The organism is Cupriavidus sp. HY129, from assembly GCF_059492215.1.
The window spans coordinates 1,945,892-2,003,213 of sequence record NZ_CP083254.1 but is presented as its reverse complement, the minus strand read 5'-3'; the positions used below and the strand labels follow the sequence as shown (position 1 = coordinate 2,003,213).

Below are 57,322 nucleotides of genomic sequence, written 5' to 3'. Positions count from 1 at the left end.
CCACCCATCTTTGCCGCCAGAGTGGCGCCTGCTGGCCGTCACGGGTTTCCTCGGCGGCCTGACCACGTTTTCGACGTTCTCGAGTGAAGTCATCGCCAATCTGATGGCTGGTGACTATCGCTGGGCCATGCTCCACCTCGCGATGCATCTGGGTGGATCGCTCCTGCTGACCGCGTTCGGCATCTGGTCGTACCGGGCGCTGGCCTGATGCCGTGCGCCTTGGGCTCTGTACAGGCTCCTCGGGGTAGACCTTAGGTAACACTACGTACCGCCCGGCTATCCTCCTGCGGCGCAAGACCGTATAACATTGCCGGGCCGGATCGCCGGGTGCGCGCGGCTTCGCATGAAGCCGCTCTCCTGGCGCCTCACCGCGGTCCGCGCCACTCCGCATTTCCCCCTGTTTGGCAGTTTGCAGTTGTCTCACCGAGTCCTGGACGGGACGGCGTTCGCGCCATCCCGCCGATAACAACAAGGAGACATACCCATGCAGCAGCGCCACCTCTCGCAGTCCGCCCAATCGCACGGCCATGGCACCCGGCGTGCGCACCGCCGAAACACGATCGCTATCGCCGTCGCCACGCTTGGCGTTGCTGCGTGCGGCGGGTTCGGCACAAATGGGGGCGGCGGGAACGCCGGTCCCAACGTCAAGCCGGCATTCATATCCAGCCCCATCGGGGTCAAATCCTACGATGGCAACACGGATGACCTGCTGACAGCGGGGCTGGGCAAGGACGGACTGGCGGCCGCAGCGCCGGCGTTTGCCAATCCGAATGCGCCGACGGCCGCGGAGTTGCGCCGTAACGCGATCTGGGCCAACTACCGCGCGATCGTGGATGTCCAGGCCGCGGGCGGCTATGGCTCGCTCTACGGCCCCAATGTCGACGCCAAGGGGAACGTGACCACCGGCCAGGGCAAGGTCCCGGGTACCGAGTACATCGCATTTGCCGATGACGGCTCGGGCCGGCAAAACGTGACAGTCATGGCCCAGGTTCCGGATGGGTTCGATGTGAAGCATCCCTGCATCATTTCCGCCACTTCGTCCGGCTCGCGTGGTGTCTATGGCGGAGTCGCCGTGGGCGAGTGGGGGCTCAAGCACAACTGCGCGGTGGCCTATACGGACAAGGGGACCGGCGCGGCACCGCATGACCTGGGTAGCGACACCGTGCCGCTGATCGACGGCACCCGGCAGGCCCGGGCCGGTGCCGGCACGCAGGCCCAGTTCGCGGCACAGCCCAGTGCCTCTCAAACGCTGGCGGGCTTCAATGCCAGTACCCCGCACCGGCTTGCGTTCAAGCACGCGCACTCGCAACAGAACCCGGAGGCGAACTGGGGCGCCAACACGTTGCAGGCGATCCAGTTCACGCTGTGGGCGGTCAACGACAAGTTCGGCAGGACCAATACCGATGGCACGCGGCAGGCGACGTTCACGCCAGCCAATGTGCTGGTGATCGCGTCGGCCATCTCGAATGGTGGCGGGGCGGCCATTGCAGCGGCGGAACAGGACACCGGCGGGTTGATCGACGGCGTGGCCGTCGGGGAGCCGAATGTGAACTTGCCACCGACGGCAGGCGTGGTCGTCAAGCGCGGCGGCGTGCCGGTGGCGGCGTCGGGCAAGCATCTTTACGATTACACGACGATTGCCAACCTGTACCAGCTCTGCGCCAGCCAGGATGCCAGCCTGGGCAATGCGCCATTCGCCAAAACGGCCGGACAGGCCGCGCTCAACCGATGTGCGTCACTGGCTGCCAAGAAGAAGATTGCCGGAGGCAGCACGTCCGCCCAGGCAACCTCCGCGCTGGATGCGTTGCACCGCGCCGGCTGGGAGCCCGAGTCGGATGACCTGTTCGCGTCGCTTTCGGCGCTGGAGGTCGGCAGTTCCATTTCGGTGACCTATGCCAATGCCTATGCGCGCGCCAGCGTGACGGACCGGCTCTGCCACTACAGTTTTTCCTCGCCGGGCAGCCCGCCGCAGGCCAATCCCGTCACGGCCCCGGCGGCCGCGCTGGCAGGGCTGTTCTCGACTGGCAATGGCATTCCGCCCACTACGGCGGTGACGCTGATGAACGATGCCAACCCGTCCGGGGCGATGCGTGACTTCGCGTCGATATCGCCCTCGACCAAGCTGGCGGACGGCAATGTCGACGGCGCGCTCTGCCTGCGTGGCCTGCTGGACACCCGAAACCCGGCGCTGATGACCGGTATCGGCCAGACCTATCGCACGGGCAACCTTGGCGGCCGACCGTCGGTCATCGTGCAGGGCCGCAGCGATGGCCTCCTGCCGGTGAACCACACGTCGCGGCCATATCTCGGGCTGAACAAGCACGTCGAGGGCGCCAGCAGTCGGCTCTCGTACATCGAGGTGACCAACGGCCAGCATTTCGACGGGTTTATTGATGTGATTCCCGGGTATGCCAAGCGCTATATCCCGATGCACGTCTACGTGAACCGGGCGCTCGATGCGGTCTACGCCAACCTGCGCGACGGTACGCCGCTGCCGCCGTCGCAGGTGGTGCGCACCACGCCGCGCGGGGGTGCCGATACCGACACGGTCGGCCCCCGGATCCAGCCGTCGAACGTGCCGCCGATCGCTGCCACACCCGCGGCCGGCGACGCGATCACGGTCACCGGCTCGACCGTGGACGTGCCCAACTGAGACGTGGCCGCCAGGCCCGGCGATACGCGTTACCCGTCATGCACTTGGCCGAAATTTGGTCGATGTATGACGGGTGTATCGCCGATGTCTTGAAATGTCATTCCCAAGCCCTATCTTTCGGAAGTAACGTGTCCGGCTGGGCATATGTGGCGGCAGCCAAAGCCGCCGCGGGCCTCGCATCAGGACACACTTTCCTAGAGAGAGAGGGCTCCTAATGCGAATTGACAAACTGACTACCCGGTTCCAGGAAGCGCTGGCAGAAGCGCAAAGTCTGGCGCTGGGTAATGACAATCAATACATCGAACCCCAGCATCTGCTGCGTGCGTTGCTCGCGCAGGACGATGGGGCAGCCCGTACGCTGCTGTCGCGTGCTGGCGTGAACGTGGGCGGCCTGCAGAGCGCGCTCGATGCGGCGATCCATCGCCTGCCGCAGGTTCAGGGCACGAACGAGGTCCAGGTGGGCCGCGACCTGAACAACCTGCTGAATGCCACCGAAAAGGAAGCGATCAAGCGCAACGACCAGTTCATCGCCAGTGAACTGTTCCTGCTCGCCGTGTCCGACGACAAAGGCGAGACGGGGCGGATCGCCCGCGAGAACGGCTTGTCGCGCAAGTCGCTCGAGGCCGCGATCACGGCCGTGCGCGGCGGTGATACCGTCAATAGCGCCGACGCCGAGTCGCAGCGTGAGGCGCTCAAGAAATACACGGTCGATCTGACCGAGCGCGCGCGCGCCGGCAAGCTGGACCCCGTGATTGGCCGCGACGACGAAATCCGTCGCGCGATCCAGATCCTGCAGCGCCGTACCAAGAACAACCCCGTGCTGATCGGTGAGCCCGGCGTGGGCAAGACCGCCATCGTCGAAGGGCTGGCACAGCGCATCGTCAACGGCGAAGTGCCGGAGACGCTCAAGAACAAGCGCGTGCTCGTGCTCGACATGGCCGGGCTGCTGGCCGGCGCCAAGTATCGCGGCGAGTTCGAGGAACGCCTGAAGGCAGTGCTCAATGACGTGGCCAAGGACGAAGGCCAGACCATCGTCTTCATCGACGAGATTCACACGATGGTGGGCGCGGGCAAGGCCGAAGGCGCGATTGACGCGGGCAACATGCTCAAGCCGGCGCTGGCGCGCGGTGAACTGCATTGCATCGGCGCGACCACGCTGAACGAATACCGCAAGTACATCGAGAAGGATGCCGCGCTGGAGCGCCGCTTCCAGAAGGTGCTTGTGGATGAACCCAGCGTCGAGGCAACGATCGCCATTCTGCGTGGCCTGCAGGAGAAGTACGAACTGCACCACAAGGTGGAGATCACCGACCCGGCTATCGTGGCCGCGGCCGAGCTGTCGCACCGCTACATCACCGACCGGTTCCTGCCGGACAAGGCCATCGACCTGATCGACGAGGCTGCCGCGCGGATCAAGATGGAAATCGACTCGAAGCCCGAGGCGATGGACAAGCTCGAGCGTCGCACGATCCAGCTCAAGATCGAGCGCGAGGCGGTCAAGAAGGAAACCGACGAGGCATCGCGCAAGCGTCTGGAACTGATCGAGCAGGAAATCATCCGGCTCGAGAAGGAATACGCTGACCTGGATGAGATCTGGCGCGCCGAGAAGGGCGCCGCCCAGGGTGCGGCCGCGCTGAAGGAGGAGATCGAGAAGATCAAGCTCGATATCACCCGACTGCAGCGCGAAGGCAAGCTCGACAAGGTGGCTGAACTCCAGTACGGCAAGCTGCCGGAACTCGAGGGCAAGCTGCAGGCGGCAACCAAGGCCGAGGCCAGCGAGCAGAAACAGCAGAACAAGCTGCTGCGCACGCAGGTCGGCGCCGAGGAAATCGCCGAGGTCGTCAGCCGCGCCACGGGTATTCCGGTGGCCAAGATGATGCAGGGCGAGCGCGAGAAGCTGCTCAAGATGGAAGATCGCCTGCACCAGCGTGTGGTGGGTCAGGACGAGGCCGTGCGGCTGGTGTCCGATGCGATCCGCCGTTCGCGTGCCGGTCTGTCGGACGAGAACAAGCCGTATGGCTCGTTCCTGTTCCTCGGGCCGACGGGCGTGGGCAAGACCGAGTTGTGCAAGGCGCTGTCCGAGTTCCTGTTCGATTCGGAGGAGCACCTGATCCGCATCGACATGAGCGAATTCATGGAGAAGCACAGCGTGAGCCGGCTGATCGGCGCGCCTCCGGGCTACGTGGGCTATGACGAAGGCGGTTACCTGACCGAGGCGGTGCGTCGCAAGCCGTACGCGGTGATCCTGCTCGACGAAGTCGAGAAGGCGCACCCGGACGTGTTCAACGTGCTGCTGCAGGTGCTGGACGATGGTCGTCTGACCGACGGCCAGGGCCGTACCGTCGACTTCAAGAACACGGTGATCGTGATGACGTCGAACCTGGGTTCGCACATCATCCAGTCGATGGCGGGCGAACCGCAGGAGGCGGTGAAGGGCGCGGTATGGCAGGAGGTACGCACGCATTTCCGGCCCGAGTTCCTGAACCGGATCGACGAAGTCGTGGTGTTCCATGCGCTCGACCAGAAGAATATCGAGTCGATCGCCAAGATCCAGCTCAAGCGCCTGCAGGTCCGTCTGGCGCGCATGGACATGACGCTGGACGTGAGCGAACGGGCGCTGGAGAAGATCGCCAGCGCGGGCTACGACCCGGTGTTCGGAGCCCGGCCGCTCAAGCGCGCGATCCAGCAGCAGATCGAGAATCCGGTGGCCAAGGCCATCCTGGAAGGCCGGTTTGCCGCGAAGGATGTCGTGCCGGTGGACTACGTGGACGGCGAGTTCACGTTCGGGCGAATGGTGCATTGAGACGCGCCGACTGCTTCGACCGATCTCCAACCCGGACAGTCTGGCCGGGTTGATCAAGGGACCTCTGCGGAGGTCCCTTTTTTTCGCCACAATGGTGGCTCCTTGCAGCTTTTCTCCCACATCAGGAGCAATTCCATGGCTCACGGCGAGCACAAGTACCAGACTACGGTCGAATGGACCGGCAACCGCGGCACCGGAACGTCGGGATACCGCGCTTACGGACGCGAACACGTGATCCGGTCTGGCAACAAGCCCGAGATTCCGGGTTCCTCCGATCCCGCGTTCCTGGGCGACCCCAGCCGCTGGAACCCTGAGGAACTGCTGCTGGCATCGGTGTCGGCCTGCCACAAGCTCTGGTACCTGCACCTGTGCGCCGACGCCGGCATCGCCGTACTGGCATATGTCGATCAGGCCGAAGGCACGATGACCGACAGAACTTCGCCGGCCAAATTCACCGAGATCGTGCTGCGCCCGCAGGTCACCATCCGCGCCGGTGATGACGCGGCCAAGGCCGAACACCTGCATCACGTGGCGCACGAGAAGTGCTACATCGCCAATTCCGTCAATTTTCCGATCCTGTGCGAACCCGTCATCGTTTCGGGCTGATTTTCGCAGGCGGGCTGCTCGTCGGGGGCTGTTCTAGCGTTGCGCTGCCATCGGCGCCACCTACGCCACCTACGTCGATACGCGCCGAAGGCACCTGCCAGGTGCTTGCCGATGATGGCGGCACCGTGGTGGTCGGCTCGAACCTGCCGGGCGATCCCGCCGCGCCGGAGCCCGCCAGCGGCTACCGCAAGGGAATGCAGCCGATCCATGCCCGGTCGTATATGGTGTCGACCTCCAACGCGTACGCCAGTGCGGCGGGTTGCGCGGTGCTCAGTCGGGGTGGCACCGCCGCGGACGCCGCCGTGGCGGTGCAGGCGGTGCTGGGGCTCACGGTGCCGGAGGCCACCGGACTGGGTTCAGGCGGCTTCCTGCTCTATTACGACGCCACAACGCGGACCGTGCAGGCCTACGATGGCCGGGAGACGGCGCCGGCATCGGCTGGCGCGCACTATCTGCTTCACGTCGACGATGCCAGGGACCGGCGTTCGCCAAAGCCCGATCTTCGATCCAGCGGCCGCTCCATTGGCACACCCGGCGTGCCCCGACTGATCGAGCGCGTGCAGCGGGAGCATGGCAAGCTGCCCTGGCCGGGGCTGTTCGACGATGCCGTGACATTGGCGACGAACGGCTTCCCGATCGGCGGGCGACTGGCGCAGGCGATTGCCACGAATGCCAATGGCCTCAAGCGCGATGCCGAGGCGCGCGCGTACTTTCTCGATCCCGATGGCAAGCCAAAGGCAATCGGTACGGTTCTCAGGAATCCCGCTTACGCGCGGACGCTGCAGGCGCTGGCCAGCCAGGGCGCCGATGCGTTCTATACGGGGCCGATCGCGGAAGGCATCGTGGCGACGATTGCGGCCACGACGGGCGCCGACGGCCGGCCCATCACGCCGGGCAAGACGACATTGGCCGATCTGGCGGCTTACACGGTGAAGCGACACGAACCGGTCTGCATGGCCTACCGTGCGTTCTGGATCTGCGGCGCGCCGCCACCCGCCGGCGGTATCACGGTGGCATCCGTGATGGGGATTCTGGAGCGCTTCGATCTGGCCGAACTCGGACCGACCGCCATCGACGGGGAGGGCGGCAAGCCAACCGTACAGGGTGTGCACCTCGTCAGCGAAGCCGAGAGGCTGGCCTATGCGGATCGTGACAAGTACGTGGCCGACCCCGATTTCGTGCCGCTGCCGGGTGGTAGCGCAGACGCGCTGCTGGACAAACGATACCTGCGTGGACGAGCGGCGCTGATCGATCCGCATCGTTCCATGGGCACCGCCGTGGCCGGTAACCTGGGCGGCGCGCTGCTGGGCGTTGTGCCGCAGACGGAACATGGAACGAACCATTTTTCGATCGTCGACGCGCAGGGGAATGCGGTCAGCGCCACCACATCGGTCGAAGCCAGCATGGGGTCGTTCCATATGACCCACGGATTCCTGCTCAACAACCAGTTGACCGATTTCAGCGCGACGCCGGTGGACGCCAGAGGCCAGTCCGTCGCCAATCGCGTGGAGCCGGGCAAGCGTCCGCGCAGTTCGATGGCGCCGACGCTGGTATTCCGCAAGGGCGCGGATGGCTCGATCGGAGATTTCCTGATGGCGACCGGTTCGCCGGGCGGCGGGGCGATACCGCAGTACGTGGTAAAGACGCTGGTCGGGGTGCTCGACTGGGGGCTCGACGCACAGCAGTCGGCCGGTCTGGTCGACTTCGGCGCCAGTAACAGCCCAGTCACGACGCTCGGTGGCGAGCATCCGCATATCAACACGACGAACGACGGCGCCAGCGACCCGCTGGTCCAGGGACTCAAGGCACTTGGCCACCGCATCTCGCTACGGGCCCAGCCAAGTGGCGTGAACACGATACTGCGTACCCGGACGGGGGATGTCGACCGGCTGGAAGGCGGTACCGATCCACGGCGCGAGGGTGTGGTGCTGGGCGACACCGTCAGGCCCTGAAGCGGGCAGGTAGGAGGAGGATTGTACGAATCTGTGACACCAGCTTCGCCATTGTCTGGCGCTTGACTTGCGTCAAGCCGAGGGGGCGATTCGGTGGCTACTATTCAAACCGTCATGGAGATGCGGGGGCGCTCTTCATGACTTGTCTACCCGTTTCCGGAATGGAAACTTAACCCGCTGCACCTCCCGGTGCCGCGGGTTTTTCTTTTTGCGGGCCGACGCTTGTGACCCTATTCTTGACCCCGCTTTCCCGGGGCTGAATCAGGCGACGCGCAGGCTATCCACCACCTTGTGCAGAAAGCTCTCGCACGCGGTGAGCTGATCCAGCGAGACGAACTCGTCGGGCTTGTGCGCCTGCTGGATATCGCCGGGGCCGCACACCACGGCCGGAATGCCCGCGCGCTGGAACAGGCCAGCCTCGGTGCCGTAGGCCACCTTGTTGGTATCGCGGTCGGCGGTCAGCGCGCGCACGAGCTGGGTGATGGCATCGGTCTCGGCGGCATCGAGCGAAGGCGCGGCGGCGATCTTGCTGATAGCCATGCCAGCATCCGGATGCTCGTTGCGCATCTTCGGCAACAACACATCGTTCGCGTGGGCCTGGATGCGCGCCAGGATCGCTTCCGGATCCACGCCAGGAAGATTCCGAAATTCGAAGACGAATTCGCACTCGGCGGGAATGGTGTTCAGCGCGATGCCGCCCTGGATCGTGCCGGTCGAAGCGGTCGTAAACGGCACATCGAAGGCCTGATCGTAAGGGCCATTGGCCTTGAACTCGTCGGCGATATCGCGAATGAAACAGATCAGGCGCGCGGCGTACTCGATCGCATTGACGCCCTTCGGGGTCAGCGACGAGTGCGCTGCCTGGCCCTTAACGCAGCACCGGTAGGCATTGATGCCCTTGTGCGCCACGATCACGCGCATGCTGGTCGGCTCGCCGACGATGCAGCCCGAAGGGCGCACGCCACGGTCACGCAGCTCGGCCAGCAGGTACGGGGCGCCCATGCAGCCGATCTCTTCGTCGAACGACAGCGCGTAGTGGACCGGCTCGCGCAGCCTGGCATCAAGGATGGTCGGCAGCAGCGCCAGGCTCGTGCCGATGAACCCCTTCATGTCACAGGTGCCGCGACCGTAGAGCTTGCCGTCGCGTACCACCGGCTTGAACGGGTCGGTGCTCCAGTTCTGCCCGTCGACGGGCACCACGTCCGTGTGCCCGGACAGCACGATGCCGCCATTGGTGGCGCCATCGGCTGCGGGAATCGTCACGAACAGGTTGGCCTTGTCGCCCTGCGGGTTGTAGCTCAGATGCGGGCGCAGGCCCTTGGCCAGGAAGTGGTCGCGCACGGATTCGATCAGGCCCAGATTCGAATGGCGGGAAGTGGTATCCATCGATACCAGGCGCTCGGTCCATTCGAGCGCGCTGCCACGCGCGGGGGCATTGGTGGCGGCGGATCGGTTGTCGGGTTGGGCTGGCATGGGGCGTTGGAACGTCTGATTCATTGGGGGTTTGATCGTACACCTGGCCCGGCATCAGGCCAACTGGCGCAGCGTGTGCTTGATGGTTTGCGCGCGGGTAGCTACGTCGGGCATCTTTGCCTCGATGCGCAGCTTGTCCTGGCCGGCCAGCTTGATATGCCGATTCTTTTGTACGAGGTCGATGATGCGGATGGCGTCGATCGGTGGATTCGGCACGAACTGCATGCTGACCGTGGCTTCGCCTGCGTCGATCTTGCGCACGCCCAGCGGCGCCGCGGCGATACGCAGCCGGTGCGTCTCGATCAGTGCCTGCGCCTGCGAGGGCAGCCGGCCGAAGCGGTCAATCAGCTCCTCCTGGATGTCGTCGACGCGCTCGCCGGCCTCGCAGTTGGCCAGGCGCTTGTAGATCGACAGGCGTTCGTGGACATCCGCGCAGTAATCATTCGGCAGCAGGGCAGGCGTGCCGAGGTTGATCTCTGTCGTGGCGGCCAGCGGTGCCATCAGGTCCGGCTCCTTGCCGGCCTTCAGCGATTTCACGGCGGCATTGAGCATGTCCGTGTAAAGCTGGAATCCGATTTCGTGGATTTCGCCTGACTGCTTGTCGCCCAGCACTTCGCCGGCGCCACGGATTTCCAGATCGTGCATGGCCAGATAGAAGCCGGAACCCAGTTCCTCCATCTGCTGGATGGCTTCGAGCCGGCGTTGCGCCTGGCGCGTCAGCCCCTCGACATCATGCACGAGCAGATATGCATAGGCCTGGTGGTGCGAACGACCCACGCGGCCGCGCAACTGATGAAGCTGGGCCAGACCGAACTTGTCGGCGCGATGAATCAGGATGGTGTTGGCTGTCGGCACGTCGATGCCGGTTTCGATAATCGTCGTGCAGAGCAGGATGTTGTCGCGGCGCGAGACGAAGTCCCGCATCACGCGTTCGAGTTCGCGCTCGTGCATCTGGCCATGGGCCACGGCGATACGGGCTTCCGGCACCAGTTCGGCCAGCTTGGCGCGCTTGTTCTCGATCGTTTCCACTTCGTTGTGCAGGAAGTAGACCTGACCACCGCGCTTCAACTCGCGCAGGATGGCTTCGCGGATCACGCCGTCTTCTTCGCGTCGGACGAAGGTCTTGATGGCCAGTCGCTTCTGCGGCGCCGTGGCGATCACGGAAAAATCGCGCAGGCCTTCCAGAGCCATGCCCAGCGTGCGCGGGATCGGCGTGGCGGTCAGCGTCAGCACGTCGACTTCGGCGCGCAGTGTCTTCAGCGCTTCCTTCTGGCGCACGCCAAAGCGGTGTTCCTCGTCGATGATCACGAGCCCCAGGCGCTGGAACTTCACTTCGTCGGACAGCAGCTTGTGCGTGCCAATCACGATATCGACGGTGCCTTCGTTGATCTGCTTGATCGCGGCGTCGATTTCCTTTTTCGTCTTGAAACGCGACAACTCGACGATACGCACCGGCCATTCGGCAAAACGGTCGGAGAGCGTCTGGAAATGCTGCTCGGCCAGCAGCGTGGTTGGCGCGAGCATGGCGACCTGCTTGCCGCCCAGCACCGCCACGAACGCCGCGCGCAGCGCGACCTCGGTCTTGCCGAAGCCGACGTCGCCGCAGACCAGCCGGTCCATCGGCTTGCCCGACGTCATGTCGGCGATCACGGCGGCGATGGCCGCGGCCTGGTCAGGCGTTTCCTCGAAGCCGAAGCTCTCGGCAAATGCCTCGTAGTCCTTGGGCTGCAACGGGAAGGCAAAGCCCTCGCGCAGGGCGCGGCGCGCATACAGGTTCAGCAGTTCGGCGGCCGTATCGCGGATCTGCTGCGCGGCGCGGCGCTTGGCCTTGTCCCACTGGCCCGTGCCCAGCGAATGCAGCGGGGCCGTCTCCGGATCGGCGCCCGAATAGCGCGAAATCACGTGCAACTGATGCACGGGCACATAAAGCTTGCTGCCTTTGTCGTAGTCCAGGTGCAGGAATTCCTCGTCGCCCTGACCCATGTCCAGCGTGACCAGACCCTGGTAGCGGCCAATGCCATGCTCGCTATGCACGACGGGGTCGCCGATCTTGAGTTCGGCCAGATCGCGCACCATCGCATCGACGGTACTCGCCTGTTCCTGCTTGCGCCGGCCCGAGCGGCGTGCCGTGCCGGCGTAGAGTTCGGCCTCGGTTACGAATGCCATCTGGGCCGACGGCAGCGCGAAGCCGGTCTGCAGCGGTGCCACCGCGATCGAGAAATGCGAATCCCCCGCCAGGAAGGCGGCGAAGTCGTCAACGATCATCGGGCGCAAGCCGCTTTCCGCGAACAACTGCAACAGCGTCTCGCGTCGGCCGGCGGAGTCGGCGCACATCAGCACACGCGTGGCCTTGTTGAGCAGCAGCGATTCCAGGTTGACCAGCGGATCTTCAGCGCGGCGATTGACCGATACATCGGGCAGGTGTCCGGCGAAGGCGGGCGCGTCGGCAGGCGCGGCGTCGCGCTGCAGTACCAGTCGCGCCAGCGGCTTTGCGCCGACGAAGAACTGTTCTTCCGACAGGAACAGGTCCGCTGGCGGCAGCAGCGGCCGCTCGCGGTCATGACGCATGAAGTTGTAGCGCTGGGTAGTGTCGGCCCAGAAGCGGCGAATGGCCTCGTCCACATTGCCCGAGAAGGCAAGCTGGGTGCCCTCGGGCAGATAGTCGAACAGCGTCGCGCTTTGCTCGAAGAACAACGGCAGGTAGTACTCGATACCGGCCGACGGCACGCCATTGCCGATGTCCTTGTAAATCGGTGATTTGGTCGGGTCGCCCTCGAATAGTTCGCGCCAGCGGCCCCGGAAGGCGGTGCGCGCGGTTTCATCGAGCGGGAACTCGCGGCCGGGCAGCAGGCGGACTTCCTTGACCGGATACAGGCTGCGTTGCGAGTCGGGATCGAATGCCCGGATGGTCTCGATCTCGTCGCCGAACAGGTCGATCCGGTACGGCAGGGCCGACCCCATCGGATACAGGTCAATCAGGCCGCCGCGCACGCTGTATTCGCCGGGGCGCATCACGGCGCTCACGTGCTCATAGCCGGCCAGCGTGAATTGCGCCTTCAAGGCCGCTTCGTCGAGCTTGGCCCCCTGCTTGAAGAAGAACGTGTAGGCCGCCAGGAACGCGGGTGGCGCCAGCCGATAGAGGGCGGTCGACGCCGGCACGAGCATCACGTCGCACTGACCACCCTGGATGTCGTGCAGGGTCGCCAGGCGCTCGGAGACCAGGTCCTGGTGCGGCGAGAAGCTGTCGTACGGCAGGGTTTCCCAGTCGGGCAGCAGACGCACGCGCAGTTCCGGGGCGAACCAGGGGATCTCTTCGGCCAGACGCTGCGCATCGACGGCATGGGCGCAGACGACGGCCACCATCGGCGCGCTGCGGCGATGCTGCCGCGCATAGGCGGCAACCGCGAGCGCGTCGGCGGAACCGGTCAGGCCGTTGACGGCATGACGCAGACCCGGTTTGATCAAGGGGAAGCTGGCGAACGGAAAAGCGGCGTGGTTGTCAGGCATTGGCAGCAGAGGCGCTTGAAACGACAACACCCCGCCGGCGTTTGCGAGGGCCCCTTGTTGCCCTGTGACGGGCGGGGCCCGGGCTGTTCACGGGCGAGGATCATGGTTCATGCCCACTGCATCGGCAGCGCCAGATGGCGGCGGGCGAGGGCCGTATTATAGAATGCACCCCGGCCGGTTTGCCGGCCGGTTTCCGATATTCCATTTCCCGCAAATCCGTGTCAGATCGCCGCTTCGCCCTGATTCCCTGCGCCGGTACCGGCAGTCGTGCCGGAGGCCCCATCCAGAAGCAGTACCAGACCGTGGCCGGACGGCCGATGCTTTGGTATGCACTGGCCGCCTTTTCCACTTGCGATGCCATCAGCGCCACTGCCCTGGTGCTGGCCCCCGACGACATGCCGCTCGAGTCCCGTTTCGGCGCCGCCGCCTTTGCCGGGCTCCGCTTCGATACGGCGTTCGTGGGCGGCGATTCCCGCCATGCCTCGGTACTCGCCGGTCTCCATCACCTTGGGACCATGGGCGCAGTGGATACCGACTGGGTGCTCGTGCATGATGCGGCCCGGCCCGGCCTGACGCCCGCGATGATCGACACACTTGTGCGCGCGGTCGAGTCCGACGATGCTGCCAGCGAGCCGATCGGCGGCATTCTTGCCGTGCCGGTGCCGGACACGCTCAAGCGTGCCGACGCCGCTGCCCGCATCGGCGCTACCGTGCCGCGCGAAGGGCTGTGGCAAGCCCAGACACCGCAGATGTTCCGAATCGGCGTGCTGCGCCATGCGCTGGAGGATGCGCTGGCCGCGGGCGCGGTGGTGACCGACGAGGCGAGCGCGATCGAGCGGCTTGGACTGCATCCGCGCCTGGTCAATGGTTCGCTGCGCAACTTCAAGGTGACGTACCCCGAGGATTTCGCGCTGGCGGACGTACTGTTGCGCACTGGCACACCGACTTCCAACACGTGACAAACGTGATCCATCCAGACAAAGGAGCCGCATTGAACCCGTTCGATATCCGCATTGGCCAAGGCTATGACGTGCACGCCCTGGTGCCGGGCCGCAAGCTGATCCTCGGTGGCGTGGACATTCCGCACGACCGCGGACTGCTTGGTCATTCCGATGCCGACGCGCTGCTGCACGCCGTGACAGATGCGTTGTTCGGTGCCGCGGCACTGGGCGATATTGGTCGCCACTTTCCCGATACCGATCCGAACTTCGCTGGCGCCGACAGCCGGGTACTACTGCGTGAGGCGGCCCGCCGCGTGCGCGAAGCGGGTTACGAGATCGGCAATGTCGACGCCACGGTCATCGCGCAGAAGCCCAAGCTGGCACCGCATATCGGCGGCATGGTGGCCAATCTCGCGGAAGATCTTGGCCTGCCCGTCACGCGCTGCAACGTGAAGGCGAAGACCAACGAAAAACTGGGCTTCGAAGGAAAGGAGGAGGGGATTGTGGCGCAGGCGGCGGTACTGATCTACCGCCGCAACGGCGACGCCCAGGACTGAGCTTTGTCGCCTGAAGTCTGAAACGCGCTGTTGGCCGTCAGGCCTTCGGCGCTGTAGTTGCCGCCGCCTCTGCGGTGATCGGATAGACGTAGTCGATCAGCCGCGCCATGGCACCGTGACGCGCGCCGGCTTCCGTGCGTTTCTCGAATCCCATCTGCTGGCACAGGCGGTTGGCGGAAGCCATTTCCGGCATGGTGCGGCAGACCAGCGTCTTCGACCCGATGTCGCGCGCACGCTGGATGCAGATCTGCATCAGTCGGTGCCCCAGTCCAAGTCCCCGTGCCTGCGGGCTGACCGATAGCAGCCGCGCCTCGGGCTGCGTGAGCGTGACCATGCTGCCGTCGAGGGCCGGCACGGTTGCGTCGGGGTGGCAGAACAGCACCGCGCCGCTGATGCCGTGGTCGGTCTCCGCGACCCACCACTCCATGTCCGGGTTGTCCTTGGCGGCCAGCACGGACTGCATGCCGCGCTGGAACGACGCGCGACAGTCCTCCATGATTTCGAGCTCATATTGCCCGTAGGCATGTTGCGTGACGGCGGCGATGTCGCCCCAGTCGTAGGTCGCGGCCAGGCGAAACCGGAAGCGAGGTGAATTTTGCGAAGGCAGGGTGCTCATGGCGGTAACGATGACGTGGCCTTGGGTGGATTGTAGGCCGTCCGGTGCACAAATGCATCGGTACAACGATGTCTGATGTGTGACATTTCCACGATGCGTGCGTACTCACGTTCGCCGCGCAGCAAAGGAAAAGCCGGCGGCACCTGTGAGGGTGCGCGCCGGCTTGTATCCGTCACGCAGGTAATTCACCCGCGTACCTTTCGGATTACTCGGCAGCGATCACATTCGCGGCAGCGCCGATCACCGCAGCGATGCGGCCCACATCGCGCAGTTGCTGAGCAGTCATGCCTTGCTCGGTCTTCAGCAGCTGGTAGTGCGATTTGATGCAGAAATGGCACTTGCCGATGACCGATGCGGCCAGCGCGTACATCTCGAAGCGCCGCTTGTCCACGCCACCATGGGTGGCGTAGGCGTTCATGCGCAGGCCGGCAGGCTGGCTGGCCAGATCGGGGTCCTCGGCCATCTCGACGTAGGGATACCAGAGGTTGTTCATCCCCATCAGCGCGGCGGCCGTCAGCGCGCCGTTGACTTCTTCCGGCGACAGCACGTTCGCATTGCGGATGGCATCGACCAGGACCTTGCTCTTGGCGGCAAAAGCGGCCGCAAGCGCCACGCCAACCGCGTCGTTGCCTTCCAGCGACGAGCGTGCAATCGTGCCGTCCACGTTTAGACGGATGTCCTTTGCATAGTCAGGGATCAAATTCTTGATCGTGCTGAGGAATTCCATTTATTTCTCCTATCGTCGAGGGCTCAAAAAACCCGCGCGGGGCGGGTTTCGACGTGAAAGGGCGCTGGCCCTTCCACGCTTGATGCGCCAGTTTGCTCGAGGCGACTGGCAGGCAGGCCGATTACAGCGTGGCGCCGCCAACTGCACGGTTGCACGGGCAGAGTTCGTCCGTTTGCAGGCCGTCCAGGATACGCAGGACTTCTTCCGGGTTACGGCCGACGTTCAGGTTGTTCACCGAAACGTGCTGGATCGTGTTGTCCGGGTCGACGATGAACGTGGCGCGCAGTGCAACACCGGCGGCCTGGTCGCGCACGCCCAGTTGATCCACCAGCGAACCGGTCACGTCGGCGAATTGCCACTGGTTCAGCTTGTTCAGGTCCTTGTGTTCGCGACGCCATGCCAGCTTCACGAACTCGTTGTCGGTCGAGCCACCCAGCACGATCGCGTCACGATCGGCGAAGTCGCCGTTCAGCTTGGCGAAGGCCACGATTTCGGTCGGGCACACGAACGTAAAGTCCTTCGGGTAGAAGTAGATGACCTTCCACTTGCCTTCGAACGACTTTTCGGTGATGTCTTCAAACGCCGACTGGCCGTTCTCTTCGTGGTTGTTGAAACCGGGCTTGACGCCAACGACGTGGAAGGCTTCGAGCTTGTCACCAACGGTCTTCATACACTTCTCCTGATACGGTTGAACAGAATGAGGCGCGCATTCGCATGGCGAGTTCCCTGATGCAATGGAAATGTCACTTGTGCGAGTGCAACAAAAGGGGATTATGCGTCGTCGGAGGCGCTGCGGCCAATTGATATTCTCAAACAGCCCGATAGGCAGCGCCTAGGGGGAGAGACGAAGCACGGGGGAGTATGCCATGCACGGACGCGCAAGGCGGGGACACCGTAGAAATTCAGGGGGATCTAAAACGGGTCACGCCGCCTTCACGCTTGCCTGCTATGCGATACGGCAGGAATGTGAAGGCGGCGTGTGGCGTCAGGTGACGCGCGATGCGTGCCGTGTGATGTTATGCGGCGCTCAGCGCGGACTGCTCGCGACGTGTGCGGAAGATGATGATCGTGGCGACCAGACCGCATGCAGCGGCGAACATCAGCCACAGGCCCGGCGCGGCCTTGTTGCCCGTGGCGTGGATCAGGTAGGTCGAGATCGCCGGCGTGAAACCACCGAACAGTGCCGTGGCCAGGCTGTATGCCAGCGAGAAGCCGGCGGTGCGCACGGCGGGCGGCATGACTTCGGTCAGCGTGACGACCATTGCGCCGTTATAGCTGCCGTACAGGAATGAGAGCCACAGTTCCACCATCAGCAGGCGTTCGAACGACGGGGCAGCCACCAGCCACGATACGGCGGGGTAGGCGGTCACCAGCGTGGCGATCGTGAAGAACACCAGCAGCGGCTTGCGGCCAATGCGGTCGGACACGGCGCCCATCAGCGGCAGCCAGATGAAGTTCGACAGGCCGACACACATCGTGACGATCAGGTTGTCCACGTCGTCGAGCTTGAGCACGGTCTTGCCGAAGGTCGGCGTGTAGGCGGTGATCATGTAGAACGACACCGTGGTCATCACCACCATCATGCAGCCGGCGATGATGATGCCCCAGTTGTCGAGCATCGAACGATAGATCTCGTTCACGCTCGGGCGATGCTTGCGCGTGCGGAACTCCTCGGTTTCCTCGAGCGAGCGGCGGATGATGAACAGGAACGGCACGATCAGGCAGCCGATCAGGAACGGCACACGCCAGCCCCAGCTATCCATCTGCGCCGGCGCCAGCGTGGCGTGCAGGATCACGCCGAGCAGGCCCGCGAAGATCACGGCTACCTGCTGGCTGGCCGATTGCCATGCCACGTAAAAGCCTTTCTTGCCGGGCTTGGCGATCTCGGACAGATACACCGAAACTCCGCCCAGTTCCACGCCTGCGGAGAAGCCCTGCAGCAGTCGTCCGAACAGGACCAGCAGCGGCGCGGCCACGCCGATCGCCGCGTACCCTGGCACTACCGCAATGAGCAGCGTGCCGGCCGCCATCAGGATCAGTGTGAGGATCAGGCCCTTGCGACGGCCGTGGTGATCGATATAGGCGCCCAGGATGATGGCGCCCAACGGTCGCATCAGGAAGCCCGCGCCGAACGTGGCCAGCGAGAGCATCAGCGATGCGAATTCATTATCGGAAGGAAAGAACGTACGGGCGATGGCTGCGGCGTAAAAGCCATAGACCATGAAGTCGTACATTTCCAGGAAGTTGCCGCTGACAACGCGGAACACGGTGCGGAATCCGTGTTGTGACTGGGTGGTGCTGGACATGGCTGTCTCTCGATCACCGCCGGTTGGCCGGCGGTATGTTTTCGGTGTGGGCAGCCAGGGCGTTTGGGGTTGCGGCAGGCGGTGCCATGGCTAGGGATGCAACGGTATGCATCGGACCTGTCGATGGGCGGAAGTTTGCGCCGAATCGCTGTCAATCGCCTGTCAACAAGCTTACAAAACCCTATCGTTTGCTGTCGAAAACCTGTCAATGCGCCGCATCGAATACATTCGCGGCGATTTTCGCGAGATGGCGCTCAGGCGCGCCGGAAGATTGCGCTGACCACCAGCCCGGACTTGGGCGCCGGACGGTTGGCAAGGACCAGCCTGCCGCCGTTGCGCTGCAGGATGCGGTTGACGATGGACATGCCCAGGCCGGCCCCCTTGGCCTCGCTGCGGGCCGCGTCGAGCCGGTAGAACGGGCGCGTCAGCAGCGACAGTTCTTCGTCCGGCACACCCATGCCGTTGTCCGCCACGACCAGCACCGCATCCTTGTCCTCGACGCGCGTGGAGATCTCCACTTCGGCCATGCCGGTCTCTTCGTCCTTGGCGTAGCGCCGCGCGTTCTCCACGAGGTTGTCGAGAATGCGCTGGATCTCCATGCGGTTGGCCATGGCCATCACCGGGCCGTTCGATCGCACGTGGATGCGCACGTCGTCATGTGCGGCATAGACGCCGACTGACTCCTGCACGAGCGTCGATAGATCGACCGGTTCCACGACTTCCTGCCCCGGCCGGGCATAGTTCAGGAACTGGCCGATGATCGCGTCCATCTGTTCGATGTCGGCGATCATCGCGTCGCGGGTGATGTTGTCCACGGGGGACATTTCGGTTTCCAGCCGCAGGCGGGTGAGCGGCGTGCGCAGATCGTGCGAGATGCCTGCCAGCATCACCACGCGGTCGTCGTCGAGCTGACGCAGGTCGTGCACCATCTGGTTGAAGCTGCGGTTGGCCTGCGCCACTTCGCTAGCGCCCTGTTCGCGCAGCGGCGGTGGATCGCCACCGGACCCGATCTGGCGCGCAGCGTTGGCCAGTCGCTTGAGCGGATAGTTGACGCGTGCGGTGATGAATGCCGCGCCGATGATCGACAGCATCAGTGCCGCGATACTCCACCAGAGCCACTGGATGCCTGGCACGCGCTCGAATCGTTCGGGGCTGATGGCGACCCAGTAGTCGTCGCCTTCGATTTCGAAGCTGACCCACACGCCGGGGATGTCGTTGACCGTGGTCGCGATGACAGTGTCTTCGCCCAGGCGGCCGCGAATCTCCTGTTGGACGAGCTGCGTCAGGAACGGGTTGGCCGTGGGCGCCGCGAAGTCATCGTCCTTCTCGCGCGGATAGACCTTGATGCCCTCGTTCTGGACGAGGTCGAGCAAAAGGAACCGGCGACGAGCCGGGTCCGAGTAGAGCAGGGCCGCGCGGGTGAGCTTGACCACGCTGACTACCTGCATGGCGATCTGCTGGGCACGCGGCGCGCGTTCGAAGAGCCGATAGCTCTGGAACCAGATACCCAGCGAGATCGCCAGCAACAGGGCGATCAGCATGAAGGTTCGCCAGAAAAGCGAACCAAAGAACCGCGTTGCGGTACGGCCGAGAGCGGTCGCCACGTTGAAGCTGTGAGGTGCGACCGGAATTACTTCACGCCATCGGGGATAAAGACATAACCCAGGCCCCAGACCGTCTGGATGAAGCGCGGGTTACCCGGATCTGGCTCGATCAGCTTGCGCAGGCGAGAGATCTGCACGTCCAGGCTGCGGTCGAAGACTTCGTATTCGCGGCCGCGTGCCATTTCCATGAGTTTCTCGCGCGACAGCGGCTGGCGCGGGTGGCGCGCGAAAACCTTGAGCACCGAGAACTCGCCCGTGGTGAGCGTGATTTCCTCGTCGTTCTTGGTCAGCGTGCGCGTGGCCAGGTTGAGCACGAAATCGCCAAAGGCGAACGTTTCCGGGGTTTCCGACGGGGCGCCAGGCACTTCGGCCGGACCCTTGCGGCGCAGCACCGCGTGAATCCGCGCGATCAGTTCACGCGGGTTGAAAGGCTTGGGCAGATAGTCGTCCGCGCCCATTTCCAGGCCGACGATACGGTCCACGTCCTCGCCCTTGGCGGTGAGCATGATGATCGGGGTCTGGTCGTTGGCGCCTCGCAGGCGGCGGCAGATGGAAAGGCCGTCCTCGCCCGGCATCATCAGGTCCAGCACCAGCAGGTCGAAACGTTCGCGCAGCCAGAGCTTATTCATGGCCGTGGCGTTTTCCGCCACGAGGACCGTGAAGCCCTGCTCGCCGAGATAGCGGCGTAGAAGATCGCGCAGGCGCGGGTCGTCGTCCACGACGAGAATCTTGTGGCTGGTATTTTCCATGGCGGTATCTTAGCGACTATCGCTTTCGCTCAAAATGGCTTAACAAAACGTTACATACTTTACCCTGTGGTATGGCGGCGTGCACCTTTTGTGCATTTACACTCCGCAAACCGTATTCCTGATGCCGATTTTCGGTCCAATTCCAGGAGCGGCCACCACGGGCATCCAACGCCCCTTGCTGACGGCAGGGGCCACGCAGCCTCCCCCCAGTTGATGCTGGATGGCAGGCAGTCGGGGTGCCGTCGAAACCGCCATTATCCAATGAAAGTGAAGCGAATCCGGCCTGGGCATACCCTGCGGTGCGCGACGTACGCGCGAGCAGCATGTCTGGCTGGCCTGACCCTGCTGATTACGGCTGCATCCGACGTGGCGCTGGCCCAGTCGGCGGGTATGGCACATCTGCTTCACACATCGAAAGGCCAGTCCTCATCCAGCGCCCAGGTCGGCAACGGCCAGGCCTCGGAGCGGGGTCGCTCGTCCGCTCGGCGGCCCGACAAGGCCGAGTCCGAACGGGATATGGCCGACCGCGCCACGCGGCAGGGTCAGCGCGGTGGCAATCCCCGCCTGTCGCCTGACGAGCGCAAGACGTTACGCAAGAATCTCTACGATCTCAGCCGCGAGATGTACCAAGGCGGCTGAGAAACCGCTTCTGGGCGATCCTGGCGTCGTTGCGCGGCCTTGCCGCACCACGCCCCCGAAGCCCAGTCCGCTCAGTCCACTCAGTCTTTCACCCGGAAATGCCGCAGGAAGTCCACGAAGACTTCAGCAGCCTGTTGCGCATCTTCCTCTGTGATCGTCTCGAGCGGGTTGTGGCTGATACCGCCATTGCCGCATCGGACGAACAGCATCGCCACATCGATGATGCGGTGCATCATCATCGCATCGTGGCCCGCGCCTGAAGGCAGTTCGAACACTTCATGGCCACGCTTTTTCAGCACTGCACCGAATTGATCCATCAGCCAGCGCGCGCAGGGCGCATTGTTGACCGGCGTCACCCGCTCCACGCTGGCCTGCAGGCCGCGCTTTGCGGCAATCCGCTCGATCCCGGCGACGATATCGGCGATGGCGGCCTCGCGAATGCCGTCTTCACCGGCGCGGATGTCCATCGAGAACACGCACGCGGCCGGAATCACGTTGCTTGACCCGTTCGGCACCTGAAGCTGGCCCACCGTGCCCACCAGCGTCGGCACCTGGGCGCAGCGCGACTCCACAAGCAGGATCATCTCTGCGGCACCCGTCGCGGCATCGCGGCGCATATCCATCGGCGTGGTGCCAGCGTGGCTGGCCAGGCCCTCCACACGTACCTGGAAGCGGCTGCTTCCGGCAATCTGGGTCACGATGCCGAGCGGCAATCCGCGATTGAGCAGCACCGGGCCCTGTTCGATATGGACTTCGACAAAGCCAGCCAGTGTCGACGGATCGACCGCCGCAGCGCGCAAGGCGTCGATGTCGCCGGCGCCGGGCAGGCCGGAGTCGGCCAGGGCCTCGCGCATCGTCGCGCCATCCACGTCAGCGCGGTCGAGCAGCGCAGGGTCGAAGCGTCCCGCCAGCACGCTACTGGCCAGAAAGCTGGTCTTGAAACGCAGGCCTTCTTCCTCGGCAAATCCAACCACTTCGAAGTGATAGGGCAGGCGAATGCCGGCATCGCGCAGCGCGCCAACGACGGCAATTGGCAGCAGGATGCCGAGCCTGCCGTCATAGCGGCCGCCATTGCGCACCGTGTCGAAGTGCGAGCCCGTCATCAGCACCTTCGGATTGGCCGCGGCCGGATCGGCGGCGTAACGGCCAATCACGTTGCCGATCGCGTCGATCCGTACCGTCATGCCGGCATCCTCCATCCACCGTGCCAACTGCGCTTGTGCCTGGCGGTGGGCGGGCGTCAGATAGGCGCAGGTCAGGCCATCCTCCATATCCGAGAAGCGGGCAAGGGCTTCAGCGCGTTCGAGGATCGACTGGCCGAGGGAAGGTGTGGCGGTGGTCATGGCGTCAACGACAGTAGGGCAGAAAGGCAGAAAAGCAGAAAAGCGGAACGAAGCCGGGGGTTAGCCATTCTTCAGCCAGGTTTTCCAGGCAATCCAGAGCTTGCGCATCGGCGTCAGATCAATGCGCTGGTTCAGGACCTGGAAGTCGCTGGCTTCGATTTCGTCCAGAAGGGCGTGCTGAATGGCCGCGAAGGCCAGTTGGGCACGCTGGGATCGACGATCGGCGCGCGGCAATGCGGCCAGTGCCTCGCCATACAGCGTGCGGGCTTTTGTGGCCTGTTCCCGCATCAGCGCGACAAAGCGGTCCGAATGGCGCGACTGCAGGATGTCCGCGGCGGGCACTTCGAAGCGTTGCAGCGTATCGACAGGAATATAGATACGGCCATGGCGCGCGTCGCCACCGACATCCTTCACGATGCGCACCCGCTGCAAGGACAGCCCGAGCTGTTCCGCCGCATCGAGCGTGCGCGGGTCGGTGTGGCCAAGCACGCGGGCCGTCAGCTTGCCGAACGTGCCGCCCGAGGCCTGGCAGTATCGAACCAGTCCGATCTCGTCCAGATAGCGCGATTGCGCCAGATCCATCTCGGTGGCGGCGAGCATCTCGGCCATTTCGGCCTGCGGCAGCGCATCCAGATGCGGCTGAAGCGCCTGGCTGACCGGGTGGGCTGCTCCCCCGTCGTACAGGCGGCGCAATTCCGCGCGCCACCAGTCCAGGCGCTGGTGGGCTACGCCGGCGTCATGGTTCTCGTTGACGATGGCATCGAGTTCCTGGCGCCAGGCTTGCAGCGCGGTCAGGGCGTTGCGGCGGTCGGAGGGGAGGAGGAGGCTACTGTAATAGAAGCTGGAGCCGCTCTGGGCGGCCTTGTCCTGGCAATACTGATCGGGCGTCACGCCAATCTCTTTGAATGTGGGGCGGCGGGGGCGGCGCCAAAGGCGCGGATTGTAGCACCGGGCGAAGCCGCCGGCGCCTTCAGGCGCCCGCTGACGCTCGCTTGCGGACCTTTCGTCGCACGATACGCCTGTTCGTCATCCGCCGTTTGACGCACTCGAGGGTGATCAGTATATTACTGACCGGCCAGTTATTAATTTCTTCCCTTGGCCTCAGACATCCGCGGAGATGCCTGAAAGTTATCCCAAAGACGCATTCCAGAGAGTCGCTCGCCGTCAGGCGAGGGCCACCGGCTGCACCCGTTCCACCGACCTCATATCGCTTGTCCATGCCAGTGCCTTACGCCGGGCCGGAAGTTGCGGCCGTAGACGCTGAAGTTCGTTCTCTTGCGCCGCTGCCGGAACACCGGCGCGGACGCCGTGCCGCCCGGCCCATCGCCGCGGGGCTGGCCGTGCTTGCGTTTTCGACTGCCTTGATGCTGGCTGGCTGCGGCAAGCAGGCGGAGTCGATTGAGTACGTGCGGCCGGTTCGGTTGCTGCAACTGAACCCGGCAGCCGGCAAGACGGCCTTTGAATTCTCGGGCGAGGTGCGCCCGCGCGTGGAGTCGCGCCTGGGATTCCGCGTGGGCGGAAAGATCGCCGCCCGTCTGGTGGACGTGGGTGCCACCGTGCGCAAGGGGCAGCCGCTGGCCAGGCTTGATCCGACCGATCTGGGGCTGGCGGAAGCCGGCGCGCGTGCCCAGTACGACGCGGCCAAGACCGACCGAGATCTCGCGGCGTCCGATCTCAAGCGCTACAACGAACTCGCGGCCAAGGGATTTATCAGTGCCGCCGAGCAGCACCGCCGTCAGGCCACCTACGATTCCGCCGCTTCGAAGCTGGAGCAGGCCCAGGCCAATCTGCGCAACCAGTCGAACCAGACCGGCTATGCGGTGTTGACCGCCGACGCCGATGGCGTGGTGACCGCGATCGACACCGAAGTGGGGCAGGTCGTCACGCCGGGCCAATCGGTGATCCGTGTGGCGCAGACGGCCGAGAAGGAAGTGGCGATCGGCCTGCCGGAGGATCAGGTCGACATGCTGCGTGGCATTACGGAGGTCACGATTCGCACCTGGTCGGAACCGGATCGCGTGCTGCCGGGACGGGTTCGCGAGATTTCCGCCGCTGCCGATACGGTGACGCGGACGTACCCGACGCGCGTCAGCGTGCCGAATCCGCCGGCTGACCTACGCATCGGCATGACCGCCGTGGTGACCTTTGTCCGGTCCGGCGACAGCGCCGCGATTCGCATCCCGCTGACGGCCCTGCTGCAGAACCAGGGCAGCAATCAGGTCTGGGTCTATCAACCGGATTCCGGCGGCAAGGGCACGGGTGGCACGGTCAACCCGGTGCCGGTGATGCTCGGCAACGCCGACGGCAACCTGATCGAAGTGCGAAGCGGTCTGAAGCCGGGTCAGGTCATCGTCACGGCGGGTGTGCACCTGCTCAGGCCGGGGCAGAAGGTCAGGCCGATGCAGAGCATCGCTCCGGCACAGCCGGCCTCGAATCCTGGCGCGCCGCTGGCCGCGCTGGATAGCCGCCTGGGCTGAGGGCGGCGCATGGACCATTCCCGTTTCAACCTGTCGCGCTGGGCGCTTGAGCACCAGCCTCTGACCCGCTACCTGCTCGTTGTGCTGCTGCTGGGCGGCCTGTTGGCCTTCTTCCAGCTAGGGCAGGACGAAGATCCGCCGTTCACGTTCCGCGTGATGGTCGTGCAGGCGCTCTGGCCTGGCGCTACCGCCGAGCAGATCGCCGTGCAGGTGACCGACAAGATCGAACGACAGCTTCAGGAAGTGCCATACGCGGACAAGATCCGCAGTTTCTCGAAGCCGGGCGAGACCACGGTGATCTTCCAACTGGCCGACAACGCGCCGGCCAAGGACACCGCGCAGATCTGGTACACGGTGCGCAAGAAGATTGGCGACATCCAGCCGACGCTGCCGCAGGGCGTGCGTGGGCCGTTCTTCAATGATGAGTTCGGCGATGTGTACGGCTCGATCTATGCGCTCTCGGCCGACGGCTTCACTTACAAGGAACTGCGCGAGTACGCGGATCTCGTGCGGCAGGAGATGCTGCGCATCCCCGCCGTGGCCAAGGTGTCCCTGCTGGGGCTGCAGGACGAGAAGCTCTATGTCGAGTTCAATCAGGCCCGCTTCGCGCAGCTTGGGCTGGACATCAACGCGATCGCCAACCAGATTGCCGAGCAGAACAATCCCACGGGTAGTGGTGTCCTCGTGACGCCGACCGACAACCTGCAGGTCCGCATCACCGGGCAGCTTGGCGGGGTGGCAGACCTGAAGAACCTGGTCCTGCGGGGGCCGAACGGCATCGCCAATATTCGGCTGGGCGACATCGCGCACGTCTATCGCGGGTATGTCGATCCCCCGGTGAGCCGGATGCGTTTCAACGGCAAGGATGTGATCGGCCTGGGTATTTCGATGGAGAAGGGCGGGGACATCATCGCGCTGGGCAAGGAACTGCGCCGCGTGGTCGATGGCCTGCGCAACCAGTTGCCGGTCGGCATCGAGATGGATCAGGTCCAGGATCAGCCGCAGGCCGTGAAGCACTCGGTGGGCGAGTTCGTGCGGGTGCTGATCGAGGCCGTTGTGATCGTGCTGGGTGTGAGCTTCGTCTCGCTCGGGCTCCATACGCGGCCGTTACGGCTCGACGTACGTCCCGGACTCGTGGTGGCGCTGACGATTCCGCTGGTGCTGGCCGTGACGTTCCTGTTCATGAACATATTCGGCATCGGGCTCCACAAGATATCGCTTGGCGCCCTGATCATCGCGCTGGGCCTGCTGGTGGACGACGCGATCATCGCGGTCGAAATGATGGTGCGCAAGCTGGAGGAAGGCTTCTCCAAGATGGAGGCCGCCACGTTTGCCTACACCTCCACGGCAATGCCGATGCTGACCGGCACGCTGATTACGGCGGCAGGCTTCCTGCCCGTGGGGCTGGCGCGCTCGACCGTTGGCGAATACACGTTCGCGATCTTTGCTGTGACGGCGCTGGCGTTGGTGCTGTCCTGGCTGGCGGCGGTCTACTTCACACCGTACCTGGGCTATTTGCTGCTCAAGACGCGCCCGAGCGACGGCGGCCATCACGAGGTGTTCGATACGCCGTTCTACGCCCGCTTCCGCGCGCTGGTGAACTGGTGCGTCACGTGGCGCAAGACCGTGATCGTGGTCACGCTGGCGGCGTTCGCGCTGGGGCTGTTCGCGTTCAAGTTCGTCGAGAAGCAGTTCTTTCCCGATTCGAGCCGCCCCGAGTTGATGGTTGAACTCTGGATGCCGGAAGGCACGAGCTTTGTGCAGACCGAGGCCGAAGCCAAGCGCTTCGAAGTGGCGATGCGGCGCGACAAGGCCGTGGGCAGCCTGACCACGTTCATTGGTACCGGCGCGCCGCGCTTCTACCTGCCGCTGGACCAGATCCTGCCGCAGTCGAACGTGGCGCAGCTGATCGTGATGCCTGCGAACGCGGAGCAACGCGACGTGCTGCGCAAGCGCATCGAGCAGGTGCTGGCCGCGGAGTTCCCACAACTCCGGGGCCGCGTGAAGCTGCTGCCAAACGGGCCGCCCGTTGCCTACCCGGTGCAGTTCCGGGTGATTGGTCCGGATGCCGCCGGGGTGCGCAAGGCGGCGGATCAGGTGCGGGCCATCATGGCAGCCAATCCGAACACGGTCGGCGTCAATGACAACTGGAACGAGAACGTGAAGATGCTGCGTCTCGAGCTTGACCAGGACAAGGCACGCGCGCTCGGTGTGACCACCAATGCGATTGCCCGCGCCACGCAGGCGGTGCTGACCGGCGTGCCGGTCGGCCAGTATCGCGACGCGGACAAGCTGATCGATATCGTCATGCGCACGCCGAAAAGCGAGCGCGACACGATGTCGGACCTGAACAACATCCTGGTGCCGACCAGCACGGGCCGCGCTGTGCCGCTGACGCAGGTGGCGCGCGTGACGCTGAAATCAGAGCCCGGCGTGCTCTGGCGCGAGAATCGCGACTTCGGCGTTACCGTGCAGTCCGACATCGTCGATGGCATCCAGGGCCCGACCGTGACCGCGCAGATCGATCCGAAGCTCGACGCGATCCGCGCCAGCCTGCCGCCCGGCTACCGCATCACGATCGCGGGTGCGCAGGAGGAAAGCGGCAAGGCTGGCGCATCGATCGCCGCGCAACTGCCGCTGTGCATCTTCCTGATCTTCACGCTGCTGATGCTGCAGTTGCACAGCTTCTCGCGGTCGGTGATGGTGTTCCTGACCGGCCCGCTGGGTCTGATTGGCGCGGCGGCGACGCTGTTGCTCCTGCACGCGCCGATGGGGTTTGTCGCCCAGTTGGGCATTACCGCGCTGCTGGGTATGATCATCCGCAATTCGGTGATTCTGGTTGATCAGATCGAGCAGGACATCAAGGCGGGCATTCCGCCGTGGCAGGCCATCGTCGAGTCAGCGGTGCGTCGGGCCCGCCCGATCATGCTGACCGCCGCAGCGGCGGTGCTGGCGATGATTCCCCTGTCGCGCTCGACCTTCTGGGGGCCGATGGCTGCCGCGATCATGGGTGGCCTGATCGTCGCCACGGTGCTGACGCTGTTGTTCCTGCCCGCGCTGTACGCGGCGTGGTTTCGCGTCCGGCCGCCGGAAGGCGGGCAAGGGGTGATGACGAACTGAGGGTTTGGGGGCTGGCAGCAGGCCGCTACGGCCTGCGCTTTTTCCATTCGTAGTCGGGCGGCGGGTCAGCCGCGCCCGGCTTGCCAACCGAGTTCGGATTCTCCGAGCAGAGCGTGACGAAGCTGACCGGCTCGCCGGCAAACTGGCGACGGCGCAGCGCCTCCGCGAACTGCAGCGCATCCTTGAGTGCATCGCCAGGGAACGATTGCGCGTGCGGCGCCAGACCGGCGGCGGTGGCTTCGGTCCAGTAGATCATGTACATACCGGGAGCATCTCCAGCTTGGGTGGGCCCGACAGTGGGTCCGCGATGCCGGCATGTTAGCGCGCGAGGAGATAAGGCGCGAGGAGCCCGATCAGGCCAGCCAGGTGCGAATGACCAGTGCGCTGCCTGAAAGCAATACGATCACGTTCACCACGCGAAGGAACTGTTCGCGCGACATGCGCAGCGTAATCTGGCGCCCGACCCACAGCCCAACGATCATCGCTGGCGCCAATGCCACCGCGAGCTTCAGCAGTTCCGCGTCCGCATAAACGCCCGCCAGCAGGAACAGCACCAACCGTGTCAGCGTGGACAAACCAATCAACGTCGATTGGGTGACGCGCATGGCGTCCTTGTCGAGCCGGCTCGATAGATAGATCGCGTACAGAAAGCCACCGCTACCGAACATTGCGGAGCAGATGCCACCGACCAACCCGAACGGCACGGCGGCGGATGAGGAAAGTCGCGTGGCCGGCCGCTTGCCGAGCAAGGACCAGATCGCATACGCCGTGACGAAGACACCCAGCACGGCGGGCAGCAGGTCGGCGCGTATCCGCAGCAGCAGTGCCGCGCCGATCAGGCTGCCGATGAGCAGGCACGGCACCAGCCGCCGCAACTCGGTACGATCGGCGGCGTGTCCGTCGCGTGCCAGGTTTAGAAGTGCCGCCGAACAATCCATTAACGCCAGCAGTGGCACGATCTGCGCGACGGGCATCACATAGGCCAGCACAGGCGCCGCCACCAGCGCCGTGCCGAATCCGGCAATGCCGAAGATGACGTACGCCACGGCCAACGCGGCGCTCATGGTGGCATAGGCGGGCAGAGAAACCATGGGAAGCAGGGCGGACAGGTCCATCGGCGAGGCGGGGATTGGGAGAGGATTCAGCGTAGCGCCGGGCGACGTGCCGATCGATCGCAAATGCCGCACGCTGCCATCGCAAATCGGCATGGCAGCCAGAGTCCATGAAGGGCGTGGCAAACTCTCGCTCATGACGCCCTCCCTGAAGCAGTTGCGCTATTTCGTCGAGATTGTGGACGCCGGCAATTTCAGCCTGGCGGCCGAACGGCTGTTTATCGCCCAGTCGGCGCTGAGCCGGCAGATCCGTGACATGGAAGCGGCGCTGCAGGTGGAATTGCTGGTGCGCAAGCCTCGGCATGTGGAGCCGACGGCGGCGGGGCAGGTGTTCTACGAATCGGCGCGCCGCATTCTGTCCGACATCGCTGGCGCGGCCGTGCAGGCCCGCCAAGTGCAGCGTGGTGGGGTCGATGCGATACGCCTGCTCCATTCGAGCTCGGTCGTGCTGACGCCGCAGCGTTGCGGCTGGTTGCACCGCTGGCAGTCCGACCATCCCGCCGCCCGCTTTGAAATTGCCCAGGCATCGTCGGAGCAGCAATCGGTCGACATCGAGGAAGGCCGTGCCGACCTCGGGTTGGCGCGTGATCCGGTGCTGCGCCGCTACCCGAACATCCAGATCGATCCGATGGCCGGGGAGCGGCTGGTCGTGGCTGTCTGCACCGATCATCCGATGTCGCGACGGGAATCGCTGACGCTGAGTGCCTTGCGAGAGATGCCGTTTGTCTCGCTGCCGCACCCGGAGCGGGGCGGGCTTAGCTACCGCGTGGCGCAGCTTTGCCAGGCGAGCGGCTTCTATCCTATGGCGGCCGGTGCGATTTCCCGCAAGCTTTCGCAGCTATCGCTCGTGGCGGCGGGCTTTGGCGTAGCCGTGGTGCCGGAATCGATGCAGTGGTTCGGGCCCGATGGCGTCCGGTTTGTGCCACTGTCCGATGCGGGCGCGACGACACGCGTGGTACTGCTCTCCCGCCGAGATGCGCCGGAGCCGGTGGCGGCGCTCCGTACGCTGGCGCTGTCCACCGGCGCCGCCTGAACCCGTCAGGCCAGTTCGAATACGACGTCCTGGGCGCCTTCCCACAGCACCTTGGTGCCCAGGGCGCGCAGGTTTTCCTTGCCCTCGACGATGGTCAGGAAGTGGTTGCCCGCCAATTGCCCCAGCTTGCTGGCGAAGCAGCAGCTCCCGTAGGCCAGGATGATCTCCGTCTCGCTGTAGCCGCCTGGGTAGAACAGGATGTCCCCCACGGACGGATGGCTCGTGTGGTTCTCGAAGTCGACACCGAGCCTGAACTCGCCCAGCGGAATCCAGCAGCCCTCGCCACTCCAGCGTACGTGGATCAGCTTCTGCCGATAGGGCAGCAGTTTCAGGAACGCGGCAACGGTCTGCGGCGCATCGGGGTTGGTATCGGCGATAAAGGTGTAGCCGGCGGCGGAGATGCGGAGTCGGGTCATGATGTGATTGCCGTGATGGGAGCGGTTGGCGCCATCCGCGTCGCCGACGAAGATCGGGGAGCGGTCTGGCACCAGCTTAGTTCAGGCGATCGCCGTCATCAATGTTTCAGCCACGGCAATCAGGCTGCGGTCGCTCCCCATGGGGCCAATCAGGGATAGTCCCAGTGGCGCGCCGTCGCGCCCGGATAGCGGCAGGCTGAGTTGCGGGAATCCGGTCAGCGGGGTCAGGCACAGCGTATGCGCCGCGGTGGTCCGGTAGTCTTCGAGTGCTTCCATCGGTGTCGTACGCAGTGGCGCGATGTCCGGCATCGTCGGTAGCAACAGGATGCCGTCTTGACCCAGCAGACGGCCCAGGTGAGCCGTGAACTCCCGGCGCACGGCGCTCGATTTCTCGAACTGCGCCGCGGTTACCTCCTTGCTGAACGCGAATCGGCCGGCGACATCGGGCCCCAGCTGCAGTCCATAGTTTTCGATCAGCGCGCCGTCCGCCTGCCACGCCTCCCAGCCCTGCACGTAACGAAAGGCCCAGTACAGGTCCGACAGCGGACGATCGGCCACGTCAACAGGCGAGGCTTTACCGAGCACGGCCTCGATGCGAGCGGCGGCGGGTGCAAGCGCCTTGCGCGCCTCGGGCGTTGGCAGTTCGAACAGGTCGGCTGCCAGCAACAGCCTGGGCTGGCTGGGCAGCGGATTGGCATCCGCACCTAGCAGGACGTCGGCCACGCGCGCGAAGGTGGCGATATCCCGGGCGAAGAAGCCGCACGTATCCAGTGTTGCGCACAGTGGCATGCAGTGAGTCAGCGATATCCGGCCATGTGACGGACGGATGCCGAACAGACCGCAATGACTGGCCGGTGCGCGGACCGAGCCACCGGTGTCGGTGCCGAGCGCGAAGTCGCACAGCTTGTTCGACACAGCGGATGCCGAGCCTGACGACGAACCGCCCGTAATGCGATCGGGCGCCGTGCCGTTGTACGGGCCGCCGTAGTGATGGTTCTGTCCGTTCATCGAGAACGCGAGCTCGTCCGTATGGACCTTGCCGACGAACGCCGCGCCTGCGTCGAGTAGTTTCTGGACGGTGGGCGCTGTCGTGGTCTTGATGCCAGAGCGTGCTAGCACATGCGGATTGCCGCCGCCCGTGGGGTAGCCGGAGACGTCGAAGAGGTCCTTGACGGCGAACGTCAGGCCGTGAAGCGGGCCGCTGGCCGCGTTGGGCACGGGGGCATCGGGGTATGGCAGAAAGGCGCGCGAGGGATGGGTGGCCAGGCTCATGGGTGCGATTTCCTTGGAATTGATCAAACGGTTTCAGGCGACGCATTCGCTGGCAGCGGGCGTGGTAACCCGCACACAGCTGACGCGATGTCCGTTGCCGAGCGATACGGCTTTCGGTATCGCCGACAGGCAGGCCGCACTGGCCTGCGCGCAGCGTGGTGCGAACGTGCAGCCGGGCGGCAGCGCGGCCAGGTCAGGCGGCGCGCCACCGATCGTCGCGAGGCGTTCGCCACGGCCCATGCCATGCTGTCGGCTTTGCAGCAAGGCGATCGTGTACGGATGGCGCGCGTCACGCATCAGGGTGCGGATGGGGCCTTCCTCGACAATGCGTCCGCCATACATCACGGCGACGCGATCGGCGATTTCCACGGCGGCGCCGATATCGTGGGTGACAAAGATGATCGACAGGCCGAGCTCGCGCTGCAGTTCGCGCAGCAGTATCAGTACCTGGATCTGCACCGTGGCATCGAGTGCCGTCGTGGGCTCGTCGGCCAGCAGGATCCTGGGCTGTGCGGACAGCGCCAGCGCGATCATCGCGCGCTGACGCATGCCGCCCGACATCTCATGCGGATAGGCTGCCAGGCGTCGTTCCGGGCTGGGAATGCGCACGGATTCCAGCGCCTTGAGTGCCAGCGCACGCGCTTCCGATGTCGATACCCTACGGTGTGTGCGGATGCATTCGACAATCTGTTGCCCAACCGTGTAGACGGGGTCCAGCGCCAGGAGTGGCTCCTGAAACACCATGGCGACGGTGCCGCCGCGCAGGCGGGCCAGCGCGCGTTTGTCGAGATCCAGCACGGACTGGCCGTCGACCTGAATCTCGCCGGATATCGTCGTGCGGCGTGGCGGGTGCAAACGCATCAAGGCGCGTAGCGTGACGCTCTTGCCAGAGCCCGACTCGCCGATCAGCGCCACGGCTTCGCCCGGCGCTACTTCCAGCGATACACCGTTGACGGCCTGGATCGTCTTGCCGCCGCTTGCAAAGGACACACGCAGATCTCGCACGGAGACTGCGGGTGCATGGGAATGGAGGGGGTCGGTGGACATCGGTGTCTCCGCGAGTTCAGGGCGTGGCGGCATGCAGGTTCGTCGTCAGCCGGCGCAGCGGCAGCGAGTGGCCGCCGTCTGGCATGGCCATCAGGCATGACACCGGATGGCCGCTGAGCGCGTCGGTGAGGACAGGCTCGCGCCGTTCGCAAATGGGCTCGGCACGCACGCAGCGCGGATGGAAGCTGCAGCCCGATGGCGGATTGATCGGGTTGGGCGGATCGCCAGCCAACGGCGCGGCCAGCGTGCGCTGGTCGGGATCCATCGAAGGCATCGATGTCAGCAGTGCCCGCGTATAGGGATGGGCCGGGTTGGCATAGACGGATTCGGTTGCGCCGATCTCCACGACCTTGCCCAGATACATGACCATGACGCGGTCGCAAAGGTAGCGAATCACATTGAGGTCGTGGCTGATGAACACGTAGGTCAGGTTGAACTCGGCCTTGAGGTCCATCAGCAGGTTCAGTACCTGGGCTTCCACGGACTTGTCGAGGGCGGACACGGCTTCGTCAAGAATGACAAGGCGGGGCCGTGGCGCCAGCGCACGCGCAATGTTCACGCGCTGGCGCTGTCCGCCCGACAGTTCGTGCGGATAGCGGCCGGCGAATCGCTTCGGCTCCAGTCCCACGCGCTCCAGCAGGTAGCGGGCGCGTTCCGTGGCTTCCCGTGCGGAAACGCCGTGGACACGTGGCGTGAACGCAATCGATTCCTCGATAGTCAGTCGTGGATTGAGCGACGAGTAGCTGTCCTGGAATACCATCTGCACCTGACTGCGGAACGCCTTCATCGGCAATTGCCGGGAATCAACGCCCTGTGCATCGAAGATCAGTTCGCCGCTGTCCTGCGGCGTGAGTTGCATCAGCAGGCGTGCCGTGGTGGACTTGCCGCAGCCCGATTCCCCGACCACGCCAAGTGTTTCGCCCTTGAGGACATCGAAGCTCACGCCGTCCACGGCACGCACGACACCGCCCTTGCGCAGCGGGACGGGGGACTTCAGCGGAAAGTGCTTGACCAGCTGGCGTGCGATGAGCAGCGGCTGCGCCCGGCCGCCGACATCATTGGGGGCGGTAGGCAGGGGTACATGCGTTTCAACCATGCTCACTCCTTGATTTCCATGGCCGAGCGAATGCCATCGGCCAGCAGGTTGAACGAGATCGAGGTCAGGAAGATCATCGCGCCGGGCAACGCGGCCACCCATGGCTGGGTGTAGATGGCGGTGCGCAGGGTGTTCAGCATCAGGCCCCATTCGGGCTCTGGTGGCTTGACGCCAAGCCCCAGGAACGAGAGCCCGGAGGCCAAGATCATCGAGACCGAGATCAGGCTCGTGGCATAAACGAAGATTGGGCCGAGTACGTTGTTGAGGACGTGCACGCGCACGATGGTCAGCGACGATGCGCCCGAGGCGCGGGCGGCATCGACGAATTCCCGGTTGCGTACCTGCGTGGTCACGCTTTCGGCGACGCGCACGATCTGCGGCACGAACACGATGGTCAACGATAACAATGCGTTGCCAACCCCCGCGCCCAGTGTGCCGGATAGCGCAATGGCCAGCAGTACCGAGGGAAACGCATAGAGGATGTCGGTGAGCCGCATGATGACGGTGTTCGTCCAGCCACCCGCATAACCGGCGACGATGCCGATCGTGCTGCCGATCAGGAAGGCGAGCAGTACCGGCGTGATACCCATGAACAGCGACAACCGCCCGCCAAGCATCAGGCGCGACAGCATGTCGCGGCCCAGTTCATCGGTACCAAGCAGGTGACCGTCGAAGCCGATCGGCTTCAATCGCTTGAGAATCGACGACGCATAGGGGTCGGCAGGCATCAGCGCCGGCGCGAAGATCGCCGTCAGGACAAGTACGATCAGGATCAGCGCGGCCAGCATCGCGAGCTTGTTGCGCAGCAGCCGGCGGCAGACCGTGGTCCAGTATCCGGGCGAACGCTCCACGGGTAGCGGTGCCACGGCCTTGTTCAGTGTCATTTCCATCGTGGCGTCCTCAGTTGCGTTGGATACGGGGGTCGAACAACGTCTGCAATGCATCGACCAGCAGGTTCAGCATCACGAAGAACACTGCCAGGACGAGAATCGTGCCCTGCAACAACGGGAAATCGCGCTGGAAAATGGCGGAATTCAGCAGGAAACCGGTGCCCGGCCAGGAGAACACCGTTTCGATCAGGATCGAGCCACCGAGCAGATAGCCCAGTTGCAGGCCCATGATCGAGAGCGCCGTCGGCGTCACGTTCTTGACCACGTGACGGAATACGGCAACGTCCGACAATCCGCGCGCGCGCAGGCCGACAATGAACTCGTTGGACAGGATCTCGGCCACCAGTGCGCGGATGGTGCGGGCCACGATGCCCATCGGAATCACCGACATCGTGACCGCGGGCAGCAGCATGTACTGGATGTGTTCCCAATCCCAACTCCAGTCGCCCGATCCATTGGGGCCGGCGCCGGTGGCCGGCAGCCATCCCAGCAGCACGGAGAACGCAATCACCAGCACCATGCCGAGCCAGTAATGCGGAATGCTGACGCCCAGCACCGACAGGAACGACGCCACACGATCGGGAACCGAATCGCGCAGGTAGCCGGCCACGAAGCCGAACAGGCAGCCGAACGTGAAGCCGATCAGCGTGGCGACGGCGGCCAGGCGCACGGAGTTGACAACGGCAACCGACACCTCGCTCATCACTGGCCGGTTCGTGGCGATCGACGTACCGAGGTCCCCATGCAGCGCGCGCAGCAGCCAATGGAGAAATTGCTCGAGAAACGGCTTGTCGAACCCGTACAGCGCGGTCAGTTGTCGCCGCAGATCCTCGGATGCATCGGGCGGCAGCACCGATACAAGGGGATCGCCGGGGGCAATGTGGACCAGCGAGAAGCAGAGCAGGGCGACCCCAAGCAGGATCGGCAGGGCATATGCGATGCGGCGAAGCAGGTAAGTCATGGTCTATGGCCGGCTTGGGAACAGGCAAATACGTTGGCGCGGGAAAGTGCCCCCTTCCGCGGAGGAGGGCACTGCGGCGAGTCCGTCAATCGATCGACATCGTCGCGATATCGATGAACCAGCTCTGCGGCTGCACCACCCCCTTGACCTTCCGGGAAATCGCGCGCGGGCCCACATCGTGGGCGATCAGCACGAATGGCGCTTCTTCGACGATGCGTGCGTGGAGTTTTGCCAGCGCGGCGTCTCGTTCCTTTTCGCCAAACGAGGTGCGCGCGGTCTCGATCAGCTTGTCAAACTCCGCGTTGCCGAAGTAGCCCCAGTTGTTCGAGACCGGCGGCTGCGTCTTCGTGCTGACGAAGCGGACCATGGCAAAGAAAGGGTCCATCGCCGCAAAGCTCACGTTGATCGCGTTGGCACCATGCGCGTTCGCGTCCTTCGCGCCAATGCGCCAGTTCGTGAACAGCGTGTTCCATTCGACGACGTCGAAGTCCACGTCGAAGAAGCACTCCTTGAGGTTTTGCTGTACGTACTCGTTCATGGGCAGCGGCTGCATCTGGCCGGAACCCGATGCGGATACCTGGACCTTTACCTTCACCGGCTTGGCGGCGGAGTACCCGGCCTCTGTCATCAGCTTGCGCGCGGCGGCGGGGTCGTACTTGATGGTGAATGCCGGATTGCCCCACCACGGGTTTCCGGCTTCGACGATGCCCTTGGCCTCGGCCATGTAGCCGCCGAGCAGTGTCTTCAGGCCGGCGCGATTCACGCAAAGGTTCGCGGCCTGGCGCACGCGCTTGTCGAGCCACGGGGAATTCGGTGCGAATGACAATTGCCATGGCCACATGTGCGGCTGCGCGTTGGCGTACACATCGAAGCCACGGCTCTTGATCTGCGCGATGGCATCAGGTGCCGGGGCCTCGATCCAGTCCACCTGGCCTGACAGCAGTGCCGCGGTGCGTGCATTGGCCTCGGGCATCGGCAGCATCACGACCTTGTCGATCTTCGGCACCCGCTTGCTGTCCCAGTAGGCGGGGTTCTTGGCAAGCTCCAGGCGTTCGCGCGGGACGAAGCGGGTCATCTTGAATGGCCCCGTACCCGATGCGTCCGCTGCAAAGGCCACCCATGCCTGCTTGCTGCGCTCCGCTGGGTCGGTCACGGAGGCAGGGACCGCCGCGTACTTCTTCTCCCACTGGGACGGCGATGCCATGAACAGGTTCGACACGTTGTACGGCAGGAACGAATCCGGCTCTGACGTGACGAGTTGCACGGTCATGTCATCGATCTTCTTCGCGCTACGCAACGTGGGCATGCGCGAAGCGGTGACGCCGACCTGGCTGGGGTCGAACTGCTTCGCGGTCTTGTCGAGCACCTTGTTGACGTTCCAGACCACGGCATCGGCATTGAACGGCGAGCCGTCGTGAAACTTCACGCCTGGGCGCAGCTTGAACGTCCATTCGGTCTTGTTCTTGTCGTCGACCTTCCATTCGGTTGCCAGGTCGGGAATCAGCAGGCTTGGGCCGTTGCTCTTGGACAGGTCCCACTGGGTGAGTGCGTCATACATCGGGATGCCAGTGAACCGGTTGCCTTCGAAACCCTGGTCAGGCTGGCCGAGCGTACGCGGGATGTCGGCGGCCGTCATGCCGATGCGGAGCACCTTCTCGGCCATCGCGGCGCCGGGCAGGGCCAGCAGCGACAACGTGACGGCGGCGGAGACGGTGCGAATCGCGGCGGAAAGGCCTTTTGAATGGGAGGACGTGGAGTGGGTCACGGGCGGGGCTCCTGAAACGGAATGGGCTGTGGATGGACATTGCTCCGTCAAGCAATTGATGTGCCAGTGACCATGCACCATCGATGGGTGGTCATGGCCGAGACTGTCCGCACCTGTCAGTGGTCTGCTTCTTGCTCGTACCCGGGTCGATGTTCACTCACTGCAGACAACACAGACATGGATTCGCAATTCACTCCTCGCATCAATGGCGCACGCCTGTGGCAATCGCTGATGGATCTGGGCGCGGTCGGCGCCACGCCTAAGGGTGGCGTATGCCGTATTGCACTGACCGAAGACGACCGAAAGGGCCGCGACCTCGTGGCGAGCTGGTGCCGCGAGGCTGGGCTCGACGTGCGCGTGGACGAGATCGGCAATGTGTTCGCACGACGTGCCGGCACAGACCCCACCGCACCAGCGGTGGCCACGGGAAGCCATATCGATACCCAACCGTCCGGCGGCAAGTTCGACGGCAATTTCGGCGTGCTGGCGGGTCTGGAAGTGATGCGCACGCTCAACGATCTGGGCATTGGCACACGTGCACCGCTGGAGGTGGCGATCTGGACCAACGAGGAAGGCACGCGCTTTACGCCCGTGATGATGGGCTCGGGCGTATTCGCAGGCGTTTTCGATGCGGAGTTCGCCAGACGGCAGCAAGACCGAGACGGCGTGAGCGTTGGCGATGCGCTCGCAGCCATCGGCTATCGCGGCACGCAGCGTGCGGGTGAAGTGCCCGGTGGCATTTATGCGGCCTACTTCGAGGCGCATATCGAGCAGGGGCCAGTCCTGGAGGCCGCTGGCCTACCGATTGGCGTGGTATCCGGGGCACTTGGGCAGCAATGGTACGACGTGACCGTCACCGGCCAGGATGCGCATGCAGGCCCGACGCCGCTGGCCTTGCGTCACGACGCGCTGCTGGCTTCGGCGCGCATGATCGAGGCGGTGAATCGCATCGCGCGCGACGAAGCCCCGCATGGCCGCGGCACGGTGGGCTTCCTGGAAGTCATGCCAAACTCGCGCAACGTGATACCAGGGCGCGTGGATTTCTCTGTGGATGTTCGCCATCTCTCGCAAGATGGCCTTGACCGGATGGACGCAGCGATGCGCGCGGCGTTCGCCGGTATTGCCGATGCGACGGCCGTGGACGTGGAAATCCGGCAGGTGGTCAAGTTCGAACCCTGCCTGTTCGCGCCGGCGTGCGTCGATAGCGTTCGCCGCGCGGCGGCTGGGTTGGATCTGCCGCACATGGATGTGGTCAGCGGCGCCGGACACGATGCGGTGTACGTGGCACAGCGCGCACCCACCGGCATGATCTTCGTACCGTGCAAGGACGGCATCAGCCATAACGAGCTGGAGGATGCGCTGCCCGAGCATATCGAGGCTGGCGCCAACGTCCTGCTGCGGGCCATGCTGGAGCACGCGCGATAAGCACCTGCTGGCTCAGTGGGCGATCGATCGCGAGATCGCCCACGCGCATTCGACCACCAGCGGGCCAAGCTTCTTCTGCGCGTCGGCCATGGTCCAGCGGCTGGCTGGTGGCGAAACATGGACCGCCCCCACTGCCTCGCCACGGCTGTTCACTACCGGTGCGGCAATTCCCATGTCGCCCAGGAACAGTTCCTCCTCGTTGCACGCGTAACCGACCGTGCGGCACGCCACGACGCGCTCGAAGATGGTCTCCACCTCGGTCAGCGTGGCCGGCGTGCGTGGCGCGCGCGCGGACGCTTCAAGCATCGCTCGTACGCGTTCGTCCGGCAGCGTGCTCAGGTAGGCGCGTCCCGAGCTTGTGCAGTACATCGGAATCCGCATGCCCACCGGCGTCAGCACTGGCATGTGCTTGGCGGTCACGAGCTGCGCCATGTAGACCATCTCCAGGCCGACAGGCTCGGTCAGGTTGGCGGTCTCGCCGCTGGCATTGGCCAGTTGCGAGAGGTAGGGGCTGGCGATCGGAATCAGCGCGTCCGCGGCAACGTAGTTGTAGCCGATCTCCATCACCCTGGGCGTCAGCCGGAAACGCCTCGTCTGGGGATGCTTGTCGACGTACCCGAGCCGCTCCAGCGTGTGGATCGTGCGCTGGGCGGAGCTTTTGGTCATGCCTGTCAGTGCCGCCAGCTCGGCCAACGTCAGCGTGCGATGCACGGCGCTGAATGCACGCAGCACGTCGAGGCCCTTTTCAAGGGACTGGTTGAACAGCGGATCGGGGCGTTCTTTGTCGTCGGTGGTCATGGTCTTCGACCTGGAGTTGGCACCATCGGCGTGACCCGCTGCACCACGATGTAGATGTATTGCACCAAGATGCAGTCGAATCGATTATCGATTTCAGGCCGATTGCTCATGATACGCGAGCCGTTCTATCTGCGAAGCTGCTTGGTGTTTACCCCTACAATTTCTCGGGTTGTGCTCAGTGAAATATCACACTAGTATCACTGCAACATCAAACAGATTCCGATCTGCCGTGGCGAATCCCATCCGACTGGTCGGCGCAGCCGACGCCGAACCCACAATCCCGACCCTCGCCCAGAGCGGGGCGGCCATGCGCGAACACGCATACACCGAGATCAAGCGTCGCATCATCTCGTGCGAGTTCCGGCCCGGCGAGCCGCTGAACGAGGCCCAGGTGGCCGCGTTGCTCGGTCTCGGTCGTACTCCCGTGCATCAGGCGCTGCATCGCCTGGAAGTGGAAGGGCTGGTATCGATCCTGCCGCGCAAGGGCGTGCTGGTGACGCCGCTGTCGCTCAATGAAGTGCTCGACATGATCGAAGTGCGCGCGACCAATGAGGTGCTGTGCGCCACCTTGGCATGCGAGCGCGGTCACGACAGCGATTTCAAGGCGATGCGCGACATCGTCGACCGCTCGCCCGAACTGGTCGCCAGGCGCGATATCCCCGCGCTGGCCGCGCTGGACCTGAAGTTCCACACGGCGATGTCAGCCGCCTCGCGCAACCGCGTGCTGGCCGATCTGCTGCGCGGCCTGCACGAGAAGCAGGCGCGTTTCTGGTTCCTCTCGCTTTCGGATCCGCAGCACCTGGAGAACGTCTACCAGGAGCATCTGGAGATCGTCGACGCCTTGGAGCGGCGCGACATACCGGCGGTGCGCGAGGCCATCCGCGAACATATCGACGAATTCCGGAAGAACATCATCCGGACACTCTGACCGACCCTTTTCCCCTCGTAACAAGGTAGTACGCAATGCCGACACTGCATCTTCAGGTAGCCGGCGGGGGCGCGCTCGCCCTCGACATCGAACGATTGATCATCGCTGGCTGGACCGGCCGCGACATGGACGCCGTCCAGCACCATATCGACGAACTCAAGGCGCTCGGCGTCAAGCCGCCCGCAACCGTGCCGACGTTCTATCCGCTGGCCGCCGCGCTGCTGACCACCGACGACGTGCTCGAAGTGCCGCGCGACGATTCCTCGGGCGAAACCGAGTTCGTGCTGCTGCAGGGCGTAGACGGACTCTATATCGGCATCGGTTCCGATCACACCGATCGCAAGGTCGAGGCCTATGACGTGACGGTGTCGAAGCAGATGTGCGCCAAGCCGATGGGCCACGAAGTCTGGCGTTTTGACGAGGTGGCCGACCACTGGGACGTGCTGGAAATGCGTTGCTGGCGCGTGCGCGATGGTCAGCGCTCGCTGTATCAGGAAGGCAAGGTGACGCGCCTGCTGGACCCGCGCGACCTGATCCAGCGCCTGACCGGCGAAGCGCAATTGCCCGTGGGCACCGCAATGTTCTGCGGCACGCAGGCAGTGATCGGCGATCTGGGCCATGGCGAAGCGTTCGAAGTGGAACTGCACGACCCCGTGCGCAACCGCACGCTGCGCCATGCATATCGCGTGGAATCACTGGCGGTGGCCGAATGAGCGCGCCGACCATAGCTCAACTGGCCGCAGCGCTGGCTGCAGGCCGCACCACGAGCGTGGCGCTGACCGAGGCTGCGCTGGCTAATATCGCCCGGCATCGGCAGGCGGGCGGATCGGCCTTCATGACGGTCGATGCAGAAGGCGCGCTGGCCCAGGCACGTGCAGCCGATCAGGCGCGCAGCGCGGGCCTTGTGGCCTCGCCGCTGGCCGGGCTGCCGATCTCGATCAAGGACCTGTTCGACGTTCGCGGTCAGGTCACGCGTGCCGGATCGAAGGCCCTCGACGGCGGTGCGCCGGCGCAGGCTGACTCGCCCGCCGTGGCGCGACTGCGTGCCGCTGGGGCGGTGCTGATCGGCCGTACCAATATGAGCGAGTTCGCGTTCTCGGGCCTGGGGCTGAATCCGCACTACGGCACGCCGCGCACGCCGTTCGACCCCGAGCGTGTTGCCGGTGGATCGACATCGGGTGGCGCGGTGAGCGTGGCCGAAGACATGGCTGTCGCTGCGCTCGGCACCGATACCGGCGGCTCGATCCGCATTCCGTCGGCATTCTGCGGCTTGACTGGTTTCAAGCCGACGGCGCGTCGCGTGCCGCTGGACGGCGCAGTGCCGTTGTCGACGTCGCTCGACTCCGCCGGCCCGCTGGCGCGCTCGGTTGCCTGTTGCGTGGCAATGGATGCGGTGCTGAGCGGCGAGACGCTGGATACCCGTGCGGCGGACCTGCGTGGACTGCGCTTCTACGTGACGCGCGATTTCGTTTGCGACGGTCTCGACCCGGAAGTGGCGCAGGCGTTTGAAGCCGCACTGGCAAGGCTGTCGGCCCAGGGCGCGACGATCGTACCGTTCGACTTCCCCGAACTGCGCCGCCTGCCGGAGATCAATGGCGGTGGAGGCCTGACCGCGGCTGAGTCGTGGGCCTGGCATCGCACGTTGCTGGCGGCCAAGGGTGACCAGTACGACCAGCGAGTGGCACAGCGCATTCGCCGGGGCGAGAAGCAGTCGGCGGCGGATTACATCGACCTGCTGGCCGCGCGATGCGCAATGCAGCAGCGTGCCGCCGTTTTGCTGCGCGACGCCGATGCGTGGCTGATGCCGACCGTGGCCGTACGCCCGCCGCGTCTCGATGCCCTCGAACGCGATGAAGACTTCTTCGCGGTCAACGGCCTGGTACTTCGCAATGCAAGCGTGATCAATTTCCTCGACGGCTGCGCGGCGACGCTGCCAGCCGGCGAAGGCATTGGCCTCGGCGTGTGCGGCCTGCATGGCAGTGACGCGCGCGTGTTGCAGGTGGCCGCGGCCATCGAACGCGCCTTCGATTGATGCGCTGATCGTTCTTTCCGCCGGATCCCACGGCTAGCACAACGCAAGACCGAGAGGGCCGCGCCAACGCAGCGCGGCCCCGCCCACCACACCCAAGGAGTAGTCACAGATGTCCATCGTGATGAGCGGCGCCCCTGGCGCCCCGGAGAGCCTGCCTGCCGCGGAACTGGCTCAGCAACGCAACGAGGCGTATCGCAAGATTACCGTGCGCCTGATCCCTTTCCTGGTCTTCCTGTTCATCCTGGCCTGGATCGACCGCGTCAACGTCGGCTTTGCCAAGCTGCAGATGCTGCAGGACTTGCAGTTCAGCGAGGCCGTGTACGGGCTGGGCGCGGGGATTTTCTTCATCGGCTACTTTCTGTTCGAGGTGCCGAGCAACCTGCTGCTCGAGAAGATCGGCGCCCGCAAGACGCTGGCGCGCATCACGATCCTCTGGGGCCTGGCGTCGATGGCGATGATCTTCGTGAAGACGCCGATGCAGTTCTATACGCTGCGCTTCGTGCTCGGCGTCTTCGAGGCGGGCTTCTTCCCGGGCGTGGTGCTGTACCTGACGTACTGGTTCCCGGCCGCGCGTCGCGCACGTATCAATGGCCTGTTCATGACGTCGTTCGCAATAGCCGGAGTGGTGGGCGGCCCGCTGGCCGGCTTCATCATGAGCGCAATGGACGGTGTGGATGGCCTGTCCAACTGGCAATGGCTGTTCGTGATCGAAGGGATTCCTTCGGTGCTGGCCGGTATCGCGGTGCTGATGTACCTGCCGGAAAAACCGGTCAACGCGAAGTGGCTGACGCAGCAGGAGCAGACCATCGTCACGCGCGACGTGGAAGCCGAGGCGCGTGACCCCAACAAGCACTCGTCGCTCAAGGACGCCTTCGCCAATGCACGCGTGTGGATCTGCGCGGCGATTTACTTCTGCGTCGTCAGTGGCAACGCCACCATCGCATTCTGGTCGCCGTCGATCATCAAGGAGCTCGGCGTACAGGGCAACTTGCAAATCGGCCTGGTCTCCGCGATCCCGTTTGTGGCCGGCACCATCGCCATGGTCCTCAACGGCATTCACTCGGACCGCACCGGCGAGCGCCGTATGCACTGCGCGATGGCAACACTGGTGGCAGCCGTGGGCCTGACGCTGACCGGCTTCCTGCTTCACAGCGCCGTGCTGGCCCTGATCGCGCTGACAATCGCCTCCATCGGCATCCTGGCCGCCTTCCCGGTGTTCTGGTCGCTGCCGTCGGCATTCCTTGCCGGCACCGCGGCCGCAGGCGGCATCGCGCTGATCAACTCGATCGGCAACCTGGCCGGCTTTGTGGCGCCGTACATGATTGGCTGGTTCAAGACCAGTACCGGCCAACTGGCTGGCGGCCTGTACTTCGTGGCCGCACTGGAAGCCTGCGCGACGGTACTGGTGATCGCTTTCATCCGCGCCCGCCACTGACCACAGCGCGGGATGCCCGCAGGGCGGGCAGGGGACTGGATTCCCCTGTCGCCTTGCGTTACAATCCGCTTCCTTATTGCGCCGCAGGCAGAAGTTACGCCGGCGGCACGGACGGTGTCCCGGCGCCTAGTCGCCGCAAGCAAGAAAAGGCGGGCAGTTCCAGCCGCCTTTTTTGCTTTGTTGACCACCGTCCAAGGACCGCGAGGGTGGCGAAATTGGTAGACGCACCAGGTTTAGGTCCTGACGCCAGCAATGGTGTAGGGGTTCGAGTCCCCTCCCTCGCACCAAAGTTCTTTTCTCTGCGCTTTTGCGCATCTCGCCACATGCATTCGCATAGGCGTACAAATACGCCGCATTCCTAGTCCAGACAAGGGCTAGCGCCGATTCCAGGCATCCTGCAACATTACGCTTCGCACCATCCCGTTTCACAAATAGTCACCGCTTCGGCCCCGCTTTAGCCCCACGTCGGCCCCACGGCATGGCATCCATAACGAAGACGGCAACCGGCTGGCGCGCGCAGGTCAAGCCCAAGGGAATGCGCGATAGCCGCATGTTCGACACAAAGGCTGAGGCGCAGGCCTGGACTGCCAGGCGGGAAACCGAGATTCGCTCGATCGAATCCGCGCTTGGCAGCAAAGCGCACCACAATGCGGGCAGTCGCCTTCGTACCGGTGCAGATCGGTCATGAAGCGGCCGCAGCCTGTCCAGTTGATGATCTTGCGCACAATCCTCTCCGGCTTCTTGAGCATAATGCCGGCGTTTTGCAGGGCCTCGGCACGCTTGACGTACTGCATGTCAACGGCGGGGCGGGTCTTACTGTCGATGTAGGCCTTTGGTCAAGGGATGTCAGTCGACCGGCAGTCGTGCTTGGCCTGAGCCTCTTCCTTCGTGTAGACCGCCGCCTTGTGCGGATCGGTGGTGTAGCACGCCCCATTGGGGCACCAACACAACATGTCGCTGCCGACGTAGCTGCGGCTGTCTTGCCGGTAAAACAGATCGGTCGTCATGCCGGGATTCTCGAAACGATGGGAGATAACTCATGGCGAAAACGAAAGTCAGTGCCGCTGACCTGCAGCAGTCGTTAGCGAGCGCATCCACGCGATTCGCAAAGTCGCCGAGGACCATGCCAGAATTCGTGTGCCGCCACCCACGAAGCATGAAGTAGACGAGTTCGGAAGGAATTGGGACATGACTGTTTTCGGCAATGGAGTGGGCTACGAGGACGGCATTCATAGGGTTGTGAATATGGCGCGTGACGAGTTCACACTGACCTGACAAATACCTACCGTCCCTCCCGCCCTTCGCCTCGCCATTCTCCGTAGACGGGGCGGCGCTGACGCTGAGAGCGCATTCCAACGCGGGTAGCGTCCCCATGATGCCGAGTCTGTGGAAATAGCCAGATGCGGCTACGACATCCTCATGCGTAACCGGCTTGCGACCGAACTCGCGGCCCGACAGGTATGCAGGAGTGACGCAAAGCTGGTTCGCCATATCCATAACGTCGCGCCGGCCACGATGCGTAGAGCGCGTACCAGCATCCCGTAAGGCGTCATCGGATTCTTGAGCCGCTCCAGAATGTCCACCGACTCCCCGCGGCCACGCTGGCCGAGCTGAAGCCGCTACGAACGGCCTCGACATCCCGCCGTGGATGCCCGAAGGACTTCGCCGGCACCTATGGGGGTTCGGCTTCGACGCCGGAGATTTTGCAGGGAAGCCCAGAGTAGTCAGCTCCAAACAACGCCACGGCCGTGGCTGCACTATCTAGGGCAGTCGCCGGTTTCCCGGCGGTTCGGCTGCACTCGGGCCACCACTGTGGGCTTCCTCCGAACATAGTCGGAATCACTGCGCAGGTCAGATTTGCGGTTCGGCGTGGACAGTTCTTAGCCTAGCAGTCCACTTTTGTTGATCGGGTCCAATGAGGCGCATCTACTTTATTTCTAACTTGATACAATACGGCCGCTCTGTCGGTTGATGGGGTCAGGTTGAGGAGGCTGGACCTACCCGGCACATCTAACAATTAGAAGAGGTTCCATTGGTATTTAGCTCTCCACTATTTCTTTTCGTTTTTCTCCCGATTGTCCTGGCCTTGTACTATGTATTGGCGAAAGGCTTTCGGAATGTGCTCCTGCTTGTCGCTAGTTTGATTTTCTATGCTTGGGGGGAGCCTGTGTATGTCCTCCTAATGGTTGGCTCCATCCTTTTCAATTGGGGCGTCGGGCTAGCGCTAGGAGGTAGTAAGAGCGACCGTACGTCAAAGTTGATATTGTCGGTGGCCGTTGTTGTGAACTTGGTTGTCCTTGCTCACTACAAGTACGCTTATTTTTTGGTTTCTTCGGTAAATCATATATTGGAGCCTGTTTTTGGCTTCAAATTTGCAGGTCAACAAATTCCACTTCCCGTTGGGATCTCATTTTTTACTTTCCACGCAATATCTTATATTGTTGACATTTATCGGAAAGAGGCCGAGGCGCTAAAGAGTCCCTTGGATATGGGGGTCTATATTTCCTTGTTTCCCCAGTTGGTCGCGGGTCCGATCATTCGGTATCATGATATTGCGAAGCAAATATCTGAGCGGACAAATACCCTTGATCGTTTTTGTTCTGGGGTTGAGCGATTCTCTTTCGGTCTTGGGAAAAAGGTCCTGATTGCGAATGTTCTCGGGAATGTCGCTGATCAGATCTTTGCGGTACCGACGGGCTCGCAGTCTGCCTCAATGGCGTCCCACTCTTCGCGCGGCAGGATCACGACGCCGCGCGTCTCATCTCCAGGCTTGTGGAAGCGTTGCATGAGGCTATGGCTCTGGGCGTTGACCGTTGGCATGGTGAACGTGATGGCACCGTCTGGCCACGCCCGCCACAGTCCGGCGATTGCAAACGGCTCGCCTTCTGGTAGACCAATCCTCCACCGCACGGCCTTGCCCGTCTACCAGTTAGGCTCATAAAAGCCAGTGGCTGGGATTAGGCAAAGTTGCCCGGCTTTCCAGTGTTGGGCGAACGAGCTGAGCTTCCCGATCGTTTCCATCCGCGCATTGGCGGTGGGGTAGTACCGGACGCCGGGCGGGACTTTCCCTTGGGCACCATGCTGAACGAGCCCAGCACAGCTTCGCGCGCCGTCTTCCGCGGCGCGAATGATCGGGGCAGGGTAGTCAGGCCAGGCCTCGGCCTTCCATTCGCCGGCAGGCGGTTCGACGCCAGAGACATCGCGCAACATCTGGCGCTGGACGGGGGCATTGTTCACACACGTCGGTCTGTCTCCATCGCAGTGCGCCGAATAGTAGTTCAGGCGACAATCTCGAATGTGGCTCGCTCAGCACCACTGCCAATGGCAGGCCGCGCGCAGCTGTTAGTCAGGGCGAGACCAGAACGTATCGGGACATTGCTGCGGCGGTGTCCGCTCCCTCAGCGCGTCGCAATGGTATTTCATTGATGCAATTTCGTCGGCAGCGTAGGCGTAGAGAAGCATAGCGGCGAGGGCTAGCAGTAACAAAACAAGCCCTCTGCGCTCATAAAAGAGCTTCAAAGAAGTGAGGAAGTCCATGGGTTCGCACTGTGATTTGAGAACTTAAGGCGGTTCCTTGTAGGACGGGGCTGACTCTTGCGGTCAGTCAGAGGAATATAGGACATCAAGCCGTCCGTGGCAGTGTTCGTCGGATTTTCTCCACAACCCGCCGATGCTTGTCTTCCGCTTCTTCCCAAGTTAGAGATTCGAAGGTCCTTTTCAGGCAACCGCGAATCGCGGTACAGAACATGGGAGGCTTGTCATCCCGTAGGCTGGCCCATCCAGAAAAGTAGGCCCAGACGTCCAAGGCATAGTCCGGCAGCCTGTCCTTGATCTGCCAGGCCTTTCCCTCGAAGCTCTCCCAGCGTGCGAGTTCGCCATAGTCCTAGACGCGCACCGGCTGGCCGGCCGTGTCCAGGATGTAGTAGCGGTCGTAGTTCGGGTCGATGGGGTAGGGCTCACAGCCGGCGGCTGGTGCGGGCAGGCGGGGTGTGGCCGAGAAGCGTGGCATGGTGAACGACACCGCGCCATCTGGCCACGTGCGCCACAATCCCGTGATCGCAAACGGCTCGCCGTCCGGCAGGCCGATCCTCTATCGTACGGTCTTGCCCGCCTCTCAGTTCGGTTCGTAGAACCCGTGGTGGGGATCAGGCAGGGCTGCCCGTCGTTCCAATATTTGGCGAACGAGTTGAGCTTCCCAATCGTTTCCACTTGCGCGTTGGCCGTGGGGTAGTACCGCACGCAGGGCGGGATCCTTGCCTTGGGCGCCATGCTGAACGAGCCCAGCACCGCTTCGCGCGAGCCATCTTCTGTGGCGCGGATGATCGGGGCAGGGTAGTCAGGTCAGGCCTCGGCCTTCCATTCGCCAGCGGGCGGTTCGGCGCCGAAGACATCGCGCAACACCTGCCGCTGGACGAGAGCACAGTTCTCGCACATTGGGGTGTCTCCGATTGAGCGCGCTTCATGGTGCACGCACGTCTTCAACCGCTGCTGCCTACTTAGCGCCGAAACAACTCGAGATAGCGGGGAACCAGGCGCCATGCCACTACCGCGGTGGGCAATGTGAAGCTCAGCCAGATCGGCCAGCCCAAAGCAAGGTAGAGCAGGAGAAAAGCACCGGTGGCCGCGCTAGCGTAAAGCGGCAGCAACCACCATTCCAGCACTGCCAGATCTTTGGCGTCATCTTGCCAAGGCCGGTTTTGCTTCCCATTTGCCGACCTTACCCAGCGCAAAACCAAGAGATCTGCAATCCACTCGACGGCACCGGCAATCAAGCCCCAAAGAAAATCCAGCATCCCCGCTCCCCGAAGGATTGTAAGAATTCTGGGCAAGTGCCAATTTGAGCCCAGATCTTTGCGTTTTGCTCGGCACTCGTCAAGGTTCGCACCCGCGCCATTGGCGACTTGCGCTCCTGAAGGCGACGCGAGGTACGAGCAGGCAGGCAGAGTTTGAGCTTGGTATAAGCGAAACCCGAGGGTTGGTGACGGAAGGCATTCTATCTGCGGATGAGGTGCCCGAGCTACTTTTGGGGTTGAGCCAAGAGGCGCCGATCGTCCGCGCAAGACACTAGCCTTCGATACACCGGCTGAACGATTCCATCAGGCTGCTGCGGTGGCCAGTTGAATCCGAAACTCGTTGCGGTCATTGCGAGATCACAGTTGAACGTCCGCTCTCATGCGCAAACTACCAACTTGAATTGATACCTGTTGAAGCAGTGACAAACGACAGTTAGCGATTGTCGTCATATTGCATTGGCGCTGATGCAAACCTGAAATCGCGGAAATTATGCATTCTTATGCACACATATGCGTGCCACGGCCTTCAAAAACCCAGATCGGATACTAGAACTAACAGATTTAACGAAGTGTAAGAATTGACTCACCTTGGTATTCGCATTGGGGGCCTACTCTGCTAGTCATACCGCATGGACCTTTTTGGTCCATCGATGTCGTTCAAGTTATCGCGACTATCCCGTGTGTTGCCTGGCTCGGGGCGCATTTTGAAGTGCTGAGCCATGACTGCGCCAGTCGCGCGAACAATCGCCCAGCCTTGTGACTATCAAAAAAATGGCATGATGCAACTGACTACGCAGAAACTGTTCAGTACGGCGCGGTTCATGTGGTTCGCTATGTTTGTTGCTGCTGTCGCCGGCTGCGGAGACAGTGGTAACGGCGACGCCAGCAGCTCGACGATCTTGTCGGTGACCCAGGCTGCTTCACCATTCATCGCATTTGTCGCATTGCAGACGAGTGGGACGCTTGCCACGCTTCACTATCGCATCGGTTCGCGTCCTGGAAGCGTTTCCGCCCCGGTCGATGTCACATATTCAGGCAGCTATCTTCAGCGACGCGGCTACGTTGCAAGCGGAAAGGTAACCGTGCCCATTTTCGGTTTGTATGCGAATTATCACAATCTCGTCGAGATTGACTGGCAGTCCCAGGATGGGTCACGACAATCAGTTCAGGCAGAAATTGACACGGCCCCCTATTCGGATCCAAACGGCATCTATGATCGACCCACCATCAAAGTTTCCCGTTCTGCTGGCGACGCACTTGATTTCAATTTTTTTTATATGAAATCGGCATTGGGCAGCCCCGTCGTCGTCGATACCGATGGCGAAGTGCGATGGGTGGCCAATGGGCCAACCAATTCGTCCAGTTCACTGTTTCAGAACAATGGCTTCATCATTGGGAATACGGGGTCGGTTGCTGTGCAACGCCTCGAACTGGATGGAACCATCACTCAGAACTTTCAGCTTGGGGGTTCAGGACTAACGTATTTTCATCACAACATCGATCCGGGTAAGCAGGGCATCCTCGGTGAGTTGGATGCCGACATCAACGGCGTCTCGCTGGTCGAAACAACCCTTGTTGAGTTCGACCCGACGTCGGGCGCCATACTCAAGAGCTGGGAAATGGGCGATACGCTGACGCGCTACATGCTAAGCCAGGGCGATGACCCGACCAAATTCGTGCGGCCGGGAGTTGACTGGTTTCATATGAACGCCGCGACGTACGATCCGAGTGATGACTCCGTGATTGTCTCGAGTCGAGAAAATTTCGTCATGAAGATCGACTACAGCACCGGCAATCTGATCTGGATTCTGGGGGATCCGACCAAGTACTGGCACACTTTCCCATCGCTGGCGGCAAAGAGCCTGACGCTGACGGGCGGCGGGCTGGTACCGATCGGCCAGCACGCGGTCTCCCTTACATCCGACGGCTTGTTGCTGCTGTTCAATGATGGTTTGAATTCTGGAAACCAGCCGGCAGGCGCTCCAACGGGTGCAAGCCGGACTTACAGTGCGGTGTCCGGATACGCAATCAATGCGACAAGCCAAAGCGCCACGGAGGCCCTGCATTTCGACTATGGACAGAGCATTCTTGCGCCAATTTGCTCCAGCGCCTACAAATCTCCTGCGGGCGGTTCCATACTGGCCGACTTCGCAACCGCCGACGACGAAACCCATGCCCGTCTTGTCGGATTGGATAGCAACCAGAATGTGGCGTTTGATTTCCAATACAACACTTCGGTATGCAACACAGCCTGGAATTCGCAACCGATTCCTTTTGAGGCCATGGCATTCCAGTAAATGAGCTGGTGCCTTACGACCCGAAGGCAACCTTCAGTATCGCCAACAGCGGTCGAACAAATACAAAATTAACTGGCTCGTAGTAGCTAGACAGTGAGGGTGCAACTGTCCCGCGGAAGGAGGGTACGACCGCATGAATGTGGCAACGTCTAAAGTTGGGCAGAATCCCTCACATGCTAATAACTGGGAGACCGACGTGGGAACCATGCAGAAACTTGTCGCGCTGGTAGGTCTGGCCTGCTTTAGCGTGTCGGTCTTCGCAAAGTGGGAGTACTCGGAGAATGAAGACAAGATGCGTGGCACCAAGGTCAAGTATGCCGCTCTGACAAGTGACAACCTCGTGCCATTAGATTTTCCCTACAAGCCAGGCACCCGGTTGAACATCATGATCCGCAAGAAGTCTGGTGCCAAAGACGAGGTCATACTCCGGGTCGACAAAGGACAGATTCCGTGTGGCTACAGTGGCTGCAAGGTCTCGGCAAAGTTCGACGAGGGACAAGTCCAAACCTATGCTGGCGTGGGCACTGAATCTGGACGCAGCGATGTCATCTTCATCGAAGCTAGTGCCAAATTCCTCAAGGCCCTGAAATCTTCAAAGAAGGTCATCGTCGAAGTTCAGTTTTTTCAGTCTGGCAGGCAGCAGTTTGAGTTCGATTCGTCTGGACTCGAATGGAAATAGGCGGCTGTGCGTATCATCCTTGATCAGTACGGCCGACCGGAGAGCCTGCTTACTCACGCGCTTGAGTGTTGCGTGGAAGCTATCCCGGCCTGATGGTGTCATTCATCCAGTGGGCGACCAGATTCGAACGGACGCGGCGCCATCTCCGTGCGGTCGTGGGCGGAACGATCCAGTGCGCGCATCCGTAACAGTTCAACCCCGCCAATTTCCTGGATCGGGCTTGCTCGGCCTTCTGCAGTTCCCCCGTCATGACGTGCATGGACATTTGCTGCATTGCGGCGCGCTGTCTCCATCGCCCCAATGATTAAGTAGCGCCAACTGCGGCAGCGCCAGTCTAGCAATACGAAAGGTTGATTGATCTATCGGCCGGTTTGCACGAATACTCAGCCAAAGTTAGTTCATCCCGCATCCCCATGGTGAAGTGGAGACAGGAACCATGACATTTGGCACCGCACAGATTGGATCGACGTCGCGCTATCGCACGAGCATCATGGTATCGGGCCACGCCATCACGGCCGATGAGCCCCGTGCGCTCGGCGGGCAGGGGGTTGGCCCGGCACCCTATGACCTATTGCTGGCAAGCTTGGGAGCGTGTACTGCCATCACGCTCAGGATGTATGCCGAGCGCAAGGGCTGGCATTTGGAGTCGCTGGAGGTCTCCATGCGGCTTGTCGGATCGGACGCGCTCCGTATCGAGCGGACGCTTGTCATGAAGGGCTTGGAAGAGAGCCAGAGACTGCGCATGGCGGAAATTGCCGAGCGTACGCCCGTCACGAAGACGCTGCGGTCCGGGTTGCCGATCGACACGCGCCTGGCTTAATGCCGGCGCGTTTCAGGTCGGCCGCTTTCAAGCATTCCCACACTGGCTGGCAACGAACCCGCCGGACGCTGGGCGGAAGAGGAGAGCGCTCATATGATCCAGCAGAATACAGGCGGAGTCGGGTCGCGCAGACATCAGATGTTTCCCGTTCTGACGCCGATTCAGGTTGAGGCGGCTAGCCGATTCGCAAGCGGTCCGCCGCGCGTGTTCGCATCGGGTGAAACTGTCTTTGCCACGGGGGACAGGAACGTACCGGTTTGGCTCGTGCTGGATGGTTCCATTGATGTTCTGCGCCGCAATGGTCTGGACGAGAGCGCGCCCATCACTACCCATCGCGCGGGGCAGTTTACTGGAGAGGTCAGTCAGATCGATGGCCGTGCGTCGCTTGCGCTGGCGCAGGCGGGTCCGGACGGCGCCACGCTGCTGCCATTCGATCCACCGCACTTGCGCGCGCTGATGATCGGATCGGCGGAGGTTGGCGAAATCGTCATGCGCGCATTGATCCTGCGGCGCGTCAGCCTGATCGAGCATGGTGGCTCGGGTACGATTTTGATTGGTGCGTCAGATGATTCGCACCTTCTGCGCCTGCAGGGATTCCTGACCCGTGGCGGCTACCCCAATCACATCATGGATCCTCGGATCGATGGCGATGGGCGTAGCTTCGTCGAGCGGATGGCGCTTCTTCCTACCGACATGCCGCTGGTGGTCTGCCCCGGTGGCGCAGTATTGAAGCGGCCGGACGAGCGTGAACTGGCGGCCTGCCTCGGCATTCTCCCCAAGATCGAGCAGCGGAAAATCTACGACGTTGCCATCGTGGGTGCGGGGCCGGCCGGGTTGGCTGCTGCGGTCTATGGCGCTTCGGAGGGCCTCTCGGTGATCGTTCTTGACGAGCGCACCATGGGCGGGCAGGCCGGAGCGTCGGCGCGAATCGAAAACTATCTTGGCTTTCCGTCCGGCATCTCGGGGCAGGCGCTCGCAGGTCGCGCATTCACGCAGGCCCTGAAGTTCGGGGCCGAGGTGGCCATCCCCGTGAGTGTGGGGCGGCTGGATCGCGATGGGGATCGGCTGACGCTGGGGCTCTCCGATGACTCGACAGTGGCAGCGCGCACTGTCGTGATCGCTTCAGGTGCTGCCTACCGGCAACCAGACATCACCGGCCTCAGGCATTTCGAAGGCGCCGGGGTCTCCTATTGGGCATCCCCGATCGAAGCCCGCTTGTGCGCCGGCAAGGAAATCGCCCTTGTCGGCGGCGGCAATTCGGCGGGCCAGGCGATCGTGTTTCTTGCTCCGCACGTGAAGCGGCTTCACGTATTCGTGCGGCGAGACCTGTCGGAGACGATGTCCCGCTACCTCATCGATCGCATCTCCGCGCTGTCCAACGTCGACATTCATGTCGGCACGGATCTGATCGGGCTCGCACCCCATGGCGAGACGCTTGCCAGCGCCACAGTGCGCGATCGCGCCAGCGCGGCGTTGAGGCAATACGAAATCTGCCATCTCTTCCTGTTCATCGGCGCGACACCGCATACCTGCTGGCTCAACGGTTCATTAGCGATGGACGACAAGGGCTTCATCTTGACTGGTGGATCGACGTCTTCGCTCGAGACCAGTATGCCCGGAGTCTTTGCCATCGGTGACGTCCGAGCGGGCTCGACCAAGCGAGTGGCTGCCGCAGTCGGCGATGGGGCTGCCGCCATTTCACAAATCCACGATTACCTCAGCAAGCAGGCCAAGGAGGCAGCGTGAAAACTTGCGACCATACGGATACGATCCGTGACGTTGTACCAAGTGCCCGGGGTTGCGAAGAGTGTCTGAATGTGGGCGGCACGTGGGTGCATCTTCGGCTGTGCCGGTCGTGCGGTCACGTTGGCTGCTGCGACAACTCTCCCCTCAGGCACGCCCGTGCGCATTACGAGAAAACCGGACATCCAATCATCGAGGGATACGACCCTCCTGAGGGGTGGGGGTGGTGCTACGTCGATCGGGAGGAAGTCACGCTTCCGGACCAGACACCGCAGAGAGGACCGATTCCACGGTTCGTCTGATGGTCGGGTGTGCAGTCGCGTCGCCCTTGGCGGCGGCGTCGCTGGATGAAATCTTGAGTTCAAAAAATTTGATTGATTTGTGCGCGAATCCGAGGATTCAAGTACAGAGTCCGCCGCTATAGTTCCCTTCATCGCGCAGAAACTAGCCAAAAACACCGCCAAACAGTGCGACCACGCGACGCCAGTTCGATTGCTGAATTTAGTTGAATAGACTTGCTGCGCAGCCCCCAGGATTGCAACGAGATTGCAGTCCCAGACACACAGGAGAATCCACATGTCCAAACTACCGTTGCTCGACCCTGCCGATTGCGCCCTGATCCTCGTTGATGAGCAGGCGGGCCTAGCGTTTGCTGCTGGGTCTCAAGACCCGCAGATTCTGCGCAGCAACGGGCTTGCGGTTGCCAAGACGGCGGTCGCCTTCGACTTGCCGGTTGTGGTTTCCACCTCGGCCTCGAAGGTGTACAGCGGCCCATTGATGCCAGCGTTCCGGGAAGTGCTGAAGGACGTCACCCCGATCGAACGGCGCAACATGAATCTGTGGGAAGACGATGCGGTGCGCAATGCGATCACGGCGACCGGAAAGCGTACGCTGATCATTGCGGGCTTGCTGACAGAGGCCTGCGTGAGCTTCCCGGTTCTTTCCGCGTTATCAGAGGGGTATCAGGTCTACGTCGTGGCCGATGCCTGTGGTGGACTGAGCCCGACAAGCCATGACCTCGCGTTGCGACGGATGGCAGCCGCTGGCGCAGTCATGACCTCCTGGCTTCAACTCCTGCTCGAATTCCAGCGGGATTGGACCCGCCACGAAACCTATGAGAAGGCTCGCGCGATTGTGGTGGAGCATGGTGGTGGGTACGGCACGGGTCTGGCGTATGCGCGTGACATGATCAAACCGACGTGAGCGTCCGTGACGCAGGCGCTCAATGCTCTTCGGAGGACGTAACGGATATGACGGCCATCAGCGATTCGCAATCCCACGACAACCCGGCAGCCAGCCTGTGGGCGCAATGCCGCACGGCAGTGCTGCTCACCATCGTGGGTGGCGCCATCGACACCATCGGCTTCATCGCCTTGCTCGGTTTCTTCACCGCCCATGTGACTGGCAACCTGGTGCTGGCAGGCGCGGCCCTCGTGAAAGGGGGCACGGGACTGTGGGTGAAGCTGGGCGCCATTCCGCTATTCATCGTCACGGTCATGCTGGCCAAGATGTGGATCGACCGCTGCAGCCAGTCCCACAAGACCTTGGGCTGGCTGTTCGTGGCGGAGGCGGTGTTCCTGTCCGCCTTCATGCTGGTGGGACTGTACTTCGATCCACTCCTTGATCCCGGCGCGGGTGAGCTGGCGCTGACGGGTGGCCTGGGTCTGATGGCTCTGGCAATCCGCAACACGGCGAGCAAGACGTTGATCAAGCACATCAGCCCCAGCACGATGATGACGGGGAACACCACGCAGTTTGGCATCGATCTATCCAACTTCGTGCGCACGTTCAGCCGCGAACATGGGGTTGCCGTGCTGAAAAGCGGAAGCATCGTCGTCGGGTTTGTCGCGGGCGCGTTCCTTGGCGCGGTGCTTTACATGCGTATCGGCTTCTGGAGTGTGCTGCCTTTCACGCTGGCGATCCTGTATCTGGCCAGTCTTGCGTTCCGCAAGCAGTTCATTTGAGCACGGCCATGACCATCAACAAAAGTCGGCTGGAATCATTCAGCGATGGGGTGATTTCCGTGAGCTTGACGCTGATGCTCTATCAGATTCAGCTTCCTGCGGAGTTCAACTGGACTGGCGTACGAGCAGAGGCGCCTCACTTCTTTGGATACGTGCTCAGCTTTATCTATGTCGGCATCTACTGGAACAATCACCATCACCTGTTCCAGATGGTGCGTGGCATCAACGGGAAGGTCATGTGGGCGAACCTCAATCTGTTGTTCTGGCTGACGATGATTCCCATCACCACCACCTGGACTGGCAAGTCAGAATTCTCGGAGATTCCAACTGCGCTGTACGCCTTTGTGCTGTTCATGTGCGCCGTATCCTATTGGATTCTGCAGCGCGTCATCATGGCATCGGAGAGACAGGGCTCCATGCTCGCAGGTGCCATTGGCAAGGATCGGAAGGGCAGGGTGTCGCTCGTCGTCTACGCATTGGCGATCGTGGTGAGTTTCTTCAGCAGTATCGTGGCAACACTCATTCTGATTGCGATGGCTGCATTCTGGTTTCTGCCCGATTCGCGGATCGAGAGCTATCTTCAGGGGCAGGGCGGCAGGGATTCATAGGCGGCCGGGAAGCGCGCCGTCTGTGTCAACCGCAGGCCAGCCTCGCCCCCCGGGGCTACATGTTCTCCACTTCGCCGGCAGCAGCCTGCAGGGCGCGGGCGAAATGCTGGGGCGGTTGACCACCGGTGATGCGCT

Annotated in this window: 51 protein-coding genes and 1 tRNA gene (2 of these 52 cut by a window edge); 27 read left to right on the top strand and 25 right to left on the bottom strand. The window is 63.1% G+C overall.

Going from position 1 to position 57,322, the window contains the following annotated elements; genetic code table 11:
- From crcB to K6G35_RS09020, 5 genes are all read left to right on the top strand, one after another.
- On the top strand, positions 1-208 hold the 3' portion of the coding sequence (gene crcB / locus K6G35_RS09040) for a fluoride efflux transporter CrcB (protein WP_008645434.1). Its footprint begins 173 nt before the window's first position; only the last 208 of its 381 coding nucleotides appear in the window; the start codon falls outside the window, past its left edge; the stop codon is at positions 206-208.
- Positions 209-484: 276 nt separating this feature from the next.
- On the top strand, positions 485-2,653 hold the full coding sequence (locus K6G35_RS09035; protein WP_495675592.1) for a D-(-)-3-hydroxybutyrate oligomer hydrolase: 2,169 nt from the start codon (positions 485-487) through the stop codon (positions 2,651-2,653).
- Positions 2,654-2,867: 214 nt separating this feature from the next.
- The gene (gene clpB, locus K6G35_RS09030) at positions 2,868-5,456 is read left to right on the top strand and encodes an ATP-dependent chaperone ClpB (protein ID WP_011516684.1); all 2,589 of its coding nucleotides are present in this window, start codon (positions 2,868-2,870) and stop codon (positions 5,454-5,456) included.
- A 135-nt stretch (positions 5,457-5,591) separates the two neighbouring features.
- Positions 5,592-6,062 (top strand): OsmC family protein, encoded by a 471-nt coding sequence (locus tag K6G35_RS09025; protein WP_008645439.1) that lies wholly within the window; start codon positions 5,592-5,594, stop codon positions 6,060-6,062.
- The gene (locus tag K6G35_RS09020) at positions 6,059-8,014 is read left to right on the top strand and encodes a gamma-glutamyltransferase family protein (protein WP_051705383.1); all 1,956 of its coding nucleotides are present in this window, start codon (positions 6,059-6,061) and stop codon (positions 8,012-8,014) included. Before K6G35_RS09025 ends, K6G35_RS09020 begins: the two co-directional genes overlap by 4 nt.
- Before the next feature lie 261 nt (positions 8,015-8,275).
- Here K6G35_RS09020 and argE read toward each other — a convergent pair whose 3' ends face one another.
- Both argE and mfd read right to left on the bottom strand, forming a co-directional pair.
- Positions 8,276-9,487 carry an acetylornithine deacetylase gene (gene argE, locus K6G35_RS09015; protein WP_193750070.1) on the bottom strand — a complete coding sequence of 404 codons (1,212 nt, stop codon included), beginning with the start codon at positions 9,485-9,487 and terminating at the stop codon, positions 8,276-8,278.
- Between the two features lie 54 nt (positions 9,488-9,541).
- Positions 9,542-12,994, bottom strand: coding sequence for a transcription-repair coupling factor (mfd, locus tag K6G35_RS09010; RefSeq protein ID WP_008651552.1), 3,453 nt, complete (start codon positions 12,992-12,994; stop codon positions 9,542-9,544).
- 134 nt (positions 12,995-13,128) lie between these two features.
- On the opposite strand from mfd, the gene ispD reads away from it, so the two are divergent.
- Together ispD and ispF are read left to right on the top strand one after the other, a co-directional pair.
- On the top strand, positions 13,129-13,953 hold the full coding sequence (ispD, locus tag K6G35_RS09005; RefSeq protein ID WP_035882584.1) for a 2-C-methyl-D-erythritol 4-phosphate cytidylyltransferase: 825 nt from the start codon (positions 13,129-13,131) through the stop codon (positions 13,951-13,953).
- 32 nt (positions 13,954-13,985) lie between these two features.
- Entirely contained in the window at positions 13,986-14,492 is a 507-nt protein-coding gene (gene ispF / locus K6G35_RS09000; protein WP_008651554.1) for a 2-C-methyl-D-erythritol 2,4-cyclodiphosphate synthase, read from the top strand.
- 37 nt (positions 14,493-14,529) lie between these two features.
- On the opposite strand, the gene K6G35_RS08995 is transcribed toward ispF, so the two are convergent.
- The 6 genes from K6G35_RS08995 to ompR all read right to left on the bottom strand — a co-directional run bounded on the left by K6G35_RS08995 (position 14,530) and on the right by ompR (position 20,494).
- The gene (locus K6G35_RS08995; RefSeq protein WP_008651555.1) at positions 14,530-15,108 is read right to left on the bottom strand and encodes a GNAT family N-acetyltransferase; all 579 of its coding nucleotides are present in this window, start codon (positions 15,106-15,108) and stop codon (positions 14,530-14,532) included.
- A 205-nt stretch (positions 15,109-15,313) separates the two neighbouring features.
- Entirely contained in the window at positions 15,314-15,835 is a 522-nt protein-coding gene (locus K6G35_RS08990; RefSeq protein WP_011516678.1) for a carboxymuconolactone decarboxylase family protein, read from the bottom strand.
- A 121-nt stretch (positions 15,836-15,956) separates the two neighbouring features.
- A complete protein-coding gene (locus K6G35_RS08985) occupies positions 15,957-16,505 on the bottom strand; it encodes a peroxiredoxin (RefSeq protein ID WP_008651557.1) in 549 nt (182 codons plus the stop codon).
- A 346-nt stretch (positions 16,506-16,851) separates the two neighbouring features.
- The gene (locus tag K6G35_RS08980; protein ID WP_011516677.1) at positions 16,852-18,141 is read right to left on the bottom strand and encodes an MFS transporter; all 1,290 of its coding nucleotides are present in this window, start codon (positions 18,139-18,141) and stop codon (positions 16,852-16,854) included.
- Positions 18,142-18,395: 254 nt separating this feature from the next.
- Positions 18,396-19,745, bottom strand: a complete 1,350-nt coding sequence (locus tag K6G35_RS08975) for an ATP-binding protein (RefSeq protein WP_035882586.1) — start codon at positions 19,743-19,745, stop codon at positions 18,396-18,398.
- Between the two features lie 26 nt (positions 19,746-19,771).
- Positions 19,772-20,494: an osmolarity response regulator transcription factor OmpR gene (ompR, locus tag K6G35_RS08970; protein WP_006576352.1), complete on the bottom strand. Its 723-nt coding sequence runs from the start codon at positions 20,492-20,494 to the stop codon at positions 19,772-19,774.
- 261 nt (positions 20,495-20,755) lie between these two features.
- On the opposite strand from ompR, the gene K6G35_RS08965 reads away from it, so the two are divergent.
- Positions 20,756-21,133: a hypothetical protein gene (locus tag K6G35_RS08965; protein ID WP_008651560.1), complete on the top strand. Its 378-nt coding sequence runs from the start codon at positions 20,756-20,758 to the stop codon at positions 21,131-21,133.
- A gap of 80 nt (positions 21,134-21,213) precedes the next feature.
- On the opposite strand, the gene K6G35_RS08960 is transcribed toward K6G35_RS08965, so the two are convergent.
- Together K6G35_RS08960 and hpnD are read right to left on the bottom strand one after the other, a co-directional pair.
- Positions 21,214-22,476, bottom strand: coding sequence for a Zn-dependent hydrolase (locus K6G35_RS08960; RefSeq protein ID WP_008651561.1), 1,263 nt, complete (start codon positions 22,474-22,476; stop codon positions 21,214-21,216).
- A gap of 60 nt (positions 22,477-22,536) precedes the next feature.
- Positions 22,537-23,367 (bottom strand): presqualene diphosphate synthase HpnD, encoded by an 831-nt coding sequence (hpnD, locus tag K6G35_RS08955; protein ID WP_035882646.1) that lies wholly within the window; start codon positions 23,365-23,367, stop codon positions 22,537-22,539.
- A gap of 326 nt (positions 23,368-23,693) precedes the next feature.
- Between hpnD and K6G35_RS08950 the strand changes: the two genes are divergently transcribed.
- Positions 23,694-24,953, top strand: coding sequence for an efflux RND transporter periplasmic adaptor subunit (locus K6G35_RS08950; protein WP_495675591.1), 1,260 nt, complete (start codon positions 23,694-23,696; stop codon positions 24,951-24,953).
- 9 nt (positions 24,954-24,962) lie between these two features.
- A complete protein-coding gene (locus tag K6G35_RS08945; protein ID WP_495675590.1) occupies positions 24,963-28,073 on the top strand; it encodes an efflux RND transporter permease subunit in 3,111 nt (1,036 codons plus the stop codon).
- A gap of 25 nt (positions 28,074-28,098) precedes the next feature.
- Here the strand turns inward: K6G35_RS08945 and K6G35_RS08940 are convergent, their stop codons facing one another.
- Together K6G35_RS08940 and K6G35_RS08935 are read right to left on the bottom strand one after the other, a co-directional pair.
- Positions 28,099-28,335 carry a hypothetical protein gene (locus tag K6G35_RS08940; protein WP_495675589.1) on the bottom strand — a complete coding sequence of 79 codons (237 nt, stop codon included), beginning with the start codon at positions 28,333-28,335 and terminating at the stop codon, positions 28,099-28,101.
- A 91-nt stretch (positions 28,336-28,426) separates the two neighbouring features.
- Positions 28,427-29,281, bottom strand: a complete 855-nt coding sequence (locus tag K6G35_RS08935) for a sulfite exporter TauE/SafE family protein (RefSeq protein ID WP_495675588.1) — start codon at positions 29,279-29,281, stop codon at positions 28,427-28,429.
- On the opposite strand from K6G35_RS08935, the gene K6G35_RS08930 reads away from it, so the two are divergent.
- Positions 29,280-30,218, top strand: coding sequence for a LysR family transcriptional regulator (locus tag K6G35_RS08930; RefSeq protein WP_495675587.1), 939 nt, complete (start codon positions 29,280-29,282; stop codon positions 30,216-30,218). The two genes, K6G35_RS08935 and K6G35_RS08930, sit on opposite strands and share 2 nt — an antisense overlap.
- A gap of 5 nt (positions 30,219-30,223) precedes the next feature.
- Here K6G35_RS08930 and K6G35_RS08925 read toward each other — a convergent pair whose 3' ends face one another.
- The 7 genes from K6G35_RS08925 to K6G35_RS08895 form a co-directional block, all read right to left on the bottom strand.
- Complete coding sequence (locus tag K6G35_RS08925) at positions 30,224-30,634, bottom strand: DUF3830 family protein (RefSeq protein WP_008651568.1); 411 nt, start codon at positions 30,632-30,634, stop codon at positions 30,224-30,226.
- 81 nt (positions 30,635-30,715) lie between these two features.
- The gene (locus K6G35_RS08920) at positions 30,716-31,906 is read right to left on the bottom strand and encodes an amidase (RefSeq protein ID WP_495675586.1); all 1,191 of its coding nucleotides are present in this window, start codon (positions 31,904-31,906) and stop codon (positions 30,716-30,718) included.
- Between the two features lie 33 nt (positions 31,907-31,939).
- Positions 31,940-32,953, bottom strand: a complete 1,014-nt coding sequence (locus K6G35_RS08915; protein WP_495675585.1) for an ABC transporter ATP-binding protein — start codon at positions 32,951-32,953, stop codon at positions 31,940-31,942.
- A 16-nt stretch (positions 32,954-32,969) separates the two neighbouring features.
- Complete coding sequence (locus tag K6G35_RS08910) at positions 32,970-34,049, bottom strand: ABC transporter ATP-binding protein (protein WP_286882042.1); 1,080 nt, start codon at positions 34,047-34,049, stop codon at positions 32,970-32,972.
- Between the two features lie 2 nt (positions 34,050-34,051).
- Complete coding sequence (locus tag K6G35_RS08905) at positions 34,052-34,939, bottom strand: ABC transporter permease (RefSeq protein ID WP_008651572.1); 888 nt, start codon at positions 34,937-34,939, stop codon at positions 34,052-34,054.
- 10 nt (positions 34,940-34,949) lie between these two features.
- Positions 34,950-35,900 carry an ABC transporter permease gene (locus tag K6G35_RS08900; RefSeq protein WP_008651573.1) on the bottom strand — a complete coding sequence of 317 codons (951 nt, stop codon included), beginning with the start codon at positions 35,898-35,900 and terminating at the stop codon, positions 34,950-34,952.
- 85 nt (positions 35,901-35,985) lie between these two features.
- Positions 35,986-37,563: an ABC transporter substrate-binding protein gene (locus K6G35_RS08895; RefSeq protein WP_495676340.1), complete on the bottom strand. Its 1,578-nt coding sequence runs from the start codon at positions 37,561-37,563 to the stop codon at positions 35,986-35,988.
- Between the two features lie 279 nt (positions 37,564-37,842).
- On the opposite strand from K6G35_RS08895, the gene K6G35_RS08890 reads away from it, so the two are divergent.
- The gene (locus K6G35_RS08890; RefSeq protein ID WP_495675584.1) at positions 37,843-39,090 is read left to right on the top strand and encodes a Zn-dependent hydrolase; all 1,248 of its coding nucleotides are present in this window, start codon (positions 37,843-37,845) and stop codon (positions 39,088-39,090) included.
- Between the two features lie 12 nt (positions 39,091-39,102).
- On the opposite strand, the gene K6G35_RS08885 is transcribed toward K6G35_RS08890, so the two are convergent.
- The gene (locus K6G35_RS08885; RefSeq protein ID WP_008651578.1) at positions 39,103-39,888 is read right to left on the bottom strand and encodes an IclR family transcriptional regulator; all 786 of its coding nucleotides are present in this window, start codon (positions 39,886-39,888) and stop codon (positions 39,103-39,105) included.
- Between the two features lie 229 nt (positions 39,889-40,117).
- Between K6G35_RS08885 and K6G35_RS08880 the strand changes: the two genes are divergently transcribed.
- From K6G35_RS08880 to K6G35_RS08855, 6 genes are all read left to right on the top strand, one after another.
- Positions 40,118-40,816, top strand: coding sequence for a GntR family transcriptional regulator (locus K6G35_RS08880; RefSeq protein ID WP_152415085.1), 699 nt, complete (start codon positions 40,118-40,120; stop codon positions 40,814-40,816).
- Positions 40,817-40,851: 35 nt separating this feature from the next.
- Positions 40,852-41,529: a DUF2848 domain-containing protein gene (locus K6G35_RS08875; protein WP_495675583.1), complete on the top strand. Its 678-nt coding sequence runs from the start codon at positions 40,852-40,854 to the stop codon at positions 41,527-41,529.
- Positions 41,526-42,848, top strand: coding sequence for an amidase (locus K6G35_RS08870; RefSeq protein ID WP_035882598.1), 1,323 nt, complete (start codon positions 41,526-41,528; stop codon positions 42,846-42,848). Before K6G35_RS08875 ends, K6G35_RS08870 begins: the two co-directional genes overlap by 4 nt.
- Before the next feature lie 109 nt (positions 42,849-42,957).
- Positions 42,958-44,283: an MFS transporter gene (locus tag K6G35_RS08865; RefSeq protein WP_495675582.1), complete on the top strand. Its 1,326-nt coding sequence runs from the start codon at positions 42,958-42,960 to the stop codon at positions 44,281-44,283.
- Between the two features lie 200 nt (positions 44,284-44,483).
- Positions 44,484-44,570 (top strand) — tRNA-Leu (locus K6G35_RS08860).
- A gap of 191 nt (positions 44,571-44,761) precedes the next feature.
- Positions 44,762-44,971, top strand: coding sequence for a hypothetical protein (locus K6G35_RS08855; protein ID WP_495675581.1), 210 nt, complete (start codon positions 44,762-44,764; stop codon positions 44,969-44,971).
- 148 nt (positions 44,972-45,119) lie between these two features.
- Here the strand turns inward: K6G35_RS08855 and K6G35_RS08850 are convergent, their stop codons facing one another.
- Complete coding sequence (locus tag K6G35_RS08850; protein ID WP_495675580.1) at positions 45,120-45,290, bottom strand: hypothetical protein; 171 nt, start codon at positions 45,288-45,290, stop codon at positions 45,120-45,122.
- Positions 45,291-46,552: 1,262 nt separating this feature from the next.
- Between K6G35_RS08850 and K6G35_RS08845 the strand changes: the two genes are divergently transcribed.
- Positions 46,553-47,224, top strand: coding sequence for an MBOAT family O-acyltransferase (locus tag K6G35_RS08845; protein WP_495675579.1), 672 nt, complete (start codon positions 46,553-46,555; stop codon positions 47,222-47,224).
- Here the strand turns inward: K6G35_RS08845 and K6G35_RS08840 are convergent.
- From K6G35_RS08840 to K6G35_RS08830, 3 genes are all read right to left on the bottom strand, one after another.
- Positions 47,206-47,493, bottom strand: coding sequence for an SOS response-associated peptidase family protein (locus K6G35_RS08840; RefSeq protein WP_495676339.1), 288 nt, complete (start codon positions 47,491-47,493; stop codon positions 47,206-47,208). The two genes, K6G35_RS08845 and K6G35_RS08840, sit on opposite strands and share 19 nt — an antisense overlap.
- A 673-nt stretch (positions 47,494-48,166) precedes the next feature.
- On the bottom strand, positions 48,167-48,292 hold the full coding sequence (locus K6G35_RS08835; protein ID WP_495675578.1) for a hypothetical protein: 126 nt from the start codon (positions 48,290-48,292) through the stop codon (positions 48,167-48,169).
- A gap of 487 nt (positions 48,293-48,779) precedes the next feature.
- Positions 48,780-49,076, bottom strand: a complete 297-nt coding sequence (locus K6G35_RS08830) for a hypothetical protein (RefSeq protein ID WP_495675577.1) — start codon at positions 49,074-49,076, stop codon at positions 48,780-48,782.
- Positions 49,077-49,795: 719 nt separating this feature from the next.
- On the opposite strand from K6G35_RS08830, the gene K6G35_RS08825 reads away from it, so the two are divergent.
- The 8 genes from K6G35_RS08825 to K6G35_RS08790 all read left to right on the top strand — a co-directional run bounded on the left by K6G35_RS08825 (position 49,796) and on the right by K6G35_RS08790 (position 57,187).
- Positions 49,796-51,373 carry an aryl-sulfate sulfotransferase gene (locus K6G35_RS08825; protein ID WP_495675576.1) on the top strand — a complete coding sequence of 526 codons (1,578 nt, stop codon included), beginning with the start codon at positions 49,796-49,798 and terminating at the stop codon, positions 51,371-51,373.
- Positions 51,374-51,506: 133 nt separating this feature from the next.
- Positions 51,507-52,052: a hypothetical protein gene (locus K6G35_RS08820; protein ID WP_495675575.1), complete on the top strand. Its 546-nt coding sequence runs from the start codon at positions 51,507-51,509 to the stop codon at positions 52,050-52,052.
- A gap of 436 nt (positions 52,053-52,488) precedes the next feature.
- Entirely contained in the window at positions 52,489-52,872 is a 384-nt protein-coding gene (locus K6G35_RS08815; protein ID WP_024570474.1) for an OsmC family protein, read from the top strand.
- Between the two features lie 93 nt (positions 52,873-52,965).
- Positions 52,966-54,618 (top strand): FAD-dependent oxidoreductase, encoded by a 1,653-nt coding sequence (locus tag K6G35_RS08810; RefSeq protein WP_495675574.1) that lies wholly within the window; start codon positions 52,966-52,968, stop codon positions 54,616-54,618.
- The gene (locus K6G35_RS08805; RefSeq protein WP_495675573.1) at positions 54,615-54,917 is read left to right on the top strand and encodes a UBP-type zinc finger domain-containing protein; all 303 of its coding nucleotides are present in this window, start codon (positions 54,615-54,617) and stop codon (positions 54,915-54,917) included. The genes K6G35_RS08810 and K6G35_RS08805 overlap by 4 nt, the downstream gene beginning before the upstream one ends.
- Positions 54,918-55,191: 274 nt before the next feature.
- Positions 55,192-55,818, top strand: a complete 627-nt coding sequence (locus K6G35_RS08800) for a hydrolase (RefSeq protein ID WP_495675572.1) — start codon at positions 55,192-55,194, stop codon at positions 55,816-55,818.
- Positions 55,819-55,865: 47 nt separating this feature from the next.
- Positions 55,866-56,579 (top strand): YoaK family protein, encoded by a 714-nt coding sequence (locus K6G35_RS08795; protein WP_008651591.1) that lies wholly within the window; start codon positions 55,866-55,868, stop codon positions 56,577-56,579.
- Positions 56,580-56,587: 8 nt separating this feature from the next.
- On the top strand, positions 56,588-57,187 hold the full coding sequence (locus K6G35_RS08790; protein ID WP_286880494.1) for a TMEM175 family protein: 600 nt from the start codon (positions 56,588-56,590) through the stop codon (positions 57,185-57,187).
- 55 nt (positions 57,188-57,242) lie between these two features.
- Here K6G35_RS08790 and K6G35_RS08785 read toward each other — a convergent pair whose 3' ends face one another.
- Positions 57,243-57,322 carry the 3' end of a DsbA family oxidoreductase gene (locus K6G35_RS08785; protein ID WP_286880497.1) on the bottom strand. It continues 574 nt past the right edge of the window, so 80 of the gene's 654 nt are visible here — the last part of the coding sequence; the start codon falls outside the window, past its right edge; it ends in the stop codon at positions 57,243-57,245.

Bases quoted from the DNA above. Each gene is read 5' to 3' on its own strand.
- K6G35_RS08965 (WP_008651560.1), top strand. From the start codon at position 20,756: ATGAAAGTGAAGCGAATCCGGCCTGGGCATACCCTGCGGTGCGCGACG.
- K6G35_RS08905 (WP_008651572.1), bottom strand. From the start codon at position 34,939: ATGGAAATGACACTGAACAAGGCCGTGGCACCGCTACCCGTGGAGCGT.
- K6G35_RS08980 (WP_011516677.1), bottom strand. From the start codon at position 18,141: ATGTCCAGCACCACCCAGTCACAACACGGATTCCGCACCGTGTTCCGC.
- ispD (WP_035882584.1), top strand. From the start codon at position 13,129: ATGGCGGCGGGCGAGGGCCGTATTATAGAATGCACCCCGGCCGGTTTG.
- K6G35_RS08855 (WP_495675581.1), top strand. From the start codon at position 44,762: ATGGCATCCATAACGAAGACGGCAACCGGCTGGCGCGCGCAGGTCAAG.
- K6G35_RS08815 (WP_024570474.1), top strand. From the start codon at position 52,489: ATGACATTTGGCACCGCACAGATTGGATCGACGTCGCGCTATCGCACG.
- K6G35_RS08820 (WP_495675575.1), top strand. From the start codon at position 51,507: ATGAATGTGGCAACGTCTAAAGTTGGGCAGAATCCCTCACATGCTAAT.
- K6G35_RS08910 (WP_286882042.1), bottom strand. From the start codon at position 34,049: ATGGTTGAAACGCATGTACCCCTGCCTACCGCCCCCAATGATGTCGGC.
- K6G35_RS08885 (WP_008651578.1), bottom strand. From the start codon at position 39,888: ATGACCACCGACGACAAAGAACGCCCCGATCCGCTGTTCAACCAGTCC.
- argE (WP_193750070.1), bottom strand. From the start codon at position 9,487: ATGCCAGCCCAACCCGACAACCGATCCGCCGCCACCAATGCCCCCGCG.
- K6G35_RS08990 (WP_011516678.1), bottom strand. From the start codon at position 15,835: ATGGAATTCCTCAGCACGATCAAGAATTTGATCCCTGACTATGCAAAG.
- K6G35_RS08920 (WP_495675586.1), bottom strand. From the start codon at position 31,906: ATGAGCCTGGCCACCCATCCCTCGCGCGCCTTTCTGCCATACCCCGAT.
- K6G35_RS08835 (WP_495675578.1), bottom strand. From the start codon at position 48,292: ATGCCACGCTTCTCGGCCACACCCCGCCTGCCCGCACCAGCCGCCGGC.
- K6G35_RS08825 (WP_495675576.1), top strand. From the start codon at position 49,796: ATGACTGCGCCAGTCGCGCGAACAATCGCCCAGCCTTGTGACTATCAA.
- K6G35_RS08930 (WP_495675587.1), top strand. From the start codon at position 29,280: ATGGCAGCCAGAGTCCATGAAGGGCGTGGCAAACTCTCGCTCATGACG.
- K6G35_RS08895 (WP_495676340.1), bottom strand. From the start codon at position 37,563: ATGGCCGAGAAGGTGCTCCGCATCGGCATGACGGCCGCCGACATCCCG.
- K6G35_RS08790 (WP_286880494.1), top strand. From the start codon at position 56,588: ATGACCATCAACAAAAGTCGGCTGGAATCATTCAGCGATGGGGTGATT.
- K6G35_RS08950 (WP_495675591.1), top strand. From the start codon at position 23,694: ATGCCAGTGCCTTACGCCGGGCCGGAAGTTGCGGCCGTAGACGCTGAA.
- K6G35_RS08850 (WP_495675580.1), bottom strand. From the start codon at position 45,290: ATGACGACCGATCTGTTTTACCGGCAAGACAGCCGCAGCTACGTCGGC.
- K6G35_RS08960 (WP_008651561.1), bottom strand. From the start codon at position 22,476: ATGACCACCGCCACACCTTCCCTCGGCCAGTCGATCCTCGAACGCGCT.
- K6G35_RS08890 (WP_495675584.1), top strand. From the start codon at position 37,843: ATGGATTCGCAATTCACTCCTCGCATCAATGGCGCACGCCTGTGGCAA.
- clpB (WP_011516684.1), top strand. From the start codon at position 2,868: ATGCGAATTGACAAACTGACTACCCGGTTCCAGGAAGCGCTGGCAGAA.
- K6G35_RS08795 (WP_008651591.1), top strand. From the start codon at position 55,866: ATGACGGCCATCAGCGATTCGCAATCCCACGACAACCCGGCAGCCAGC.
- K6G35_RS08915 (WP_495675585.1), bottom strand. From the start codon at position 32,953: ATGTCCACCGACCCCCTCCATTCCCATGCACCCGCAGTCTCCGTGCGA.
- K6G35_RS08985 (WP_008651557.1), bottom strand. From the start codon at position 16,505: ATGAAGACCGTTGGTGACAAGCTCGAAGCCTTCCACGTCGTTGGCGTC.
- K6G35_RS08865 (WP_495675582.1), top strand. From the start codon at position 42,958: ATGTCCATCGTGATGAGCGGCGCCCCTGGCGCCCCGGAGAGCCTGCCT.
- K6G35_RS08995 (WP_008651555.1), bottom strand. From the start codon at position 15,108: ATGAGCACCCTGCCTTCGCAAAATTCACCTCGCTTCCGGTTTCGCCTG.
- K6G35_RS08800 (WP_495675572.1), top strand. From the start codon at position 55,192: ATGTCCAAACTACCGTTGCTCGACCCTGCCGATTGCGCCCTGATCCTC.
- K6G35_RS08900 (WP_008651573.1), bottom strand. From the start codon at position 35,900: ATGACTTACCTGCTTCGCCGCATCGCATATGCCCTGCCGATCCTGCTT.
- K6G35_RS08830 (WP_495675577.1), bottom strand. From the start codon at position 49,076: ATGCTGGATTTTCTTTGGGGCTTGATTGCCGGTGCCGTCGAGTGGATT.
- K6G35_RS08940 (WP_495675589.1), bottom strand. From the start codon at position 28,335: ATGTACATGATCTACTGGACCGAAGCCACCGCCGCCGGTCTGGCGCCG.
- K6G35_RS08875 (WP_495675583.1), top strand. From the start codon at position 40,852: ATGCCGACACTGCATCTTCAGGTAGCCGGCGGGGGCGCGCTCGCCCTC.
- K6G35_RS09035 (WP_495675592.1), top strand. From the start codon at position 485: ATGCAGCAGCGCCACCTCTCGCAGTCCGCCCAATCGCACGGCCATGGC.
- K6G35_RS08810 (WP_495675574.1), top strand. From the start codon at position 52,966: ATGATCCAGCAGAATACAGGCGGAGTCGGGTCGCGCAGACATCAGATG.
- ompR (WP_006576352.1), bottom strand. From the start codon at position 20,494: ATGGAAAATACCAGCCACAAGATTCTCGTCGTGGACGACGACCCGCGC.
- K6G35_RS08945 (WP_495675590.1), top strand. From the start codon at position 24,963: ATGGACCATTCCCGTTTCAACCTGTCGCGCTGGGCGCTTGAGCACCAG.
- K6G35_RS08870 (WP_035882598.1), top strand. From the start codon at position 41,526: ATGAGCGCGCCGACCATAGCTCAACTGGCCGCAGCGCTGGCTGCAGGC.
- K6G35_RS08840 (WP_495676339.1), bottom strand. From the start codon at position 47,493: ATGTTGCGCGATGTCTCTGGCGTCGAACCGCCTGCCGGCGAATGGAAG.
- K6G35_RS09025 (WP_008645439.1), top strand. From the start codon at position 5,592: ATGGCTCACGGCGAGCACAAGTACCAGACTACGGTCGAATGGACCGGC.
- K6G35_RS08935 (WP_495675588.1), bottom strand. From the start codon at position 29,281: ATGCCGATTTGCGATGGCAGCGTGCGGCATTTGCGATCGATCGGCACG.
- mfd (WP_008651552.1), bottom strand. From the start codon at position 12,994: ATGCCTGACAACCACGCCGCTTTTCCGTTCGCCAGCTTCCCCTTGATC.
- K6G35_RS08925 (WP_008651568.1), bottom strand. From the start codon at position 30,634: ATGACCCGACTCCGCATCTCCGCCGCCGGCTACACCTTTATCGCCGAT.